The sequence below is a fragment of the Paraburkholderia monticola genome, from assembly GCF_001580545.1.
In the GTDB taxonomy this organism is placed as follows: Bacteria; Pseudomonadota; Gammaproteobacteria; order Burkholderiales; family Burkholderiaceae; genus Paraburkholderia; species Paraburkholderia monticola.
Genome location: NZ_LRBG01000037.1, coordinates 170,323 through 226,296, shown reverse-complemented (window position 1 = coordinate 226,296; position 55,974 = coordinate 170,323). Strand labels below are relative to the sequence as shown.

General features: G+C 63.7%; 55 protein-coding genes and 1 pseudogene (2 of these 56 cut by a window edge). 30 read left to right on the top strand and 26 right to left on the bottom strand.

The features are described 5' to 3' along the window. Positions 1–107, top strand: partial view of a LysR family transcriptional regulator gene (locus tag CI15_RS25045; protein ID WP_062132753.1) — the 3' end only. 808 nt of this gene lie to the left of the window's left edge; only the last 107 of its 915 coding nucleotides appear in the window; the start codon falls outside the window, past its left edge; the stop codon is at positions 105–107. Between the two features lie 68 nt (positions 108–175). Here the strand turns inward: CI15_RS25045 and CI15_RS25040 are convergent, their stop codons facing one another. The 3 genes from CI15_RS25040 to CI15_RS25025 form a co-directional block, all read right to left on the bottom strand. Beyond that, positions 176–868 (bottom strand): CBS domain-containing protein, encoded by a 693-nt coding sequence (locus CI15_RS25040; RefSeq protein WP_062132750.1) that lies wholly within the window; start codon positions 866–868, stop codon positions 176–178. Between the two features lie 945 nt (positions 869–1,813). Further along, positions 1,814–2,719, bottom strand: coding sequence for a cation diffusion facilitator family transporter (locus CI15_RS25030; protein ID WP_062132745.1), 906 nt, complete (start codon positions 2,717–2,719; stop codon positions 1,814–1,816). A gap of 223 nt (positions 2,720–2,942) precedes the next feature. Further along, positions 2,943–3,815, bottom strand: coding sequence for a LysR family transcriptional regulator (locus CI15_RS25025; RefSeq protein ID WP_062132742.1), 873 nt, complete (start codon positions 3,813–3,815; stop codon positions 2,943–2,945). Between the two features lie 206 nt (positions 3,816–4,021). On the opposite strand from CI15_RS25025, the gene CI15_RS25020 reads away from it, so the two are divergent. The 3 genes from CI15_RS25020 to CI15_RS25010 are packed head-to-tail and all read left to right on the top strand — an operon-like array spanning position 4,022 to position 7,682. Then, positions 4,022–5,347, top strand: coding sequence for an MFS transporter (locus CI15_RS25020; protein ID WP_062132739.1), 1,326 nt, complete (start codon positions 4,022–4,024; stop codon positions 5,345–5,347). A gap of 25 nt (positions 5,348–5,372) precedes the next feature. Continuing rightward, positions 5,373–6,566, top strand: coding sequence for a M20 aminoacylase family protein (locus CI15_RS25015; RefSeq protein WP_062132735.1), 1,194 nt, complete (start codon positions 5,373–5,375; stop codon positions 6,564–6,566). Positions 6,567–6,581: 15 nt separating this feature from the next. Continuing rightward, entirely contained in the window at positions 6,582–7,682 is a 1,101-nt protein-coding gene (locus CI15_RS25010) for a M14 family metallopeptidase (RefSeq protein WP_062132732.1), read from the top strand. On the opposite strand, the gene CI15_RS25005 is transcribed toward CI15_RS25010, so the two are convergent. The 4 genes from CI15_RS25005 to CI15_RS24990 form a co-directional block, all read right to left on the bottom strand. Continuing rightward, positions 7,648–8,853, bottom strand: a complete 1,206-nt coding sequence (locus CI15_RS25005) for an oligogalacturonate lyase family protein (RefSeq protein WP_062132729.1) — start codon at positions 8,851–8,853, stop codon at positions 7,648–7,650. The two genes, CI15_RS25010 and CI15_RS25005, sit on opposite strands and share 35 nt — an antisense overlap. Before the next feature lie 90 nt (positions 8,854–8,943). Next, complete coding sequence (locus CI15_RS25000) at positions 8,944–10,743, bottom strand: sodium:solute symporter family transporter (RefSeq protein WP_062132726.1); 1,800 nt, start codon at positions 10,741–10,743, stop codon at positions 8,944–8,946. Positions 10,744–10,799: 56 nt separating this feature from the next. Continuing rightward, on the bottom strand, positions 10,800–11,987 hold the full coding sequence (locus CI15_RS24995) for a porin (protein WP_082814290.1): 1,188 nt from the start codon (positions 11,985–11,987) through the stop codon (positions 10,800–10,802). A gap of 241 nt (positions 11,988–12,228) precedes the next feature. Next, on the bottom strand, positions 12,229–13,383 hold the full coding sequence (locus CI15_RS24990) for a mandelate racemase family protein (RefSeq protein ID WP_062132721.1): 1,155 nt from the start codon (positions 13,381–13,383) through the stop codon (positions 12,229–12,231). A 165-nt stretch (positions 13,384–13,548) separates the two neighbouring features. Between CI15_RS24990 and CI15_RS24985 the strand changes: the two genes are divergently transcribed. Beyond that, a complete protein-coding gene (locus tag CI15_RS24985) occupies positions 13,549–14,250 on the top strand; it encodes a FadR/GntR family transcriptional regulator (protein WP_062132718.1) in 702 nt (233 codons plus the stop codon). Positions 14,251–14,274: 24 nt separating this feature from the next. Here CI15_RS24985 and CI15_RS24980 read toward each other — a convergent pair whose 3' ends face one another. Beyond that, the gene (locus CI15_RS24980) at positions 14,275–14,808 is read right to left on the bottom strand and encodes a hypothetical protein (protein ID WP_241495919.1); all 534 of its coding nucleotides are present in this window, start codon (positions 14,806–14,808) and stop codon (positions 14,275–14,277) included. A 432-nt stretch (positions 14,809–15,240) separates the two neighbouring features. Here CI15_RS24980 and CI15_RS24975 point away from each other — a divergent pair, with 432 nt between their 5' ends. From CI15_RS24975 to CI15_RS24935, 9 genes are all read left to right on the top strand, one after another. Then, a complete protein-coding gene (locus CI15_RS24975) occupies positions 15,241–16,512 on the top strand; it encodes an MFS transporter (RefSeq protein WP_062132716.1) in 1,272 nt (423 codons plus the stop codon). A gap of 144 nt (positions 16,513–16,656) precedes the next feature. Further along, positions 16,657–17,586 (top strand): LysR family transcriptional regulator, encoded by a 930-nt coding sequence (locus CI15_RS24970; protein WP_062132712.1) that lies wholly within the window; start codon positions 16,657–16,659, stop codon positions 17,584–17,586. Positions 17,587–17,820: 234 nt separating this feature from the next. Next, a complete protein-coding gene (locus CI15_RS24965) occupies positions 17,821–18,315 on the top strand; it encodes a cupin domain-containing protein (protein WP_062132709.1) in 495 nt (164 codons plus the stop codon). Between the two features lie 33 nt (positions 18,316–18,348). Continuing rightward, positions 18,349–19,368 (top strand): hypothetical protein, encoded by a 1,020-nt coding sequence (locus CI15_RS24960; RefSeq protein ID WP_062132706.1) that lies wholly within the window; start codon positions 18,349–18,351, stop codon positions 19,366–19,368. Positions 19,369–19,414: 46 nt separating this feature from the next. Further along, positions 19,415–20,881: an aldehyde dehydrogenase family protein gene (locus CI15_RS24955; RefSeq protein WP_062132703.1), complete on the top strand. Its 1,467-nt coding sequence runs from the start codon at positions 19,415–19,417 to the stop codon at positions 20,879–20,881. Positions 20,882–20,888: 7 nt separating this feature from the next. Further along, a complete protein-coding gene (locus CI15_RS24950; RefSeq protein WP_062132700.1) occupies positions 20,889–21,956 on the top strand; it encodes a maleylacetate reductase in 1,068 nt (355 codons plus the stop codon). Positions 21,957–22,005: 49 nt separating this feature from the next. After that, on the top strand, positions 22,006–22,878 hold the full coding sequence (locus tag CI15_RS24945) for an intradiol ring-cleavage dioxygenase (protein WP_062132697.1): 873 nt from the start codon (positions 22,006–22,008) through the stop codon (positions 22,876–22,878). Positions 22,879–22,883: 5 nt separating this feature from the next. Beyond that, positions 22,884–23,195, top strand: a complete 312-nt coding sequence (locus CI15_RS24940) for a YciI family protein (protein ID WP_062132694.1) — start codon at positions 22,884–22,886, stop codon at positions 23,193–23,195. A gap of 3 nt (positions 23,196–23,198) precedes the next feature. Continuing rightward, the gene (locus tag CI15_RS24935) at positions 23,199–23,531 is read left to right on the top strand and encodes a Rieske (2Fe-2S) protein (RefSeq protein WP_062132691.1); all 333 of its coding nucleotides are present in this window, start codon (positions 23,199–23,201) and stop codon (positions 23,529–23,531) included. A 12-nt stretch (positions 23,532–23,543) separates the two neighbouring features. On the opposite strand, the gene CI15_RS24930 is transcribed toward CI15_RS24935, so the two are convergent. Then, entirely contained in the window at positions 23,544–24,497 is a 954-nt protein-coding gene (locus CI15_RS24930; RefSeq protein ID WP_062132688.1) for a LysR family transcriptional regulator, read from the bottom strand. Positions 24,498–24,646: 149 nt separating this feature from the next. Here CI15_RS24930 and CI15_RS24925 point away from each other — a divergent pair, with 149 nt between their 5' ends. From CI15_RS24925 to CI15_RS24915, 3 genes are all read left to right on the top strand, one after another. Then, a complete protein-coding gene (locus tag CI15_RS24925; RefSeq protein ID WP_082814289.1) occupies positions 24,647–25,837 on the top strand; it encodes a M20 aminoacylase family protein in 1,191 nt (396 codons plus the stop codon). A gap of 119 nt (positions 25,838–25,956) precedes the next feature. Further along, the gene (locus tag CI15_RS24920; RefSeq protein WP_062132682.1) at positions 25,957–26,760 is read left to right on the top strand and encodes an ABC transporter substrate-binding protein; all 804 of its coding nucleotides are present in this window, start codon (positions 25,957–25,959) and stop codon (positions 26,758–26,760) included. A gap of 46 nt (positions 26,761–26,806) precedes the next feature. Beyond that, positions 26,807–27,955 (top strand): porin, encoded by a 1,149-nt coding sequence (locus tag CI15_RS24915; RefSeq protein ID WP_062132679.1) that lies wholly within the window; start codon positions 26,807–26,809, stop codon positions 27,953–27,955. 445 nt (positions 27,956–28,400) lie between these two features. Here the strand turns inward: CI15_RS24915 and CI15_RS24910 are convergent, their stop codons facing one another. The 5 genes from CI15_RS24910 to CI15_RS24890 form a co-directional block, all read right to left on the bottom strand. Then, on the bottom strand, positions 28,401–29,168 hold the full coding sequence (locus CI15_RS24910; RefSeq protein ID WP_062132676.1) for an ABC transporter ATP-binding protein: 768 nt from the start codon (positions 29,166–29,168) through the stop codon (positions 28,401–28,403). A 37-nt stretch (positions 29,169–29,205) separates the two neighbouring features. Next, positions 29,206–29,919: an ABC transporter permease gene (locus CI15_RS24905; RefSeq protein ID WP_062132673.1), complete on the bottom strand. Its 714-nt coding sequence runs from the start codon at positions 29,917–29,919 to the stop codon at positions 29,206–29,208. Further along, entirely contained in the window at positions 29,916–30,605 is a 690-nt protein-coding gene (locus CI15_RS24900) for an ABC transporter permease (protein ID WP_062132670.1), read from the bottom strand. Before CI15_RS24900 ends, CI15_RS24905 begins: the two co-directional genes overlap by 4 nt. A gap of 97 nt (positions 30,606–30,702) precedes the next feature. Beyond that, complete coding sequence (locus tag CI15_RS24895) at positions 30,703–31,476, bottom strand: ABC transporter substrate-binding protein (protein WP_062132667.1); 774 nt, start codon at positions 31,474–31,476, stop codon at positions 30,703–30,705. A 276-nt stretch (positions 31,477–31,752) separates the two neighbouring features. After that, positions 31,753–32,670 carry a LysR family transcriptional regulator gene (locus CI15_RS24890; protein WP_062132664.1) on the bottom strand — a complete coding sequence of 306 codons (918 nt, stop codon included), beginning with the start codon at positions 32,668–32,670 and terminating at the stop codon, positions 31,753–31,755. 452 nt (positions 32,671–33,122) lie between these two features. Between CI15_RS24890 and benA the strand changes: the two genes are divergently transcribed. The 5 genes from benA to CI15_RS24865 all read left to right on the top strand — a co-directional run bounded on the left by benA (position 33,123) and on the right by CI15_RS24865 (position 38,153). Continuing rightward, a complete protein-coding gene (gene benA / locus CI15_RS24885; protein WP_062132661.1) occupies positions 33,123–34,490 on the top strand; it encodes a benzoate 1,2-dioxygenase large subunit in 1,368 nt (455 codons plus the stop codon). Next, positions 34,487–34,978: a benzoate 1,2-dioxygenase small subunit gene (gene benB / locus CI15_RS24880; RefSeq protein WP_062132658.1), complete on the top strand. Its 492-nt coding sequence runs from the start codon at positions 34,487–34,489 to the stop codon at positions 34,976–34,978. The genes benA and benB overlap by 4 nt, the downstream gene beginning before the upstream one ends. 25 nt (positions 34,979–35,003) lie before the next feature. After that, positions 35,004–36,020: a benzoate 1,2-dioxygenase electron transfer component BenC gene (benC, locus tag CI15_RS24875; RefSeq protein ID WP_062132654.1), complete on the top strand. Its 1,017-nt coding sequence runs from the start codon at positions 35,004–35,006 to the stop codon at positions 36,018–36,020. Position 36,021: 1 nt separating this feature from the next. Next, positions 36,022–36,813 carry a 1,6-dihydroxycyclohexa-2,4-diene-1-carboxylate dehydrogenase gene (locus CI15_RS24870; RefSeq protein WP_062132652.1) on the top strand — a complete coding sequence of 264 codons (792 nt, stop codon included), beginning with the start codon at positions 36,022–36,024 and terminating at the stop codon, positions 36,811–36,813. A gap of 122 nt (positions 36,814–36,935) precedes the next feature. Further along, positions 36,936–38,153 (top strand): benzoate/H(+) symporter BenE family transporter, encoded by a 1,218-nt coding sequence (locus CI15_RS24865; RefSeq protein WP_062132649.1) that lies wholly within the window; start codon positions 36,936–36,938, stop codon positions 38,151–38,153. 12 nt (positions 38,154–38,165) lie between these two features. Here the strand turns inward: CI15_RS24865 and CI15_RS24860 are convergent, their stop codons facing one another. Genes CI15_RS24860 through CI15_RS24840 form a run of 5 tightly spaced genes read right to left on the bottom strand, consistent with a single transcriptional unit; the run spans position 38,166 to position 43,493 of the window. Then, entirely contained in the window at positions 38,166–39,674 is a 1,509-nt protein-coding gene (locus tag CI15_RS24860; RefSeq protein WP_062132646.1) for an efflux transporter outer membrane subunit, read from the bottom strand. A gap of 12 nt (positions 39,675–39,686) precedes the next feature. Further along, positions 39,687–40,802 (bottom strand): ABC transporter permease, encoded by a 1,116-nt coding sequence (locus CI15_RS24855; RefSeq protein WP_062134122.1) that lies wholly within the window; start codon positions 40,800–40,802, stop codon positions 39,687–39,689. Between the two features lie 32 nt (positions 40,803–40,834). Continuing rightward, positions 40,835–41,836, bottom strand: coding sequence for an ABC transporter ATP-binding protein (locus tag CI15_RS24850; protein ID WP_062132643.1), 1,002 nt, complete (start codon positions 41,834–41,836; stop codon positions 40,835–40,837). After that, positions 41,833–42,801, bottom strand: a complete 969-nt coding sequence (locus CI15_RS24845; protein ID WP_062132640.1) for an HlyD family secretion protein — start codon at positions 42,799–42,801, stop codon at positions 41,833–41,835. Before CI15_RS24845 ends, CI15_RS24850 begins: the two co-directional genes overlap by 4 nt. Continuing rightward, the gene (locus tag CI15_RS24840) at positions 42,798–43,493 is read right to left on the bottom strand and encodes a TetR/AcrR family transcriptional regulator (RefSeq protein ID WP_062132637.1); all 696 of its coding nucleotides are present in this window, start codon (positions 43,491–43,493) and stop codon (positions 42,798–42,800) included. The genes CI15_RS24845 and CI15_RS24840 overlap by 4 nt, the downstream gene beginning before the upstream one ends. Positions 43,494–43,751: 258 nt before the next feature. On the opposite strand from CI15_RS24840, the gene CI15_RS24835 reads away from it, so the two are divergent. From CI15_RS24835 to CI15_RS24825, 3 genes are all read left to right on the top strand, one after another. Then, positions 43,752–44,159 (top strand): OsmC family protein, encoded by a 408-nt coding sequence (locus tag CI15_RS24835; RefSeq protein ID WP_062132635.1) that lies wholly within the window; start codon positions 43,752–43,754, stop codon positions 44,157–44,159. A 196-nt stretch (positions 44,160–44,355) separates the two neighbouring features. After that, the gene (locus CI15_RS24830; protein ID WP_062132632.1) at positions 44,356–44,634 is read left to right on the top strand and encodes an ElaB/YgaM/YqjD family protein; all 279 of its coding nucleotides are present in this window, start codon (positions 44,356–44,358) and stop codon (positions 44,632–44,634) included. A 132-nt stretch (positions 44,635–44,766) separates the two neighbouring features. Next, positions 44,767–45,450 carry a potassium channel family protein gene (locus tag CI15_RS24825; protein WP_062132629.1) on the top strand — a complete coding sequence of 228 codons (684 nt, stop codon included), beginning with the start codon at positions 44,767–44,769 and terminating at the stop codon, positions 45,448–45,450. A 79-nt stretch (positions 45,451–45,529) separates the two neighbouring features. Here the strand turns inward: CI15_RS24825 and CI15_RS24820 are convergent, their stop codons facing one another. Then, positions 45,530–46,171 carry a cysteine hydrolase family protein gene (locus tag CI15_RS24820; protein ID WP_062132626.1) on the bottom strand — a complete coding sequence of 214 codons (642 nt, stop codon included), beginning with the start codon at positions 46,169–46,171 and terminating at the stop codon, positions 45,530–45,532. A gap of 209 nt (positions 46,172–46,380) precedes the next feature. On the opposite strand from CI15_RS24820, the gene CI15_RS24815 reads away from it, so the two are divergent. Continuing rightward, positions 46,381–47,376 (top strand): aldo/keto reductase, encoded by a 996-nt coding sequence (locus CI15_RS24815; RefSeq protein ID WP_062132623.1) that lies wholly within the window; start codon positions 46,381–46,383, stop codon positions 47,374–47,376. Positions 47,377–47,439: 63 nt separating this feature from the next. Here the strand turns inward: CI15_RS24815 and CI15_RS24810 are convergent, their stop codons facing one another. Beyond that, positions 47,440–47,640 carry a hypothetical protein gene (locus CI15_RS24810; protein WP_062132620.1) on the bottom strand — a complete coding sequence of 67 codons (201 nt, stop codon included), beginning with the start codon at positions 47,638–47,640 and terminating at the stop codon, positions 47,440–47,442. A 317-nt stretch (positions 47,641–47,957) separates the two neighbouring features. On the opposite strand from CI15_RS24810, the gene CI15_RS24805 reads away from it, so the two are divergent. The 3 genes from CI15_RS24805 to CI15_RS24795 all read left to right on the top strand — a co-directional run bounded on the left by CI15_RS24805 (position 47,958) and on the right by CI15_RS24795 (position 51,291). Further along, positions 47,958–48,911, top strand: coding sequence for a hypothetical protein (locus tag CI15_RS24805; RefSeq protein ID WP_062132617.1), 954 nt, complete (start codon positions 47,958–47,960; stop codon positions 48,909–48,911). A 245-nt stretch (positions 48,912–49,156) separates the two neighbouring features. After that, the gene (locus CI15_RS24800) at positions 49,157–50,755 is read left to right on the top strand and encodes a methyl-accepting chemotaxis protein (protein ID WP_062132614.1); all 1,599 of its coding nucleotides are present in this window, start codon (positions 49,157–49,159) and stop codon (positions 50,753–50,755) included. Then, positions 50,752–51,291, top strand: a complete 540-nt coding sequence (locus CI15_RS24795) for an SRPBCC family protein (protein WP_062132611.1) — start codon at positions 50,752–50,754, stop codon at positions 51,289–51,291. Before CI15_RS24800 ends, CI15_RS24795 begins: the two co-directional genes overlap by 4 nt. A 54-nt stretch (positions 51,292–51,345) precedes the next feature. Here CI15_RS24795 and CI15_RS24790 read toward each other — a convergent pair whose 3' ends face one another. Further along, positions 51,346–52,095 (bottom strand): SDR family oxidoreductase, encoded by a 750-nt coding sequence (locus CI15_RS24790; RefSeq protein WP_062132608.1) that lies wholly within the window; start codon positions 52,093–52,095, stop codon positions 51,346–51,348. Between the two features lie 99 nt (positions 52,096–52,194). Here CI15_RS24790 and CI15_RS24785 point away from each other — a divergent pair, with 99 nt between their 5' ends. Then, the gene (locus tag CI15_RS24785; RefSeq protein WP_062132605.1) at positions 52,195–53,112 is read left to right on the top strand and encodes an AraC family transcriptional regulator; all 918 of its coding nucleotides are present in this window, start codon (positions 52,195–52,197) and stop codon (positions 53,110–53,112) included. A gap of 128 nt (positions 53,113–53,240) precedes the next feature. Here the strand turns inward: CI15_RS24785 and CI15_RS24780 are convergent, their stop codons facing one another. The 4 genes and pseudogenes from CI15_RS24780 to CI15_RS24765 all read right to left on the bottom strand — a co-directional run. Further along, the gene (locus CI15_RS24780) at positions 53,241–53,708 is read right to left on the bottom strand and encodes an HU family DNA-binding protein (protein WP_062132603.1); all 468 of its coding nucleotides are present in this window, start codon (positions 53,706–53,708) and stop codon (positions 53,241–53,243) included. 653 nt (positions 53,709–54,361) lie between these two features. Then, a pseudogene (locus CI15_RS24775) lies at positions 54,362–54,610 on the bottom strand (sigma factor-like helix-turn-helix DNA-binding protein); the annotation flags it as partial. 6 nt (positions 54,611–54,616) lie between these two features. Continuing rightward, a complete protein-coding gene (locus CI15_RS24770; RefSeq protein ID WP_062132597.1) occupies positions 54,617–55,561 on the bottom strand; it encodes a LysR family transcriptional regulator in 945 nt (314 codons plus the stop codon). A gap of 74 nt (positions 55,562–55,635) precedes the next feature. Then, positions 55,636–55,974, bottom strand: partial view of an acyl-CoA dehydrogenase family protein gene (locus CI15_RS24765; protein WP_062132593.1) — the 3' end only. The gene runs 912 nt beyond the window's last position; only the last 339 of its 1,251 coding nucleotides appear in the window; its start codon lies off the right edge, out of view — the gene reads right to left on this strand; its stop codon occupies positions 55,636–55,638.

Sequence of the window (55,974 nt, the reverse complement as noted above, 5' to 3'; positions counted from 1 at the left end):
GCTGCCTGTATCGACGCGACGATAGCTCGCCGATCTTGCAGGCGTTTCTGAAGCTGATCCGGGCATCGCGCGCGAAAGGGGGAAGGGCGCGGCAGGCGGCGGGGTAGCGGGGCGGTATCTTGGGCGGCACGGTTCCGCACCGTGCCGCCCGTTCGGCACGTAGACGACGTCCCGGCTACATCGTCGGAATCACGCTCGGCGATTCCAGATGGCTCTCCACCCGCTTGATACCGGGCACGCTTTCCGCGGCAACGCGGATCGCGCGCTTCTCCTCTTCGGATTCGATGATGCCCCACAGATGCGCGACGCCGTCCTTGACGAATACGCCCTGTTTCGCGAGCCCCCAGCGTTGTCCGTGCATCTCGCGCACGATGGCGTCGCGCAGGCTCGCATCGTCGTGCGAGCCCGAGTCGACGATCGGCTCGACGCTCGCCAGCGCGCGAATCAGGTTAGAGCGGCTCACGATGCCGACGAGCTGCCCATCCTTGAGCACCGGCACACGTTTCAGATGGCGGCGCTCCATCAGATCGGCGATCTGATGGAGCGGCATGTCATCGGGAATCGAAATGACGTTCCCGCACATTACGTCGCCGACGGTATGTCCATGCTCCTTCACATACCGCGCAGCCTGCTCGCGCGTCGATGACGACAGCAACTCGATCCACCATCGACGTTTGCCGTGGCCCGTACCGTTTTCCACACGATGCAGCAGATCGCCCTGGCTGACGATGCCTATCATCTTTCCGTTGGCGTCGAGCACCGGCATGCCGCTAATGTGATGGTCGACAAACAGCTTCGCTGCGTCGTGGATGGTCATATCCGGGGTGGCGGTAACGACCGAAGCAGTCATGATGTCGAGCGCGCGCATGTTCTTCTCCTCTGCGAGCCGCGACGAGTCCTCATCGGTTGCACGCGTCGCGCAATTTCGGCAGACGCACCGGCGGCAGGCCCGCGCGGTGCTGAGGCGGCTGGTCCGGTGTTCGGGCCGCGCATGCTTGACGCTCGCGGCTGGCGGTGGGCTTCGCGCGGGGTGTCTTCGTCGCGACACCGGGCACGACGATCCGCAGCTGTTCTGGTGACGCCGCGCGAAAGCCAATCGCTCGCGCGTCGGAGTCCCCGTCCATCAAAGTCATTGTGTTGGGGCTGGCGGTCCCGAGCGGTGAGATGCCGTCTGCACCTATGTCCGCACGAGCCTATGAGAAATGTGACACGCAGAAAGTGTAGGTTAACTTTGCCGGGCAGTGCGCAAGCCCCGGCAGTTTTTTCGCTGCGGACTGGCAGTCGCGGCGTGGCGTCGTAGTGCGGAAATTCGTATCTAAGCGGGTTGCGAAACGCGGGCTGTTCGGGCTTGCGAAATTGCTTAGTCATCCGTGTCGTTTCGAATCGCGGCTACGTGTGCAATGTTAGAAACGGCAAGCGCCACGTAAGCTTCCGGAAACTTACTGCGGCGTAATAGTCCGGTGCGACGCGGTAAGGTCGCTGGTGTTGTCGCAGTGGCGACGTTCGATCCGGGACACGTAGATGAAAACGAGGCTCGCTGCGCTCACGTTGGCCGTGTGCGCTTTTGGCGTATCGGTGACGGCGCATGCGCAATCGGATGGCGGCGATGGCGGCGATGGCGGCAGGCGGCCGCCCCCGCCATGTTTCGATCATCCGCCGGGGCCGCCTCCGTCCGACTCGGGTCATCCTCCACCACCTCCGCCGCCGCGCGATGGTGACGGGAATCAGCCTCGGCAGGGACCGCCGCCCGATTGCGGCCGAGCGTCGAACTGAGCGACGCAAGCAAGCCGACTGAAAGCATGCCGACAGCGGGTTACAACCAGCGAGGATCGCGCGTGAATGCGACCGTCAGCCAACGGTCCGGGCCGGATTCGCCGATCGCGCGCGAGATCCTGTCGCGGATCTGATCGAGTTGACGCACGCCGGCATGTTCCATCGCCTCGGGCAGCACGATGTGCACCTCGACGAACAGCCCCCGCCCGACACGCGTCGCGTAGTGCGAGTGCTTGACGAAGCCATAGTCGGCGGTCAGTTGCTGCATCAGCTCGCGTAGCTCGCGCTCCAGATCCGGCGGCGTAATCAGCAAGACTTCCTTGACCGCGCCGATCACGGTACCGATCGGCATCGGAATCAGCACCAGCGTCAGGATCGCGAGCACGCCAGGGTCGATGTACGGCGTCAGGTGGCCGTGCCCGATGCGTTCGAGCAGCCATGCAATCGAAAACGCCAGCAGCAGCGCCGCGCTGATGCAGGCCGACATCAGCCAGCTCTTGATGTCGAGCCCGATCAGCTCGGAGTCGATCACGCGGTTCACACGCCGCTCGCGCAGGAACATGAAGAAACAGAACGCGGCCACCACCACCGCGTAGAACACGCCCCAGCCGAACTCGAGTTCATGGCCGCCGTCGAGCAGGCCTTTGACTGCGTTGATGAACGCGTAAAAGCACAGCACCGACAGCAGACTGCCGTTGAATACCAGCACGAGCGGTTCGATGTGCCAGAAGCCGTGCTGGAAGCGCCGGCTGCTCTCCTGCTGAAGCAGACGCGTGACGAGCAGCGACAGGCTGCACATCGCGGCGTCGAGCGCGGAGAACATGCCGTCGAAGATGATCGCCAGCGAGCCGCTCAGAATCCCGAACACGATGCCGAGTCCGGCAATCAGCACGGTGCACAGCAGCGATTGTTTGAGGATGCGCTGTTCGAGGTCGGTTGCTTTCATGGTCCGAGTGATCGCCCGTGGCTGAAAGACGTTTTGCGTTGAGGGGAGTATATCGAGCCAAAGTGGCCGGAAATATGCGACTCGGTTCACATCCCGAGAACGCAACTAACTGTCAACTCCGCCAGCAGTCGCCATGGCGGGGCATCGGTGACACCTGAAAGGTCTGGCAGGTACTTGAGGGTTTGACGTGCAGGTGTTGCGGCGCCTCGCCGCCCCGCTCTGCTCAGATCACTTCCTTCAACTGCCGCACGATCGCCGCGGTCACGCTGAGCTTGCCGTGCTGCGCGCGCTCCAGCATCCCCACGTTGCGCCGCACGTCGGCTTCGGGCAGTGGCAAGACGCGCAAGGCGTCATCGCGTGTCCACGACGAGCGGCGCAGCAGCGGCACCACCGCGATGCCGATCCCCTGGCGTACGAGTTCGGCGATCCCTTCCAGCGAATTGAGTTCGAGAAACTCGTTGACCTTCACGCGCTGCTTGCGCAACGCGCGGTCGATGATCATGCCAGTGCGTTGCGTGCGATCGAAGCGCAGAAAGCGCTCCGCGCGCAGCAGCTCGGCGACCGGCGCCTCGGCCAGCTTCCGGTTCGCGAGCAGCACGAGCGGCTCCGAATAGACCGGCGTCCACCGCACGCTGGCCGGGCGCCGACCCGGCGTGTCGATGATCACGGCCGCGTCGATCTCGCCTGACTCGATGCGCGCCGCGAGGTCGACCGATTTCGCGGCCGTGATGCGCACGTCGAGATTCGGCCGCGTCATCTTCAGATGCGCGACGGCTTCGGCCAGCGCGCCGACGACCGATTCGACCGCGCCGATCGACACCGGCCCGACGTCTTCGTCGACGCCGCCGGCCGTCATGCGCATCGCCTCGTACACGGCGAGCAGTTGCTGCGCGTGCGGCAACAGGCTCTTGCCCATCGCGTTCAACATGACCTTGCGGCCGCTGCGGTCGAACAGCTCGTGTTTGAACTCGGCTTCGAGGGCGCGCATCTGCATGCTGACCGCCGATTGCGTGAGCGCCATCTGCTCGGCGGCAATCGCGAACGAGCCGTGACGCGCGACGGCGGTGAAGGTGCGTAAGAAACGGATCGTGCTCAAGGCGGCCTCGGCGAAGGGGGGAGTCGGCAGCGACGGTGGCTGCGATACATCAAATTTCTTGAAGCGAATGACAAGAAATTTTAGCTTTTCTTGATGTAAGCGGGTATGGACAATGAGGTCACAAGATCAGGCGGTATCGCGCAGGCGCTTGCAGCCCGCGCGATTCATACGAAAACAATCACCTTGCCGCACTCCAGGAGACAGGAATGGATGTATCCGTTCACCAACGCGAATCCGCTGCGTTACCTCTGCACACCCCCACAACGAAGCCGTTCGACGCGCGTGTGATCCTCGTCGCCACCATCGGCAATGCGCTCGAGTGGTTCGACTTCACCGTCTTCTCGTTCTTCGCGGCGATCATCGCGAAGCAGTTTTTCCCCAGCGACAACGCGACCGCGTCGCTGCTCGCGGCATGGACCACGTTCGGCGTCGGCTTTCTGACGCGACCGCTCGGCGGCATCGTGCTGGGCAATTACGCCGATCGGCACGGCCGTAAATCCGCGCTCGTCGTCACGATCTCGCTGATGGCGGTGGGCGTCGGCGTCATCGCTTTTGCCCCGACGTATTCGCAGATCGGCATTTTTGCGCCGATCCTGATGCTGATTGGCCGCTTCTTGCAGGGCTTTTCCGCGGGCGGCGAGGTGGGCAGCGCGACCGCGTTTCTCGTCGAACATGCGCCGGTGGAGCGGCGCGGTGTGTACGGCAGCTTCCAGATGATCAGCCAGGCGTGCAGCATGCTGCTGGGCGCGCTGACCGGCGTCGCGCTCACGCGCGTGCTGAGCGCCGAGCAACTCGAGGATTTCGGCTGGCGCATTCCGTTCATGCTGGGTCTGCTGATCGTGCCGGTGGGTCTGTACGTGCGCTCGAAGCTCGACGAATCGCCGGTCTTCAAGCACCAGACACAACGTTTGCCGTCCGCGAAGGCGCCGTTTGTCGAATCGATCGCCGTGCACTGGCGCGCGATTCTCGCGGGCTTCGGCTTGACCGTGTACGGCACGATCGGCACGTACATCTTCTATTACTACATGCCGAGCTATGCGACGAAGACGCTTGGCATTCCCTTCGCGAGCAGTGTGATCGCGTCGTGCTGCGCGGCAATCGCGTATATCGCGGCGACGTTCGCGTCCGGCTGGATCTCGGATGCGGTCGGCCGCAAGAAGCCGATGATCGCATCGACCGTGCTGAGCCTCGCGATCTCGTACCCGCTGTTCGCGCTGCTCAGCAGTCATCCGACGCTGCCGGTGCTGATCTTCGTGCAATGCAGCCTGATGGCATCGCTGGGTCTCTTTCAAGGCTCGTATTGCGCGTTCGTCTGCGAGCTGTTCCCGTCGCACGTGCGCTCGACGGGCATGGCGATCGGCTACAACTTCGCGGTGATGATCTTCGGCGGCTTCGCGGGCGCCATCGCGACGCTGCTGATCAAGATCACCGACGACAAGCTCGCCGTCGTCTATTACGGCCTGTTCGGCTGCGCGATCGGTCTGATCACGATCCTGCTGCTGAAGGACCGCTCGAAACAACCGCTAATGTGATTCCCGTCGAATCAAAGGATATCCAATGAAAATCATCCCCGAAATTGCTCACGCCAATACCGGCATCCAGGCGATTCGCCGCGACATCCACGCGCATCCGGAGCTGTGCTACGAAGAGCACCGTACCGCCGACGTCGTCGCGCGGCAGTTGGAAGCGTGGGGCATCGAAGTGACGCGCGGGCTCGGCAAGACCGGCGTGGTCGGCGTGTTGCGCCACGGTTCGAGCCGCAAGGCGATCGGCCTGCGCGCCGACATGGACGCACTGCCGATCCAGGAGCTGAACACCTTCGAGCATGCGTCGCAGCATCCGGGCAAGATGCACGCATGCGGCCACGACGGCCACACCGCGATGCTGCTCGGCGCCGCGCAGTATCTGTCGCAGCATCGCAATTTCGACGGCACGGTGGTGTTCATTTTCCAGCCGGCGGAAGAGGGCGGCGGCGGCGCGAAGGCGATGATCGAAGACGGGCTGTTCGAGCGCTTCCCGGTCGATTCGGTGTTCGCGCTGCATAACTGGCCGGGCATGCCGGCCGGAGAGTTCGGCGCGCGCGTCGGCGCGACCCAGGCGTCGAGCAACGAATTCAGGATCACCGTGAAGGGCGTCGGCGCGCACGCGGCGATCCCGCACAACGGCATCGATCCGGTCTTCACCGCGATGCAGATCGGCACCGGCCTGCAGAGCATCATGACGCGCAACAAGCGTCCGATCGACGCGGCCGTGCTGTCGATCACGCAGATCAACGCGGGCGAAGCGGTCAACGTGATTCCCGATACGGCGACGCTGGCCGGCACGGTGCGCACGTTCTCGGTGGACGTGCTCGATCTGATCGAAAGCCGCATGAAGCAGCTCGCGGAAGCGACCGCGCTCGCGTACGGCTGCTCGGTCGAGTTCTCGTTCCGCCGCAACTATCCGCCGACCGTCAACACCGAAAAGGAAACGCATTTCGCGCTGGGCGTGATGCAGGAAATCGTCGGCAAGGAACACGTCGAGACGAACATCGATCCGACGATGGGCGCCGAAGACTTCTCGTTCATGCTGCTGGAAAAGCCGGGCTGCTACGCGTATATCGGCAACGGCAACGGCGAGCATCGCGATCATGGCCACGGGCTCGGTCCGTGCATGCTGCACAACACGAGCTACGATTTCAACGACGACGTGTTGTCGCTCGGTTCGACCTACTGGGTGCGTCTGACCGAATCGTTCTTGACGCCGGCGTAACGCCGCGGAGCTTCCATGAATCCATCGTCGTATTTCGCGTCGTCGTACGTGAACGCGCGTCGGCTGTATCTGCGGTCCGCCGCGGATGCGGCGGCGCGCGTCGAGACTCACGTCATCCCTGAACTGCGCGGCCTCGAAAACGAGGAACTCGCCACCGATGTCGTGCGTCTCGGTCCCACCAACGCGCGCCGTCTGCTGGTGCTGACGTCGGGCACGCATGGCGTCGAGGGATTTTGCGGCTCGGCCGCGCAGATCGCGCTGTTGCACGACCGGCCGTTGCACGCGCTGCTCGAGCGGCTGAATGTGATGATTCTCGTCGTGCACGCGATCAATCCGTACGGGTTCTCGTATCTGAGCCGCACGAACGAGGACAACGTCGATCTGAACCGCAACAGCATCGATTTCTCGCGACCGTTGCCGGTCAATCCCGCGTACGACGATCTGCATGCGTTGCTGGTGCCCCCGACGTGGCCGCCGTCCGCGCAGAACGCCGCGGCGATCGCGAGCTACATCGAACAGCGCGGCGAGGCCGCGTATCAGCAGGCGCTGACGATCGGCCAATATGGCCACGGCGATGGCATGTTCTTCGGCGGCGGGCGCACGGTGTGGAGCACGCGGCTGTTGCAGACGCTGTTCGAACAGTATGGCCCGGCGTGCGACAGCATCGGCTGGATCGATTTTCATACGGGACTCGGTCCGTATGGACACGGCGAGAAAATCTGCGTCGGGCAGCTCGGCGCCGACGAGTTGCAGCGCGCTCGCGCGTGGTGGGGCGCCGATGTGACGAGTCCGCTCGACGGCACGTCGGTCGCGGCCAACGTCGCCGGTCCGGTGCTCGATACGCTGCGCCGCACCTGCACGCGGGCGCGTACGACGGCGATTGCGATCGAATACGGCACGGTGCCGCTCGTCGATATGCTGCAGCGGCTCCGCGCCGATGCGTGGGTGCGTCAGCATCCCGATGCGGACCGGCAGCAGATCGACGCGATTCGCGCGGAGATCCGCGCCGGTTTCTACTGCGAGGACGACGTGTGGCGCGGGCTGATTCTCGGTCAGGCGCGCGCCGCGATTTTGCAGGCGGTCATTGGGCTGTCGCGTGAGCCTGCAGTTGCATAGGCGTAGCGCCCGCGCCGGCTGACGGCAACTCCGCTAGATACAGCGCGGGTTGGCCGTCGCAATCGGATGTGAACAGCACCTTGCTGTTATCCGGCGTGAACGACGGATGCGGATGCGTGACCTGGCGGTTGCCATCGAGCACGCGCCATGACGTGTTGTGCGCGGCGATGCGCCGGGTCGTGCGCGTCGCCGGTTCGAACAGGTACAGATACGGATCGTTTTCGATCGTATGCGCTCCGACGTCGCTGACGTCGACCGGCGTGTCGGAGCCGTCGCCGACCAGCAGCGAGCCGTCGTGGTTGCTCATCAGATGCGAGCACGGCGGCATGTCCATCAGTTCGACATCGGCATTGCGTAGGGGATCGAAGCTGCGGATCGTGCGGCGCGGGTCGCCTTTGCGGTACGACACGTAGATCATCCGGCTGCCGTCCGGCACCCAGAATTCATGCGTACAGCTTTCGCCTTCGGCGTGCTCGTGGACTTTGCGCACGTTCGCGCCGTCTTCGTCGACCAGCCACATGCGCGTATCGACGAGATCGTGCGGGCCTTCGTGGCAGAACGCGACCGTGTGATCGTCGAACGGGCGATAGATCGGATGTCCCAACCATTGATTCGCTTCATGGATCACCGTGCGTGAGCCATCGCGCAGGTCGATGCTGAGCAGCCGGCAGCGGGGTTGTTTGAAGTAGAACTCGTGGAATTTACGCCAGTCGGTCAACGGCATATAGTCGCTCGCCGCGATCTCGATGCCGACGACCTTGCTGCACGCCGAATTCGCGACCCATGTGCCGTAGCCGACGTAATCGGCAGGCACCTCGTAGACCACGGACTCTTCCAGCGAGCGCAGATCGAGTCGCTGCAAACAGCGGTCGTTCTTCACGTAGTAGAGGTGCGTGTCGTCGGGCGACAGAAAACCGCCGAACGTATTGTCGCCTGGGCCTTCGGTCAGTTGCGTCGCGATGCCGGTGGGCAGATCGAGCAGCCAGTAGTTCCAGTGGCCGTCGAAGCCGCCGCCGAACAGCAGGCGCGTGCCGTCGTTGCTGAAGCACTTCTGGTAGAAGTAGTTGCGATGACACGTCACATGAGGTGGCGTGAGGCGCGTGACCTTCGCGCCGGTCAGCGGGTCGACGCGTTCAGCGTAGTCGAATTGCAGTGTTTTGCCCTTGCTCATTGTCAGTCCTTCGCGACAGGTCACGCGGCGCGTTTGGCCGCGAGCCCGTTCGTTTCATTTATTTGGTTTCACGGACGCGAGTCCGTGCTCTCAGGTTCTCGAACGCGTCATCTTGCCTTTGGCGCTCTGGCGGCGTTCGGCAACGGCGGCCACGCGGCCCGCGCTGGCCGAGTAGTACAGCCAGGCACCCGGCACGAGCAGGACCGCGCCGCAGATCAGGAAGACGAAGCGGCCGTTCATCGCGTTGGGCAGCAGTGACAGCGCCATGATGCCGAGCGCCGCCAGGCACACGAGCCGGCCGAGCAGAGCACGCTGACGATGCTCGCGCAGGCTATCGGCCGCGTCGTCGTCGTCGGATTCGACAGGGGTGTCCCAGCGCTGGAACAGGTCGCGCCGTTCGGCCACTCGCGTTGCATTCGCTTCCGAATAGAACAGGCGCGTCGACAGGAAGAAGCCGGCGGTGATCACGACATGCGCAAGCAGCACGATCGACACTCGCAGGTCCGCCCATTCGCGCCCGCTCAGCTTGATGCCGAACCACGTTTCGATGGTCGACTGACCGATCAGCACGCCGGACACGTACGACACCGCGAGACCCACCAGCAGCGTCGCCCAGCCCGACCAGTCCGGCGTCTTGCGCACGACGAAGCCAAGCATCGCCGGCACCGCGAGCGGGAACGTCACCATCGCGCTCAGCGTGACGAGGATGTCGAACAGCGTCATGCCGTGCACCGCATTGATCGCCATGCCGACGCCCACCACCATCAGACCGAACACCAGCGACGCGAGCTTCGAGGCGACCATCAGCTCCTTCTCGCTGGCCTTCGGACGCAGCACCGTGCGATAGAAATTGCGCACGAAGAAGCCGGCATTGCGGTTGATGCCCGCGTCCATCGCCGACATCGACGCGGCGAACATCGCCGCCATCAGCAGGCCGAGCATGCCGGCCGGCATGAACTTCGAGACGAACGCGACGAACACGGCTTCACGCGCATCGTGGCCGAGCATGCCGAAGTCGCCGGCGAAATCCGGCATCCGGTAGTGCATGAACCACGCCGGCACGAACCACACGAGCGGACCGAGAATACTCAGCACGCAGGTCAGCAACGCGCCCTTGCGTGCGTGCTCGCTGTCCTTCGCGCAGATATAGCGGTACGAGTTCAGACCGTTGTTCATCATGAAGATCTGCTTGACGATGATCATCACGACCCACACCGCGAACAGCCCTGCATACGCGTAGCCGTGGCCGATCCAGAACGTATCGTTGAAGCTGCCGATGATCGGCGCGATGCCGCCCGCGTTGCCGAGTGCGACGATCGTGCAGGTGAAGGTGACGGCCATCACGATCAGCATCTGCAGGTAATCGGAGGCGACCATCACCCATGCGCCGCCCGCGAGCGCCATCGCGATCACGACGAGGCCCGTCGCGACGATCACCGTGCCGACCGGCAAATGAAACACCGCGCCGGTGATGATCGCGAGACCGTTCAGCCATTGCCCGGCCGACAGCAGTCCATCGAGCACGCTGAGCCACACGAAGCTCTGTTCGCTGGTGCGGCCGAAGCGCGAGCGCAGCGCCTCGGTCGCGGTGACGACGCGCATCTGTCTGAAGCGGGGCGCGAAGTACAGGTAGTTGCTCAGATAGCCGACCGCGTTGGCCAGATACAGCACGACGATCGCGAAGCCGTCGTTGAACGCTTTCGATGCCGCGCCGGTAAACGTCCACGCGGAGAACTGCGTCATGAACGCGGTCGCGCCCACCATCCACCACAGTACCTTGCCGCCGCCGCTGAAATAGTCGCTCGTGTTCTTGTTGAAGGAACGGAACGACAGGGTGATCGCAATCAGAAAGCCGATGTAGGCGATCACAACGAGAATATTGATGTCCATGCATTACTCCGCGCAGGCTGAGGTCTTGTATCGAAGAGGTCGTGCTGCGGTTCGGATCAGAAGTAGTGAATGATGCCGAGAGAGACACCCTGTTCGTTTTCGCCCGGGCTCTGGATGCCCATCGGCTTGATGCTGTAAATCGCGTTCGACGCATTGCGCAGCGCGACGAGTTGCGCATAGAGCGCGGTGCGCTTCGAGAAGTCGTAGCGCGTCGTGAATACGATGTGCTGCGCGCCCGTGTTCGGCCCTTTCTTGACCGAGCCGACCGACGCGCCGAGCGGCGCGCTGCCATAACCGCTGCCGGCGATGCCGTAGTTCAGCTCGAAGCCCCACGGCCCCGGCGTATAGCGCGCGACGAGACCGAGCATATTCTGGCGGATGTTCTGACGCTGCGCGTTGACCTCGTAATTGAGCTGCTGGACGATGCCGCCGAAGTAGACCGATTGCGTGAGCTGATAGCCGGCGAGGATTTCCGCCGCGTAGTTGTTCTGCCCGGGTCCCAGCACGCCGTAGTCGCCTTCGAAACCGATCGCCGCCTGCAGCCGGCCGCTCACGTAGTTCAGCGAGGCCGACCACACGTGCGGTGCGCCGAGGCCGCCGTTGTGGACGTCCTGATCGTACGCGTAATACTGGACCGCGCCGAACACAGGACCGAAGTTCGGCGAGTCGTAGCGGATCGAGGTCGGGTACTTGATGTCGAAACAGCCTTGCGCCTTGGAGTAGCCGGCGGTGCCTTTCATCGCGATGCCGCAGTTCGACCACAGTACCGTGGTGATGCCGAGTCCCTGGGTTTCGGCGAGCGTGTCGCCGAAAATGCCGTGCCGGTCGAACGGTGCCTGGAAGCGGCCCATGCGCAGCGAGCCGTAGGTCTTGCTCGCGAGACCGACGAAAGTTTCGCGAGCGCCGAACGTGCCGGTGCCGTCGGTCGTGCTGAACGCGCTTTCCACCTGGAAGACCGCCTTCAGGTCGGAGCTCAGGGTCTCCGAGCCGCGAAAGCCCCACGCGGAGCCATAGTTGGCCATTCGCACGCTGCCGGGATTGCCGCCGCCCGTGACCCAGTCGATCGAGTTGATGAAGCGCCCATAAAAATTGACCGAATCGCCGCCGTAGGGCGTGTACGCCTTGTCGGACCATCCGGAGAACTGCACCGGGCTCTCCTGGGCCGGCAGTTCGGGCGAGTAAGCGACGGCCAGCTGGCCGATGCACAGTGCGAGGGCCGTGCACATTCTATTTGCGGTCGACATCCTGATTCACTTCCATCACGTTAGAAGGTCGCGCCCGATTCCGGCGGGGCCAGTCGGGCGGATGTTGTTCGTTGTTTCGCCAGATGTTCGATAACCTGTTTTATTTATTCGTCATCGTACAACCGACAACGAACATTATCAGTCATCGAACAACTGCCTCAATAGCGGTATACCCTCGCGTGAAAATTGGGGGATGAATCGGGTAGGGCGGGTGGCGACTCCACCCGGCGCGCCCGTCGCTTCAGCTACCCTCGATCGTGTGCGCGGCGATGTACTCGAAATCGATGTCCTCGCCGAGCCCCGGCGCCTGCGACAGGTGCACGAAGCCATCGGCGTCCATCGGATCGGCGAGGCTACGCAGATAAGCGGGCGGCACGTCGTAGTCGAGGAACGGGTGCAGCAGGCCGCGCTCGTACCAGCGGCAGTTCGAGACGGCGGCCGTGACGGCCAGGTTGGCCGCGCCGTTGCCGTGGATTTCGCAGTTCATGCCGAACGACTCGGCCAGATGCGCGACCTTCAGCGTCGGCGAGATACCACCGACGCCGGCCACGCCCGCGCGCAGGATGTCGCAGGCGTTGGCGGCGACCCAGTCGGCGCGCAGATGATGCTTGCCCGACATCGATTCGGGACCGACGATCGGAATGTCGAGCTGGTCGGCGAGCCACTTGTACGAGCTCATGCTCTGCTCGTCCATCATCTCCTCGAACCACGTGAAGTTCAGTTGTTCGAGCGCGCGGCCGATCCGCAGCGCGTCGGTGCGGCTGTACCAGTGGTAGCCGTCGAGCATCAGCGCGATGTCCGGGCCCACGGCCTCGCGCACCGCCGCGCAAGCCTTGATGTCCATCGTCACGTCGGGCGCGAACGAGACAGGTGGCATCCACGTATGCAGCTTGATCGCCTTGTAGCCGCGCGCGACGAGCTTTTCGGCGAAGCTTGCATAGTCGTCCGGCGTGGCGAGGCCGCCGGGCAGCTCGTCGCCGCACATCGTGCTGCCGTAGGCCGGCACCTTGTCGCGATAGCCGCCGATCAGCCGGTAGACCGGCGTCTGCAACGCCCGGCCGGCCAGATCCCACAGCGCCTGATCGACGACCGCGAGCGCGCGGTCGGTCAGCTGGCCGGCGCTGCCGCGTTGGCGGTGCGCGAGGTCCTGCCACAGCGCCTCGCGCTGGAACGGATGGCGGCCGATCAGCACGCGTCGCACGTGCGTGGCGAGCAGCTCCTCTCGGATGACTTCCGGCGGCCCGAACGCGTAACCCGTCGCGCCGTCGTCCGCTTCGATGCGCAGCAAGGCCATCGTGGCCTGGCGTTCGTCGCCGGGATGCGAGTGGCCGCCGCTGTCGACAGCGCGCCGCGTGGGATAGGTAAAGACGGTGCGCGTGACGCGTTCAATCTTCATGAATTCGGTTCCGTTGGAAGGTGAATCTGCTCCGTCCGGGCGGGAAGGCCGTTCCGGCGGGGTGCGGACATCGCAGGCGCGCGGCGCCAGCGGTATACTCGACCTATCAACTACTGTCAGTCATCGTATGACGGACAATTTAACACAACGAATCTGGACGACTCAATGAATTCTCCGTTGCCCGTACGTCGCACGCGCCGGCGCGCCGAAAACGTGTTCGACTGGCTCAGCGAGCAGATCCGCTCGGGCGCGCTGAAGCCGGGCGATCAGTTACCGACCGAGTTCGACCTGATGCGCACTCAGGAAGTGAGCCGTGCTGTCGCGCGCGAGGCGGTGCAACGGCTGCGCATGTCCGGTCTGATCGAAACCCGCCAGGGGATGGGCAGCTACGTGCTCGACGCCGGCGCGGCGCCGCCGACCGTCGAGCTGACGGGCGGGGCCGCGCGCACGCGCCGCGACGTGCTGGCGATTCTGGAGCTGCGCATCTGCATCGAAACGGAGAGCGCCGGGCTCGCCGCGCAGCGTGCGTCGCGCCAGGACCTCGCGGCGATCAAGGCCGCGCTCGACGATCTCGACGCGCATGCGAGCGCCGGCGTCGATGCCGCGCCCTATGACTTCCAGTTCCATATCCAGATCGCGCGCGCGACGGGCAATCCGTTTTTCGTCGATGTGCTGTCGCAGCTCGATCCGTCGTTCGCGCCGCGGCCGCGGCTCGATCCGTCGAGCTACGCGTCGCGCGTCAACAGCGAGCACCTGAATATTTACGAGGCAATTTCGCGCGGCGACGTCGACGGCGCCCGCGCGGCGATGCACATGCACCTGTCCAACAGCCGCGCACGGTTGCGCAGCGCCGAGGGCGCGGGTTGACGCGGCGGCGTTGGACGGCGCCGCTCAGTAAAGCGTGTCGCCGGTCTGTCGCAGCGGATCGGGCGACTGCTGCGTGAGCCGCAGCACGCCGGACTGATCGAAGTAGAAGTTGTACAGCAGATGCCAGGTGCCGCTGTCCTGATAGCGGTAGCTCCAGACTTCCTCGTTCAGGCGCGGCATCTTTTTCGCTTCGGCCGGACGGCCAAAATGCACGAGCACGTCCTGCTTGGTCCACGTGCCGACCTGCGCCTGGTTGAACTCGCCGGGTTGCAGCACCTGACGCACGCTTTCGATCTTGCCGTCGGCGGACACGTCGGCGGCGATCGTCGTATAGCCAAGCGGCTGCGTCGGCCACATCAGGCGCTTGCCGCCATCGGGCAGGTTGTAGGTTTCGGCTGGCTTGCCTAGCCGGGTAGTCAACAAAGTGGAATCTTCGCCGGGCTGAAACGCGCTCAACGGCTGCGCGCAACCGGCGAGCAGCGAGGCGGCGAGCAGGGCCGCCGCGCTCGCGCTTGCCGGGAATGGCGACGCGAAACCTCCTTCGGTGTGTCTGCGCATGATGTCCCTCCATGTGTGATGACATCGCAGATTCGACACTATATTCGCGGCGGAGTTTGCACAGGATTACCGCGGGCATTGGTGCGCTGAAAACTCACCTGGCAAGCGGCCGCCCGCCCCCGACCCCTGCGTCTACCCGGGCTTGTCCTGGGGCACCTTCAAACACCCAGGGTTCGCTGCCTCAAGTTGCCGCCGAGCCTTACGCACGCTCGCTCGCACGCCACCCAGCGCGATTGTTTGCGATTCGCAAATGCCGCATTCGCGGCTTGTCCCGTACCTGATCCGCCGCACTTGCGCCAATCTTGGCCGCGTCACTGCCGCATCGATGAAGCGCGGCACGACACCCGTGATTGCATTCGACGAACCCGGCGGCGCGCCCCCGCGTCGGCGACTGCCGTCCGCGCACAGAGCGGCCGGCCTATGGAGACACAGATGAAATCGAACGACTGGGACGTGGCCTACGAATGGAAGGCCGTCGTGCTGCTAGCCCTCGGCTTTGGCCTCGTGGGACTCGACCGGTGGCTGATCGCGCCGCTTTTTCCGGCCATCATGAAGGACCTGCATCTGACCGCGCAGGACGTCGGCAACTGCATCGGCATCCTTGGCTTGTCGTGGGGCATTTTCGCGGCACTGATGGGCGGCATCTCCGACAAGATCGGACGTCGCAAGGTGCTGATTCCGGCGATCCTGGCCTTTTCGCTGCTGTCTGGCTTCTCCGGGCTCGCGGGCGGTCTGATGAGCCTGCTCGCGGTGCGCTCGCTGATGGGCGTTGCCGAAGGCTCGTTCTGCCCGACCAGCTTCGCCGCGACCGCCGACGCTTCGCATCCGAGGCGCCGCGGCTTCAATCTCGGTCTGCAGCAGAGCGGCTTTGCGCTGTTCGGCCTCGCGCTGGCGCCGATCATCGCGACGCAGCTGCTGGGCGTGGTGACGTGGCGCTGGGTCTTCGCGCTGGTGTCGGTGCCGGGGCTCATTCTCGGCGTGCTGATGTACTTCGTGATTCGCGAACCGAAAGCCGCGCCGCAGGCCACGCCGCAGCGCGCGGCGAGCCCGGCCGAACGTGGCAACTGGCGCGACGTGCTGAAGAGCCGCAACATCCCGATCGCGATGGCCGCGCTGTTCTGCGCGATGACCGGTGTATTCGTGCTGGGCGCGATGCTGCCGCTCTATCTGACCGAGTATCTGTCGCTCGACACGCAGCGCATGGGTGTCGTCGTCTCGGCGATCGGCTTTGGCGGCTTTATCGGGCAGTTCGGTTTGCCTGGGTTGTCGGACCTGACCGGGCGGCGCGTCGCGAGCATCGTCGGCTTTGCGGGCACCGCTGTGATGCTGTACGTGTTCCGCGGACTCGGCGCGCAGCCGGTGCAGTTGTTCGCGGTGCTGTTCGTCGCGTCGTTCTTTACGCTCGGGCTGGTTTCGCTGCTGTCCGGTCCGGTCGCGACCGAAGCCGCGCCGATCGGGATGATCTCGACGTCGATCGGCATTGTCGTCGGTGCGGGCGAGATCTTTGGCGGCGGCATTGCGCCGGCCTTGGCGGGCTTCGTCGCGACACACTTCGGGATCCAGAACATCTTGTGGCTGCCGATCGGCGCGGTGCTGCTCGGCATCGGCGTGAGTCTGCTGCTCGAGGAGACCGCGCCGGCGCGAGTGCGTCGCCAGGGCCGCATCCCGTCGCTGGATCTGCCGACGAGCGAACAGCCCGAATGATGGGCTGCCATCGGTCGACACGCTGCTCGACGATGCACTCGCCGCTGAGCTCGGCAACGAGGTCGCCGTTGCCTGGCATGCGGCGCGTTCACGCACCCCAGCCCATATACACTGAAAAGCTGGGCGAGTGGACAAGGACGCAGCATGGACCGTTTTCTGAGCATCGAGGCCTTCGTACGCGTGGCCGAAACGAGCAGCTTCGCCGAAGCGGCGCGGCAGTTGGGCGTGACGAGTTCAGTGGTCACGACGCGCATCCAGCAACTGGAGAAGTTCGTCAACGCGCCGCTCTTTCATCGCAGCACGCGGCACGTGCGCCTGTCCGAAGTGGGCGAGGCGTTCTATCGCGAGTGCGCGGAAGTGGTCGGGCACGTCAACGAATTGACCGACCAGATGCGCGAGCTGCGCGCCACGCCGACCGGCCGATTGCGCATCCAGATGCTGCCGGGCTTCGCGCTCGGCCACTTCGGCGCGCCGCTCGCCGAGTTCAACCGCCGCTATCCGGGCATCCAGCTCGACGTGATCGTCAACGACCGGGTGGTCGATCCGATCGAAGAGGGCTTCGACGTCGCGTTCCAGATCTTTCCGCCCATCTCCGAATCGCTGATCGAGCGACGGCTGTTCAAGGTGCGGCGCCTTTTCTGCGCGACGCCCGCGTATGTGAAGCAGCATGGCGCGCCGCAGCATCCGCGCGATTTGCTGCAGCACACCACGGCGCTTTATTCGGGCTACCCGTCGCGCAATCGCTGGACGATGGCGCACGGCGACGAGGTCGTCGAACTGGAGCTGCCCGGCATGATCCGCTCGAACTCGGTTCATCTGCTGCGCGACTATGCGCTGACGGACGGCGGAGTGGTCTGTCTGCCGACGCTGGTCGCGAGCGCGGCACTCGTCGACGGCTCGCTGGTGCCGATCCTGACCGACTACACGCTCTCGCCGCTGAATTTCGCGGCCGTGTATCCCGCGACGCAACGACAGGCGCTGAAGGTCAAGGCGCTGGTCGAGTTTCTGGCCGAGTACCTGGGTCCCGAACCCGCATGGGACCGCCCGCTCATCGAGCGCGGCTGGGTGACGTAACGCGGCAATTCACGCGGCGATTATTTGCAAAGTGCAAATGCTGTAATCGCCCGATCGCCGGTTGTTGCCATCCTGTTGCGCTTCTAAAGTTATTCCAACAACACCGATTCAACAACCGCAACTACGTTGCATGGGATCGGAGTAAGAGCTTTGCATGGGACCGGAGTAGGCGCTAAAGCGCCAACACCGGTCGACAGCTAAAGCGCCAACTCCGATCGACACAGGAGACAAGCAATGACCGAGTCGTCATTCCACACCGTCTTTGGCTCGCTCGACGGCTACCGCAAAGGCGAAATCGAAATCACGAGCGGTGAAGCCCGCCACTATGTGTTTTCCAACATCTTCGAAGTCGCATCCGAGGCGACGCCCTACGAAAAGGTCGTGGTCGGCAAGAACCTCGACTACGTGATCGAGGCGCTGCGCACCGAAGGGCAATCGCAATGGTTCGCCTGTGCGCACGACGAGTTCGCGATCCTGATGGACGGCGAAGTGCGCATCGATTTCATCAAGCTCGATAACGCGCCGAAGAGCGGCACAGGCACCGTCGCCGTGGGTGGGCAACCCGCCGGTCGCGCGATGGGTCACGTGGTGCTGCGTCGCGGTCATCAGGCATTGCTGCCGGCCGGCTGCGCCTATCGCTTCACTGCGCAGAAACCCGGCGTCGCGCTCGTGCAAACGATGTTCGGCGAACTGTCGGTAGAGAAGTGGGCCGACATCTGCCTGCACTGATACCCACACGACCCACATCTCTGGAGACAAGACATGGCATCCCTCGAAACCCTCGATCACTCCGCCGGCTTCGCCGCCGACACCGTGCGCGCAAGCGAACCCGACGCGGTCACCGGCTATCGCCGCTTCACGCTCGGCGCCTTCGAGTTTCTGCGCGACGAGTACTTCGTCAAGATCAACTGGCCCGCCAAAGGCCAGGTCCGCACCCACGCCGTACCGGCCGATGCGTTCCTGCGCGCGATGATGCGCGACGTCGCATGGGGCTTCTTCTACGGCTGGGTCAACTTCGACCACGTGTTCGGCACGCGCAATCACTACGGCAAGGTCGACGTGTATGCGGGCTCGTTCAACGGCATCATGAAGGACGCGGGCGTCGACTATATCGAAACCTTCGAGACGCCGACGATCATGGCGACCTTCAAGGCGATCCTGCACGACTGGACCAACGAAGGCTTCGACCCGTTCGCCGCACCCGAGGAAACCGGCACCGCGTTCGGCCGCAAGCATGGCGACAACGATGCCGCGATCGAGCGCACGCGCATCGCCACGCGCCGCATGCCGGGCCTCGAAGGCGACTCGCCGCTGCGCGACGAACTGCCGGTGAACCGTGCCTTCGTCGATGTCGCCCAGGACGATCCCGAGGTGCATGTCGAGCCCGGCTTCGAAGGCCAGCTGCATGCGTTCAACCTGTTCAAGTACCTGTCGCGCTCGGACGTCACGTGGAATCCGTCGGTCACGTCGGTGTGCGGCCAGAGCCTGTTTTGCCCGACCACCGAGGAATACATCCTGCCGGTTTTCCACGGCAACGATCGCGTCGAGTGGTTCCTGCAGCTGTCCGATGAAATCGTCTGGGACATCGGCGACAAGAACACCGGCGCGCCGCGCGCGCGGATCACGATGCGCGCGGGCGATATCTGCGCGATGCCGGCCGATATCCGCCATCAAGGCTATTCGACCAAGCGCTCGATGCTGCTCGTATGGGAGAACGCGACGCCGAATCTGCCCAAGCGCTACGAGAGCGGCGAGCTGAAGCCGTACCCCGTCGATTTCTGAAGGCTCGCCTGAAGAGCGCCGCACCCGTATTCACCGAGGATCATTCATGCAAACCCAACTGTTCATCGACGGCCGCTTTACGGACGCCGTCGAAGGCGGCACGATCGACGTGCTCAATCCGCACGACGGCTCGCTGATCACGCAGATCGCCGCGGCCACCGCCGCCGACATCGATCTCGCCGTCGCCGCCGCCGCGCGCGCGTTCCCGAAGTGGGCCGCGCTGCCCGCTGCCGAACGCGGCCGCCTGCTGCTGAAGCTCGCCGACGCGATCGAGGCCAACGCCGAAGAACTCGCGCGACTCGAATCGCTCGACACGGGCCATCCGGTGCGCGATTCGCTCTCGCTCGACGTGCCGCGCACCGCCGCATGCTTTCGCTACTTCGGCGGCATGGCCGACAAGCTGCAAGGCTCGGTGATTCCGGTCGAGACCGGCTTTCTGAACTACGTGCAGCGCGCGCCGATCGGCGTGGTCGGACAGATCGTGCCGTGGAATTTCCCGCTGATGTTCACGAGCTGGAAGATGGGCCCGGCGCTCGCCGCCGGCAACACGGTCGTGCTGAAGCCGTCGGAGATCACGCCGCTGTCCACGCTGCGTATCGTCGAGCTGATGGCCGAGGTCGGTTTTCCGGCGGGCGTCGTCAACATCGTCGCGGGCTATGGACATACGGCAGGGCAGCGGCTCGCCGAGCATCCGGGCGTCGGCAAGATCGCCTTCACCGGCTCGACCGCGACCGGGCGGCGCATCGTCGAGGCCTCGCAAGGCAATCTGAAGCGCGTGCAGCTCGAACTCGGCGGCAAGGGTGCCAACATCGTGTTCGACGACGCGAATCTCGACGACGCGATCAACGGCGCCGCGTGGGCAATCTTCCACAACCAGGGCCAGGCTTGCATCGCGGGCTCGCGGCTGATCCTGCATGAGCGCATCGCCGATCAGTTCCTCGAACGCTTCGTGTCGCTCGCGTCGTCGATCCGGCTCGGCAATCCGCTCGATGCCGACACCGAGATGGGGCCGCTCACGTCGAAGCAGCATCAGGAGCGCGTGCTCGCCTTCGTCGACATCGCGCGCCAGCAGGGCGGCCGCGTGCTGACGGGCGGCAGCGCGCCGAGCGACGCAGCGCTGGCGAACGGTTACTACGTGCGTCCGACCGTCGTCGAAGCCGCGAGTCCAAACGATCGCGTCGCCCAGGAGGAAGTGTTCGGCCCGTTCGTCACGGTGCTGCGTTTCCGTACCGACGACGAAGCACTCGCGATCGCCAACGGCACCGACTACGGCCTCGGCAGCGGACTGTGGACGCGCGATCTGTCGCGCGCGCACTCGATGGCCGCGCGAATCCATGCGGGCATGTGCTGGGTCAACTGCTACAAGCGCGTGAATCCTGGCAGCCCGTTCGGCGGCGTCGGACAGTCGGGCTATGGCCGCGAGATGGGTTTCGAGGCGATGCACGACTACACCGAAGCGCGCTCGGTGTGGGTCAACGTCGACGGCAACGTGCCGCCGCATTTCAAGCGCTGAGGGCGGCATGGAACGCTTCGTCTATCAGGGCACGCCGTCGCGAGTCGTGTTCGAATGGGGCGGGCTCGCGACGCTGCCCGCGGAGATCGAGCGGCTCGGCGCGAAGCGCGCGCTGATCCTCGCGACGCCCGAGCAGCGCGCGCTGGCCGAGCGGGTCGCGGATGCGCTCGGCGCGCGCGCGGCGGGGGTGCATGCGCAAGCCGTGATGCACGTGCCGGTCGAAATCGCGCGCGCCGCGGTCGAGGCGGCCGGCGCGCTCGATGCCGACTGCTGCGTCGCGGTCGGCGGCGGCTCGACGGTCGGGCTCGGCAAGGCGATCGCGCTCGAATCGTCGCTGCCGATCATCGCGGTGCCCACCACTTATGCGGGCTCCGAGATGACGCCGATCTACGGCCTCACCGAAGGTCGGCTCAAGCGCACCGGCCGCGATATGCGCGTGCTGCCGCGCACGGTGATTTACGATGCGTCGCTGACGTTGTCGTTGCCGGTGGGCATTTCCGCGGCGTCGGGCATCAATGCGATGGCGCACGCGGTCGAAGCGCTCTATGCCGAAGACGCGAATCCCGTGATCAGCCTGATGGCCGAGGAAGCGATCCGCGCGCTCGGCGAGGCGCTTCCCGCGATCGTGCGCGCACCGGACGATGCCGCGGCGCGCAGCCGCGCGCTGTACGGCGCGTGGCTCGCGGGGACCTGTCTGGGCGCGGTCGGGATGGCCTTGCATCACAAGCTTTGTCATACGCTCGGTGGCACGTTCAACCTGCCGCATGCGCAAACGCATGCGGTGATGCTGCCGCATACGGCACACTACAACCACGGCGCCGCGCCTGCCGCGCTCGCGCGCGTCGCCCGCGCGCTCGGCGGCAAAGAGGCGGCCGATGCGGGCTCGCTGCTGTTCGAACTGAATCGCGCGCTCGGGATTCCGACGGCGCTCTCGCAGATCGGCATGCCCGAGCAGGGACTCGACGAAGCGGCCGATCTCGCGTGCAGCAATCCGTATGCGAACCCGCGGCCGGTGGAGCGCGACCCGATACGCGCGCTATTGCAACGTGCGTGGCAGGGCGCTGAGCCGGCCTGAGCACGGGCCATGCAGCGCCGTGCCGCCAGAACAATCGATGGAGGAAGACATGTCGACAGACAACAAAGAGGCCGAACAGGCCTTGACCGAGCAGGTGATAGCCAGCTTCGCGAAGACGCCCGATGACCGGCTGCGCACGCTGATGGAGAGCCTCGTGCGGCACATGCATGCATTCGTGCGTGAAGTCGAGCCGAGCGAGGCCGAGTGGATGTCGGCCATTCGCTTTCTGACCGACACCGGCAAGATGTGCGACGACCTCGTGCGCCAGGAATTTATCCTGTTGTCCGATACGCTCGGCGTGTCGATGCTCGTCGACGCGATCAATCACCGCCTCGCGACGGGCGCGACCGACACCACCGTGTTCGGCCCGTTCTATATTCGCGGCATGCCCGAGCGTGCGTACGGCGAGAACATCGCGCTCACGCCGGGCACGCCGGCTCTCGTGCATGGCCGGGTGCTGTCGACGAACGGCGAGCCGCTTGCCAACGCGGTGCTCGACGTCTGGCAGACCGCCGAGAACGGCATGTACTCGGGACAAGACACGGAGCAGCCACACGGCAATCTGCGCGGCCGCTTCCGCACCGACGCCGAAGGCCGCTACGCGATCACGACGATCGTGCCGGTCAGCTATCCGATTCCGACCGACGGCCCGGTTGGCCGCATGCTCGAGGCGACCGGACGGCATCCGTGGCGGCCCGCGCATCTGCACTTCATGATCGACGCGCCGGGGCATCGTACGCTCGTCACGCATGTGTTCGATCGCGAGGATCCTTACTTGAGTTCGGACGCGGTGTTCGGCGTGAAGCCGTCGCTGATGGTGGACTATCGCGAGCGGCCGGCGGATCACGAACTCGCGCGCCGCTTCGGTTTCGATGGTGCCTTCCGCGAAGCGCGCTACGACTTCATCCTCGATCGGAGCTGACGACGATGGCACGTTTTTTCGCGGTATTCGCCACCGACAAGCCCGGCATGCGCGAAGTGCGCGAGCGCGTGCGGCCGGTGCATCGGAAATGGCTGCGCGGCAACACCCATCGTGGCGTGTTCGTGCGTCTCGGCGGTCCGACGCTGGCGCCGCAATGCGATGCCATGAACGGCACCTTGCTGGTCGTCGAAGCGGAACGTATCGACGACGTGATGGAATTCATCGGCAACGATCCGTATATGCAGGCGGGGCTGTTCGATTCCGTGGAGATTCGTCCGTGGGACTGGAGCCTCGGCAATCCGGAACGGAGAATCTGAGCGATGAGCACAACGCCATTATGTGCGCTCGCCGACGTGCCCGATGGCGGCGCGCGGGTCGTCGATGCTACGGCCGCCGGCGTGCCGGTCGTGCTCGTGCGCCGTGGCGAGCAGGTGTGGGCTTATGCGAATCGCTGCCCGCATTTTTCGGTGCCGCTCGATTTCGAACCCGGCGATGTGCTGTGTTATCGCGGGCAGGTGTTGATGTGCGCGCATCACAGCGCGCTGTTCCGCTTCGAGGATGGACATTGCATCGAGGGGCCGTGCGCCGGGGCGAGCCTCGATGCGGTGGAGATCGCGGTCGACGACGACGCGTGGGTCGTGTTGAACCGCTAGTCGACGCGCACTTCAGAGCAGCACGTCGAGCATATCGAACAACATCCGGTTGTGCGCTTTCGCCGAGCGCCGGCGCTTGCGAATCACCGTCGACAAACATTCGACGAAGCATTGGCTTGCCGCGCTGCGCATTGCGTTGTGCAGACCGATCACGGCCACCTGGCTCAGATCGAATTGCTCGACGAGTTCGAGCGGCTGCGCCCAGTCTTTCAGCGAGTCGCTCAGCAGCAGCGGTCGCGGGCAATGCGACAACATGTCGTTATGACGCGCGAGCTCGACGAGCAGCGCGCTCGAATGCGCGCAATGCAGCCGATGCGGCTCGATCGCCGCGCCGTGCTGCCAGAAGATGTTGCGCATCAGCCCTTCGAAGCTCGCCGCCGTGTAATTGACCGCCCAGTCATGCTCGAGCAGATCGTGAATCGAGCGGCAGTTCGCGAGCGGATGTCCGCGCCGCGCGATCACGCACGACTCGTACGTGAACAGCAGTTCCTGATCGAACTCGCGGCTCGGTAGCGCTGAAGACATCGGCACCACCAGCAGATCCAGCAAGCCCTCGCGCAGCCGTGGCACCGCAACGGCCGTCAAGCCCTCGAAAATCTCCAGCCGCACCTTCGGCATTTGCTGGCGGAACAGCGTGATCGTTTCCGACATGAAATTCAGCATTACGAGCGGCGTGATCGCGATCGCGAGCTTGCCGGTCTGATCGCCGCGCAGCTTCGCGAGATCTTCGTTCGCGCGTTCGAGCTGCCCGATCATCAGGCGCGCGTGAGCGAGCAATGTCTGGCCGGCCTCGGTGAAGCTCACGCCGCTCGGGCTGCGCGACAGCAGCGTCAGTTGCTGATCCTTTTCGAGCTCGCGCAACGCCTTGGTGACCGCGGCCTGGGACACGCCGAGCAGACGCGCCGACGCGCGGATGCTGCCCGCATCGGCGACGGTCACGAGCGCCTGGAGCTGGTGGATTTTCATGGGTGAGGCGGGTGAACGAGGGGGTGTGAGGGGCGAGTGAGGGGTTAACACGGTGACAACCGTTGGTTATCAATATAACAAAACTGCGGCTTCCCGCTCGAAAAACGCCTGCCTATGATGCGCCGACACTGTTCACCGAAGAGTCCTCCATGTCCCACCCAATTGAAGCATCCCTCGATGAATTCATCCCGTCGCGCATGCGCGCGATCGAAGCCGACATGGTGTCGTTGCGCCGGCACATTCACGCGCATCCGGAGCTGAGCTTCCAGGAGTTCGAGACGAGCGAGCTGGTCGCCCAGCGTCTCGCCGAATGGGGCTATAGCGTGCAACGCGGACTGGGCGGCACGGGCGTGGTCGGTACCTTGACGAACGGCAGCGGCAAGTCGCTCGGCCTGCGCGCCGACATGGACGCGCTGCCGCTCACCGAAAAGACGGGCCTCGCCTACGCGAGCAGGCACGAGGGGGTGATGCACGCATGCGGCCACGACGGCCATACCGCGATGCTGCTCGCGGCGGCGCGCGTGCTGGCGGAATCGCGCAATTTCAGCGGCACGCTGAACCTGATCTTCCAGCCGGCCGAGGAACACGGCGGCGGCGCGCGCAAGATGCTCGAAGACGGCCTGCTCGTGCGTTTCCCGTGCGACGCGGTGTTCGCAATGCACAACATGCCCGGCTTTCCGGCCGGTCGCTTCGGCTTTTTCGAGGGACCGTTCATGGCCGCCGCCGATACGGTGACGATCCGCATCGTCGGTCATGGCGGCCACGGCGCGGTGCCGCACAAGGCAGTCGATCCGGTCGTCGCCAGCGCGTCGCTGGTGATGGGCCTGCAGACCGTCGTGTCGCGCAACGTCGATCCGCTCGAAACGGGCATCGTGTCGGTCGGTGCGATTCACGGCGGCAGCGCGTCGAACATCATTCCGGACAGTGTCGAAATCAAGCTGTCGGTGCGCTCGCTGAGCCCGGAGATACGCGATCGTCTGCAGGAGCGCATCACCGCACTCGCGCACGCGCACGCGCAGGCCTACGGCGCGCGTGCCGAGGTCGATTACGATCGTGGCTATCCGGTGCTGGTCAATCATCCCGACGAGACGCGCTTGGCCAAGTCCGTCGCGAAGGAATGGCTCGGCGACGAGGGCCTCGTGCACGACATGCGGCCGATCACCAACAGCGAGGACTTCGCCTACGTGCTGGAGCAATGCCCCGGCTGCTACCTGCTCGTCGGCAATGGCGAAGGCAAGGGCGGCTGCATGGCGCACAACCCCGGCTACGACTTCAACGACGACATCCTGTCGATCGGCGCGAGCTACTGGGTCCGGCTCGCCGAGCGCTTCCTGCGCTGACGCAGCGCGTTGCATTACGCCACGCGCGGGTGCCGTCGCCTGCTCGCGGCTTCGATAACAGCGGCGGCAACCGGTCGCTCGATCTGCGCGAGCGCGCCTCTTTCCGGCTTGGAGACACCATGAAACGACTGATCCGTTCGACCCTGTTAGCGTCCGCCTGCGCGGCTGTGTGCGCATTGAGCGCCATGCCGCCCGGTGCGGCGGCGGCCACCTCGCAGACGCTGACGTTCGGCGTCGATCCCACCTTTCCGCCGTTCGAATCGAAGACGCCCGATGGCTCGTTCGTCGGCTTCGACATCGACCTCGGCAACGCCATCTGCGCGGAGATGAACGTGCAGTGCAAGTGGGTCGAGCAAGGCTTCGACGGCATGATTCCCGCGTTGAAGGCGCGCAAGTTCGACGCGATCCTCTCCGCGATGACGGCGACGCCTGCCCGCCGTGCGCAGATCGATTTCACCGACAAGCTGTATGGCGGCTCCGCGCGACTCGTCGCGCCGACGGGCTCGACGCTGCAGCCGACCGTCGACTCGCTGCGAGGCCACCGCATCGGCGTGCAGCAGGGCGCGGTGCAGGAGAGCTACGCGCGCGCGGAATGGGCGCCCAAGGGCGTGACGATCGTCTCGTACCAGAGCCCGGACCAGATCTACGAAGATCTCGCGACGGGGCGCCTCGACGCGTCGTTCCAGGCGTCGGTGCAGGCCGACCTCGGTTTCCTGCGCACGCCGCGCGGCAAGTCGTTCGCGTTTGCTGGCGCGGAAGTCAAGGACCCGCGCGCGACGGGCGACGGTATCGCGATCGGCGCGCGCAAGGGCGACGAGCAACTGATCGCGAAGATCAATCAGGCGATCGGCGCGATCCGCAAGAACGGCACATACGACAAGCTTCAGCACAAGTACTTCAGCTTCGACATCTACGGCGACTAAGCCGACCCGGCGCTAAATAACTATTACTTAAAATGGGTTTGGAAAAATGCAGAAAAAACAGTTGGCAGGACTATTGATCGCAAGCGGTATCGGGGTGGGTGCGCACGCGCAAAACAGCGTGACGCTGTACGGTCTGATCGACCAGGGCTTGACCTACACGAGCAACGTGCGGGGCCATTCGAACTGGGAAATCATGAGCGGCGAGGCACAGGGCAGCCGCTGGGGGCTGAAAGGCTCCGAGGATCTGGGCGGTGGCATGCAGGCACTGTTCGTGCTCGAGAACGGTTTCGACGCGAGCAGCGGCCGTTTGATGGAAGGTGGCCGCATGTTCGGCCGCCAGGCCTATGTCGGGCTTTCGAAGAACGGCGTCGGGTCGTTGACGTTCGGCCGTCAGTACGATTCGCTCGTGGAGTTCCTCGGGCCGCTGACCGCGAACGGCAACTGGGGCGGTTTCATGTTCGACCACCCGTACGGCAACGACAACACCGACAACTTCTTCCGGCTCGACAACGCGGTGCAGTTCAATAGCGCGAACTGGTCGGGCTTCCAGCTGAGCACGACCTACGCGTTCTCGAACAGCGCGGGACAGTTCTCGAAGAACAATGCGCAGAGTGTCGGTGCGGGCTACTCGAACGGACCGTTGACGATCGGCGTGGGCTACCTGAACGTCAACGATCCCGGCGCGAATACGGTGGGCGCGGTCACGACCGACGACGCCGGCTTTCTCGCGAGCCGCCAGACCGTGTACGGCGCGGGCGTCAGCTATCAGATCGGGCAGTCGACGCTCGGCTTCGTCTATACGCACACCGATCTGAAGGATCCGACCTCGTTCCAGTTCATCAGCGGCTCGATCGTGCCGCCGGGGCAAACGCTGTCGTCGCTGAAGTTCGATAACTTCGAGGTCAACGCGACGTATTACGCAACGCCCGCGCTGCTGCTCGGTGCGATGTATTACTACACGCAGGGCAAGCTCGATGCATCGGCGAGCGACTCGAAGCTGCATTGGCAGATGGTCGGCCTGATCGCGGACTACAACCTGTCGAAACGGACCGACGTGTATGTGGCCGGCACGTATATGAAGGTGAATGGCAACTCGGGCACCGCGCTCGACAATGCTTATATGACGGCTGCGGATGATTCGTCGTCGGGTCGGGAGCAGGTGATGGCGCGGGTTGGGCTGCGGCATAAATTCTGAGCAAGGCGGGCTGCCGCCGCGTAGCCTGCGATCCGTATTTCGATTTGTCGGCCCCTTCGCGAACCTCGCAACCGTGCGAGTCAATTCGCTCGAAGGGGCTTTCTGTCTTGGGAAGTCGTGCTCGTTGACCTCGTTTGGGGTGCTGGCGCCGCCGTCGTCCCACTGGATCACTCACGAACACGTGCTTCGGGCAAGCGCCACCCGGTGCCATCAGGAAGGCCGTATCCGTGGCGCTATGGGTATTGCCGGTCAGCGGCACGGTGCCCAGGCGGAACGTTGCCTCCTGACTGTCGCGCAGCCCCTCCCGCCTCCGCCACTTGTGAGAATCACAGATGAAGTGATGGCGCACCTTGCGCAGGTGCATCCGGACACCCCCAAAAAGCACGACGCCGCCCGAACAATCGGGCGGCGTCGACTTTGGGGGGTGGCGCGAATGTCGCCGCCTCTACTTCAACCGCCCCGCCAAAAACTGCTGCAACCGCTCGCTACGCGGATTCGTCAGCACCTCATGCGGATGCCCTTGCTCCTCGATCTTGCCTTTATGCAGGAACACGACATGATTCGACACGTTGCGTGCAAAGCCCATCTCGTGCGTGACGACGATCATCGTGCGGCCTTCCTCGGCGAGCGCCTGCATCACGCGCAGCACTTCGCCGACGAGTTCGGGATCGAGCGCCGAAGTCGGCTCGTCGAACAACATCACTTCGGGTTCCATCGCGAGCGCGCGGGCAATCGCGACGCGCTGCTGCTGACCGCCCGACAGATGCGATGGATATTTCGTCTCCGTGCTGGCCGGCAAACCCACCTTGGTCAGATATTTGCGAGCGCGCTCTTCAGCTTGCGCGCGACTCAATCCCAACACGCTGATCGGCGCCTCGATGATGTTCTCGAGCACCGTCATATGGGCCCACAGATTGAAATGCTGGAACACCATCGACAGACGCGTACGCATCGTTTGCAGCTGCTTCGGATGGGTCACCCGTAGCGAGCCGTTGCGATCCCTGGTCGTGTTGATTTCCTCTCCGTTCAGCGTGATGCGTCCGGAGCACGGCGATTCGAGGAAGTTGATGCACCGCAGGAAGGTGCTCTTCCCGGACCCGCTCGACCCGATGAGGCTAATCACGTCGCCCGCCTTCGCTTTCAGCGAGACGCCCTTCAGTACCTCGTTGTCGCCGAACTTCTTGTGCAGGTCGTCGACCGTCAGCTTGTACATGCTCGTATGCTCCATCATGGCGCGAATGCGCCCGGGTTTAATGCCCTTGCGGTTTCAGATAAGCCAGCAATCGGATTTCCAACTTGCGGAAGCCCCAGATCAGCGCGAACACGATCGACGCATACAGGATCGCCGCAATGCCGTACGCCTGGAACGTCGCGTAGGTGGCGGAGTTGACGTCGCGCGCTACCTTCAGAATGTCGGGGACGGTCGCGGTGAACGCGAGTGTCGTCGCGTGCAGCATCAGGATCACCTCGTTGCTGTACGAGGGCAGCGCCCGCCGCAGCGCCGAAGGCAGGATGATGCGCGTATACAGCTTGAATTTCGACATGCCGTAAGCCTGTGCCGCCTCGATCTCGCCATGCGAGGTTTCGCGGATCGAGCCGGCGAAGATCTCGGTGGCATACGCGCATTCGTTCAGCGCGAACGCGAGCAGCGTGCAGTTCATCGCATTGCGAAAGAAGCTGTTGAGCATGTCGTGCGAATGAACGAAATGCAGGCTGTAGAGCCCGGTATAGATCAGCAGCAGCTGAACGTACAACGGCGTGCCGCGGAAAATGTAGGTGTAAAGCCAGACGGGTCCGGAGATGTAGCGATTGCGCGACGCGCGCGCGATCGCGAGCGGCACGGCAAGCACGAACCCCAGCACGATCGACGCGACTAGCAACCACAGCGTGATGGCGAGGCCGGTGGTGTTGAAGCCGTCCGTGAACAGATAGTTCTGCCAGTATTGACGAATCAGTTCGATCACAGCGCGGCCCTCCGTACGCCCGTCGAGTAGCGCTTCTCGAGGCGGTTCAATACCAGGTTCGAAATGGTGGTGATGGCGAGATAGATGGCCCCGGTCGTCAGCGTGAAGAAGAAGAACGACTGCGTGCTCTTGCCGGCGTCCTGCGAGGCCTTCACGACGTCCGCGAGACCGATGATCGACACGAGCGCGGTGGCCTTCACGAGCACCTGCCAGTTGTTGCCGATGCCGGGCAGCGCGAAGCGCATCATCTGCGGGAACAGGATGCGGGTGAACACGCGCCGCGCGCTCATGCCGTACGCGAAGCCCGCTTCGATCTGTCCGCGCGGCACGGCCAGAAACGCGCCGCGGAAAGTCTCGGTGAAGTACGCGCCGTAAATGAAGCCCAGTGTGATGACACCGGCGAGAAACGGGTCGATGTCGATCTGCTCCATGCTGAACATGTCGGTCAGATCGTTGAGCCAGATCTGGATGCTGTAGAACAGCAGCAGCATCAGCACGAGATCGGGCACGGCGCGGATCAGCGTCGTGTACGCCGTGCCGATGCGCGCGAGCATGCGGTTGGTCGATAGCTTCGCGGCGGCGCCGACGAGGCCTAGCGCGAACGACGCCGCGAGCGACAACACCGCGAGCTTGATGGTGACCCACGTGCCCGCGAGGAGCAGAGGACCGAAGCCTTGAAACAGCATGGGAGTGTCCTTGTTGAAGGAGCGCCCCGCGCGCATGCGCGCGGAGCCTATCGATCGGGTGGAGCGGGGCGCGCGAAGCGGGCTCGTGGGGGCGGACTTAGCTGCCGTACACGTCGAAGTCGAAGTACTTCTGCTCGATCTTCTTGTAGGTGCCATCCTTGATCATGTCGGCGATCGCCTTGTCGACCTTCGCCTTCAGATCGGCATCATCCTTGCGCATGCCGATGCCCGCGCCGTTGCCGAGGATCTTCGGATCGTCGATGTCCTTGCCGACGAAGTCGAAGCCCGCGCCGCGCGGCGTCTTCAGGAAGCCAATGTTGGCCTGCACCGCGTCCTGCAGCGCCGCGTCAAGACGGCCCGAGATCAGGTCGGTATAGACCAGATCCTGGTTCTGGTACGGCACGACCTTCACGCCCTTCGGCTCCCAATAGGTCTTGGCGTAGGTTTCCTGGATCGTGCCCTGTTCGACGCCGATCGTCTTGCCCTTCAGCGATTCGGCGGTCGGCACGACGCCCGAGCCCTTCTTCGCGACGAGGCGCGTCGGCGTGTTGAACAGCTTCGACGAGAAGGCGATCTGTTCGGCGCGTTGCGGCGTCATCGACATCGACGACAGCACGCCGTCGAACTTCTTCGCCTTCAGCGCCGGGATCATGCCGTCGAAGTCCTGCTCGACCCACACGCACTTCGCGTTCAGACGGTGGCAGATTTCGTTGCCGAGGTCGACGTCGAAGCCGACCAGCTTGCCATCCGAGGCTTTCGACTCGAACGGCGCGTAGCTCGCATCCACACCGAAGCGAACCGTGGACCAATCTTTGGCGAAGGCGCCGGTGGCAGCGAGTGCGAGGGCGAGGGTCAAGGCAAGTTTCTTCATACAGTCTCCGGGACGGATGTCTAACGTGAAATCCTGGGCAGCTCCAATATGCGAGCTTGTATAGACAAATTATCCCGTACGGGTAACGAGCGGCAATCAGGGTTAGTGCCTACGGCCGCTGCGGGGATGAAGCGTGAGACAGGCTTGGAGCCTTAATTGGCGGGATTGACAGGCAGATTGAAAGGACCTGTGCGCAACTGGATTTTTCGCGTATACCCGCGGTCTATACCGTGACGGATAGCTTGTCCATACAACTTCGTTACGACGACGCCCGCGCTACTGATGCGAGGGCGGCAGATACGTCATCTGCTCTTCGTCGTACAGCGCATAGATCAGCTCGAGCATCCGCCGCAGATCGGCCGATTCGTCGAGCATGCGCATGCTCATGATGATCGGCGACACGAGATTCTGGTCGTCGAGGTCCTTGTACGCGACGTCGCCGCGCTGCAAGCCGTACGCGCTCGCCGGCACGATCGAGATACCTTCGCCGGCGCCGACGAGGCCGAGCGCGATCTGCAGCTCGCGAGTCTCGTAGAGCCGCTGTGGCTTCAAACCGCGATCGTGAAACGCGGCAAGCACCTGATCGGCGTAGCTGGGCCGCGGCGCCTTCGGAAAGATGATCAGCGTTTCGCTCGTCAGGTCGTGCAGCGACAGCACCGGCTTCGCGTCGATCAGCGGATGGCCGGTCGGCAGCGCGACGATCATGCGCTCCTCGCGCAGCACGATGCGCCGGATGCTCGGGTCTTCGTGACGAATGCGCCCGAAGCCGACGTCGATGCGGCCTTCCTTGAGCGCCTTGATCTGATCCATCGTCGACATCTCGTGCAGGCTCAGTTCGACGGTGCTGTTTTCGGTGCGAAAGCGGCGGATGATTTTCGGCAGCATGCCGTACAGCGTCGAGCCGACGAAGCCCACCGACAGACTGCGCTCGATCTTGCCGACGCGCCGCGTCATCGCCTCGATTTCCGTGGTCTGCGCGAGCAGCTGGACCGCGTGCGAATAGAAGAAGCGGCCGGCCTCGGTCAGCTTCAGTGGCCGCGAGTTGCGCTCGAACAGCTGCACCCCGAGCATCTCCTCGAGCTGCTGGATCTGCCGGCTCAGCGGCGGCTGCGCAATGTGCAGACGAAGGGCGGCCTTGGTGACGTTGCATTCCTCGGCGACGGCCACGAAGTAGCGCAGATGGCGCAGTTCCATAGAAATACCTTTTGAGTATCGTCGCGATACTAAATCAGTGTTGGACGATGCAAACCGCGTGCAACTATCCTTCAGTTACCGCAGACGCCCCGCAAAATTATACCTCCCGAGCATTGACAACTCGGTTCGGTCTGAAGCGTCGGACGGCCCCCGGAGACTGCGCAGAGATTCATCGCGCAAGGGATCCAAGACCTAAAAGAGTTCAGGAGCAGCAATGAGACATGCTGAAATCGAAACCCTGATGCAAGGGTTGTCCATCGATTCCCTCAGGCACCAGGTCCCGCCTCCCGTGCCGAAGGCCGAGCGCCCGCGCGCCACGGCCTGACGCAACACCGGAGGCGCACCGCCTCCACTCCCCCCGACGTGAAAGACCCACCGGCCTCGCCGCAGGCAGGCCGTTCCCTACACGCGTGCATCGCACGCATACCGACAGTCCGAATCAGGAGACACGCATGATTCCGATCTACCCGGATCACACTCCGCAACTGAAGAACATCGACGATTTTCTCGTGGAAGACCGCGAGCGCGGCGATTACCGCCTGCATCGCAGCGCGTTTACCGACGAGCGTCTGTTCGAACTCGAAATGCAGCACATTTTCGAGGGCAACTGGATTTACCTCGCGCACGAAAGCCAGGTTCCGAACAACAACGATTACTTCACGACCTATATGGGCCGTCAGCCGGTCGTGATCGCGCGCAACCGCCAGGGCGAGCTGAACGCGTTCATCAATTCGTGCACGCACCGCGGCGCGATGCTGTGCCGTCACAAGCGCGGCAACAAGGCGACCTATACGTGCCCGTTCCACGGCTGGACCTTCAACAACAGCGGCAAGCTGCTGAAGGTCAAGGACCCCGCCGAAGCAGGCTATCCCGACTGCTTCAACAAGGAAGGCTCGCACGACCTGAAGAAGCTCGCGCGCTTTAGCAACTATCGCGGCTTCCTGTTCGGCAGCCTCAGCGATGACGTGCCGCCGCTCGAAACCTTCCTCGGCGAGGCCGCCCGCATCATCGACATGATCGTCGACCAGTCGGAAGAGGGCCTCGAAGTGCTGCGCGGCTCGTCGACCTATACCTACGAAGGCAACTGGAAGCTGACCGCCGAAAACGGCGCGGACGGCTACCACGTATCCGCCGTGCACTGGAATTACGCGGCGACGACCAATCATCGCAAGGAAGAAAACGCGCGCGAGGACAAGATCCGCGCGATGGATGCCGGCAGCTGGGGCCGTCAGGGCGGCGGCTTCTACGCGTTCGAGCACGGCCACATGCTGCTGTGGACGCGCTGGGCCAATCCGGAAGACCGTCCGAACTTCAGCCGCCGCGAGGAATTCGCCGCGCGTTGCGGCGCCGAACGCGCGGACTGGATGATCCAGAACTCGCGCAACCTGTGCCTGTATCCGAACGTGTATCTGATGGACCAGTTCGGCTCGCAGATTCGCGTGCTGCGGCCGCTCTCGGTCAACAAGACCGAGGTGACGATCTACTGCATCGCGCCGAAGGGCGAGTCGGACGAAGCGCGCTCGCGCCGCATCCGTCAATACGAGGACTTCTTCAACGTGAGCGGCATGGCGACGCCCGACGACCTCGAGGAATTCCGCGCTTGCCAGTTGGGCTACGCGGGCCGAGCGGTCGAATGGAACGACATGTGCCGCGGTTCGGAGCACTGGATCGACGGCGCCGACGAAGCCGCGCAGAAGATCGGCCTGAAGCCCGTGATGAGCGGCGTGAAGACCGAAGACGAAGGCCTTTACACGGTGCAGCACCGCTACTGGATCGACACGATGAAAAAGGCGCTGAACACGCAAGGGAGCCGCGCATGAGCCACATCGCCATCACCGATATTCAGGCCTTCCTGTTTCGGGAAAGCCGCCTGCTCGACGACGAGCAATGGGACGAGTGGCTCGCCTGCTATCACCCCGACGCGTCGTTCTGGATGCCGTCGTGGGACGACGAGGACAAGCTCGTCACCGATCCGCAGCGCGAGATTTCGCTGATCTACTACCCGAATCGCCAGGGTCTCGAAGACCGCGTGTTCCGCATCAAGACCGAGCGTTCGAGCGCGACGATGCCCGACACCCGCACGAGCCACAACGTCGCCAACGTCGAGGTGGAGAGCGCGGAGGGCGGCGTGTACACGGTGCGCTTCAACTGGCACACGCTGAGCCATCGCTACAAGACGAATTACAGCTACTTCGGCATGTCGCGCTACGTGATCGACTTCAACGGTACGCAGCCGCAAATCCTGAGCAAGTACGTCGTGCTGAAGAACGACTACATCAATCAGGTCATCGATATCTACCACATCTAACCGGTGCGGTCGCAGGAGCCAGGCCATGGAACACACTATTGCACTTCAGTTCGAAGACGGCGTGACGCGCTTCATCAGCTGCCGTGAGAATGAAACGCTGTCGGATGCCGCGTACCGGCAGAAGATCAACATTCCGCTCGATTGCCGCGAAGGCGCGTGCGGCACGTGTCGCGGGCTGTGCGAGTCGGGCGCGTACGACATGCCCGAGTCGAGCTATGTCGAGGATGCGTTGACCCCTGAGGAAGCGAGCCAGGGCTATATCCTCGCGTGCCAGACGCGCCCGCGTTCGGATCTCGTGATTCGCGTGCAGGCGTCGTCGGCGGCATGCAAGACCGGTGTGTCGCGTTTCGAGGGCACGCTCGCGGCGGTCGAACGGCTGTCGGATTCGACGATCCATTTCGCGGTCGATCTCGATGGCGCCAGCGCACCGAGCTTTCTGGCGGGTCAATACGTGAACGTCGAGATTCCGGGCGCGAGCGGCGAGAGCCGGTCGTATTCGTTCAGCTCGGCGCCGGGCGCGACGCGCGCGGCGTTCGTCGTGCGCAACGTGCCGGACGGCAAGATGAGCGGGTTTCTGAGCAACGACGCCCAGCCGGGGCAGCGCATCGGCTTCACGGGCCCGTATGGCAGCTTCTATCTGCGCGATCCGCGGCGTCCGGTGCTGTTCCTCGCGGGCGGCACGGGCATCGCGCCGTTCCTGTCGATGCTCGACGTGCTGAAGGCGAGCGGCAACACGCAGCCGGTGCGGCTCGTGTACGGCGTGACCAACGACATCGATCTGGTCGCGCTCGAACAGATCGAAGCGGCGCAGCGCACGCTGCCGAATTTCAGCTATCGCACCTGTGTCGTGGATGCCGCGAGCAGTCACGAGCGCAAAGGCTATGTGACCGCGCACGTCGACAGCGAATGGCTGAACGACGGCGACGTCGATGTCTACCTATGCGGTCCGGTCGCGATGGTCGAAGCGGTGCAGGGCTGGCTGCGCGACAGCAGCGTGGAGCCTGCGAACTTCTACTACGAAAAATTCTCGGCGAGCAACTAGCATGACTTCGACCTTTATCGATCGCTTCAAGGAAAAGGTGCTGGTCGTGACCGGCGCCGGCCAGGGCATCGGCCGTGGCGTCGCGTTGCGCGCGGCGCGTGAGGGCGGGGCTGTGGTGCTGGTCGACCGCTCGCCGATCGTGCACGAGGTGGCCGAAGAGATTGCGCGCGCAGGCGGCGAGGCGCGCGCGTTCATCGCCGACCTCGAAACCTACGAGGGCGCGGCCGCGATGACGGCCTTCGCGATCGATGCGTTCGGCCGCATCGACGCGCTCGTCAACAACGTCGGCGGCACGATCTGGGCGAAGCCGTACGAGGAATACGAGGCGCAGCAGATCGAGGCCGAAGTGCGGCGTTCGCTGTTCCCGACGCTGTGGTGCTGCCACGCGGTGTTGCCCGCGATGCTGAAGCGGGCGAGCGGGGCGATCGTCAACGTGTCGTCGATTGCGACGCGCAGCATTTATCGCGTGCCGTATGCGGCCTCGAAGGGTGGCGTCAACGCGATGACGGCGAGCCTCGCGTTCGAGCATGCGGAGCACGGCATCCGCATCAACGCGGTCGCGACCGGCGGCACTGAAGCGCCGCCACGTCGCGTGCCACGCAATACGGCGGCGCAAAGCAAGCAGGAAGCGACGTGGTATCAGGGCATCGTCGATCAGACGATCGCCTCGAGCCTGATGCATCGCTATGGCACGATCGACGAACAGGTCGGCGCGATCCTGTTCCTTGCTTCCGACGAAGCGTCGTATATCACCGGCACGGTGCTGCCGGTCGGCGGCGGCGACCAGGGCTAACGGACGGCCGGCCCCGAACCGTGCCGATAGGCCGCGCGGCGATTGTCCTTCATACTATCGGCCCAGAATGATTCCGCTGCCTAACTGCGACTTGCGGCGGGCCGCCTTGACCCACATCGACGATGAACCCCACCCCTAGCCAGGCGCCGACCACGCGCGCCGTTGCGGCCGACTGGTCCGTGTCCGCCATCGTGGCCGGCTTTCTGGCCGTGCTGATCTCGTACGCGGGCCCGCTCGTGATCTTCTTCCAGGCGGCGCAAGCGGCCCACGTGCCCAACGAGATGGTCGCGTCGTGGGTCTGGGCCATCTCGATCGGTGCGGCCGTCTCCGGCATCTTCGCGAGCTGGAAGCTGAAAGTGCCGGTCGTCACCGCGTGGTCCGCGCCCGGCACCGCGCTGCTCGTCGGACTGTTTCCCGCGTTGACGTTGCATCAGGCGGTGGGCGCGTACCTCACCGCGGCCGTGATCATCCTGCTGATCGGCGTATCGGGGTATTTCGACCGGATGGTGCGCAGCATTCCGAAGGGCATCGCCTGCGGGATGATGGCCGGCATTCTGCTGCAGTTCGGCACCCATGCGTTCAAGGCGGCGGCGTCGATGCCTGCGTTGGCGTTCGGCATGATCGGCGCGTACATCGTGTTCAGGCGCCTGCTGCCGCGCTATTGCATCGTGCTGGTGCTGCTGACGGGCACGGCGCTCGCGATCGCGCTCGGCGCCGCGCATCTGGGCGCGTTGCCGCTACAGGTCACGCGGCCAATCTTCATCAAGCCCGAATGGACGCTGAGTTCGACGCTGAGCCTTGCGTTGCCGCTCGTCGTCGTCAGTCTGACCGGGCAGTTTCTGCCGGGCATGGCGATTCTGCGCGTGTCCGGCTATCACACGCCCGCCAGGCCGATCATCACCGCGACCAGCATCGCGTCGATCGGCGTGGCGTTTTTCGGCGGCATCACGATCGTGATCGCCGCGATCACCGCGGCGCTGTGCACCGGCAAGGATGCGCACGACGACCCGGACAAGCGCTATATCGCGGGCATTGCGAACGGCGTGTTCTATCTGATCGGCGGCACCTTCGCCGGCGCGATCGTCGCGCTGTTCACGATGCTGCCGAAGGAGTTCGTCGCGATTCTGGCGGGCCTCGCGCTGATCGGGGCGATCACCTCGAACGTGATGGGCGCGATCCAGGACGAAGACCATCGCGAGGCCTCGGTCATTACCTTTCTGGCCACCGCATCCGGCATGACCTTCCTCGGACTCGGCTCCGCGTTCTGGGGCATCGTGATCGGCTCGTTCGCGTACCTCGTGCTGAACAAGGTGCGGCGCGAGACGCCTGCGAACCGGTAACTCACCGATAACTCAAGGCCGCGCCCCGAGCGCCTGATACAGCGCGGCGGTATCGGCATATCGCTGCGCGGCGGCTTTGGTGCGGTCGAGTCCGGTTTGCAATGCCTGCCGCTGCGTATCGAGCAGCGTCAATTGACTGATCCCGCCCGCCGCATAACGCTGACCCGCAATCCCGGCGCTGTGTTGCGCGCTGCGCTGCGCGGCGTCGAGCGCCTGCAAAGCGATCGCGTCCTGATCGAGCGCGCGCAGCGCGTCGGCGACCTGTTGCAGTCCTTGCAGCACGGTTTGCTTATAGACGGCGAGCGCCGCCTGGTAGGCCGCCTCGGACGAATGCTTGCGCGCCAGCAGTTCACCGCCGTGAAACAGCGGCTGCGTGAGACCCGCGCCGAAATTCCACACGTTGAAACCCGTCAGCAGGTCGGACACGCTGATGCGTTCGGTCGCGGCGCTGCCCGACAGCGTGATGCGCGGATACAGGTTCGCGGTCGCGACGCCGATATTCGCGCTGGCCTGATGCAACAGCGCCTCGGACGCGCGGATGTCGGGCCGCTGCTGCGCGAGTGTCGACGGCAACGTCAGCGGCAGATCGGCCGGCAGCACCAGCGTATCGAGGTCGAGCGCGGCGAGTTCGGGCATGGCGGTCGATTCCGCCGGCGCGCGGCCCAGATAGATCGCGAGTTGATGATCGGTCTGCGCGAGTTGCGTGCGCAATGGCGGTAGCGTCGCGCGGGTTTGTTGCACGAGGGTGCGCTGGCTCAGCAGATCGACCTCGGAGATGCCGCCCGCGCGATAGCGGCGTTCGGCGATGTCGAGTTGCTGCATCTGGTTCGCGAGCAGCGCTTCGGTGAGTGTGATCTGCCGCGCCAGCGACGCGCGCCGGATCGCCGCCGTCACCACATTGCCCGCCACCGTCAAACGCGCGGCCTCGAATTCGTATTGCTGATAGTCGACCTGCGCGGCCACCGCTTCGAGTGCGCGGCGGTTCGCGCCGAACAGATCGAGCGTGTACGACACCGTGACCTGCGCGCTATACAGCGTGAACGGCGGAAATGTGCGGCCCTGCGCCAGCTGGCCGAAGCCGAGCGCCTCGGGATCGATTCGCGCGCGCGTGGTCGACAGGTTCGCGTCGACTTGCGGCCACAGCGTGCCGCCCGCCTGCGCGCGATAGTCCTGCTGCGCTTCGTCGAGTTTCGCGCGGGCTTGCGCAAGGGTCGGGCTATCGTCGAGTGCCTGTTGCACGAGCGCGTTCAGTACCGGCGAGCCGAACGCGCGCCACCAGCCGTCGCCGGGCACATCGGTCGGCACGAAATGTTGCGCGGCGCCGCCGGGTCCATCGGTGGCGACCGTGCTGGCCGCCAGCGGTGCGGCGGTATAGCTCGACACGCCGGCCGCGTCAGGGCGATGGAAATCCGGGCCGACCGTACACGCGCACAATGCCGCGCCGGTGCCGAAGACGGCGAGCCACAGCGCCGTGGACCGGCAGGCCGCACGATGAAAGACAACGGCAGGAGCGGAACACATTGCAGGCCTTCCTCAATCGAGCGTGCGTCGATAGAACTTCACGGCGACACCCATCACGACGCACAGAAAGACCAGCAGCGGCCACACATGCGGCCACATGTCGGTCCAACCGACGCCCTTGAGCAGAATGCCGCGCACGAGCCGGTTGAAATAGGTGAGCGGCAACAGGTTGCCGATGTACTGCGCCCATTTCGGCATGCCCGCGAACGGGAACATGAAGCCCGACAGCAGGATGTTGGGCAGGAAATAGAACATCGTCAGTTGCATGGCCTGCAACTGATTCTGCGCCAGCGACGAGAGCGTGATGCCGATCGTCAGATTGGCCGCGACGAACAGTAGCGCTGATAGATACAGCGCGATCAGACTGCCTTCGAACGGCACATTGAACACGAGGCGCGCCGCCGCGAGAATGATGCTGACCTGAACCAGACCGATCGCCACGTAAGGCACGATCTTGCCGGTCATGACTTCTAGCGGCAGCACCGGCGTGGCGAGCAGATTTTCCATCGTGCCGCGCTCGCGTTCGCGCGTGATCGCGAGGCCCGTCATCATCACCATCGTCATCGTCAGGATCACGCCCATCAGGCCGGGCACCACGTTGTACTGGGTCAGGCTTTCGGGGTTGTAGAGGCGGTGCAATTGAACGTCGAAAGCCGCGGGGCCGACTGCGAGCGACGACAGCGGACCGGTGAGGTCCTTCTGCAACACCGACTGCGCGATCGACGGCAGTGCGCCGAGCGCCGTGCCCACGGCGGTGGGGTCGGTCGCGTCGGCTTCGACCAGCAGCGACGGTCGCGCGCCCTTGGCCAGATCGCGCGTGAAGCCGACCGGAATATTCAGCACGAACAGCACCTTGCCTTGCGCCAGCGCGCGGCGGCCGGACTCTTCGTCGGGCAGCGTCGAGACGATGTCGAAGTAGTCGGAGTTGCGCATCGCCATCATGAAGCTACGCGTGAATTCGCTGTGATCGGCGGCGATGACCGCGGTGGGCAGATGCTTCGGGTCGGTATTGATCGCGAAGCCGAACAGCGCCATCTGCATGATCGGCAGCACGATCATCATCGCGAACGTGATGCGGTCGCGCTTCAGTTGCAAAAACTCCTTGCGCACGATGCTCCACCACCGCATCAGCGAAAAGCGTGGAAAGCGGCGCGCGGAATTCACGATGTCTTGTCCGCGCCAGCGGTGGCGTAATTGTCGGTCGAGCGGTTCATCATGAAGATGAACACGTCCTCGAGGCCGGTTTCCTGTTTTTCGATCCGCAGCGCGGGGTCCGAGTAAGCCAACTGGTCGATCGTCGCGTGGAGTTCGGGCTCGTCGGGACCGCTCACATGCAGCGATGAACCGAACGCGACCGTCTGCTCGACGCCGGGCGAGCGGCGCAGCCGGTCGCCGAGTTCGACGAGATTGTTGCCATACACGGCCCACGTCACGAGCCCTTGCGAATCGATGACCTGTTTCGAAGTGCCCTGCGCGAGCAGCTTGCCGTAAGCGATATAGGCGAGCTTGTGGCAGCGTTCCGCCTCGTCCATATAGTGTGTGCTGACCAGTACCGAGATGCCGCGTGCCGCGAGGCGGTGCAACTCTTCCCAGAAGTCGCGGCGCGCGCTCGGGTCGACACCCGCCGTCGGTTCGTCGAGCAGTAGCAGTTCGGGTTCGTGCAGCATGCACGCGGCCAGCGCGAGACGCTGCTTCCATCCGCCCGACAATGCGCCGGCCAGTTGCTTCGCGCGGCTTTGAAGACCAAGCTGTTCGAGCGCGCGGTCCACCGCCTCGCGGCGGTTCTTCATTTCGTAGATGCGTGCGACGAAGTCGAGGTTTTCGCGGATCGTCAGATCTTCCCAATAGGAGAAGCGCTGCGTCATATAGCCGGTGCGCCGCTTGATCTGCGCGCTGTCGCGCACGATGTCGTAACCGAGACAGGTGCCGCTGCCGGAGTCGGGTGTCAGCAGACCGCACATCATGCGAATGCAGGTGGTCTTGCCGCTGCCGTTCGGGCCGAGAAAGCCGAATATCTCGCCGCGCTGCACGCGCAGCGAGACATCGTTGACCACGTGCTTCGTGCCGAAATGCTTGTTCAAGCCGTGCACGTCGATCGCGTGCACGGGGTGGGTCGCGTTGCCGGGTGGCGCGGGTGTAGCCGGTGTAGCGGGTGTACTCATTGCAGCGTGACCGTGACGGGCTGGCCGGGCCGCAGCTTCGGCGCATCGGCGATCTGGGGGCGGGCTTCGACCATGAACACGAGCTTCGCGCGGCTCTCGTTGCTGAAGATCACGGGGGGCGTGTACTCCGCCTGGTCCGAAATGAAGCTGAGCACGGCCGGCACGTCGGCGGCGCAACCGTCGCAATGAATCGATATGCGACGGCCCGGCGCGAGCGACCCCACCACCCCCTGGGGCACGAAAAAGCGCACCTTGACGTTCTCCGGCGGCAGCATGCGCACGACAGGGCTGCCGGCCGGCACCCATTCGCCGCTGCGATACATGGTGTCGAACACGAGGCCCGCGTGCGGCGCGTGCACGCTTTTCTGATCGAGCTTCCATTGGGCCTGGCCGAGCTGGGCCTGCGCCGCATCGACCTGGGCCTGTTGCGCGCGGATCTGTTCGCTACGCCCGGGCAGACGCGCGACGGCGAGCTGGCTTTGCAGCTCGCGCACATGCGCGGCAGTCGACAGCGCGCTCGCGCGCGAGTCGTCGAGCTGGCTTTGCGCGATGCCGCCCGCGCCGAATTGCTGTTGGTCGCGACGGAACTGGGTGGCGGCGCGTGACGCGTCGGCTTCGGCCTGCACGAGTTGCGCGCGCGTCACGTCGACTTCCGGAGGACGCTTGCCGGTTCCGAGGTCGGCAAGCTGGGCGCGGGCCGCGCGCAGTTGCTGGTTGGCCTGGGCCACGGCCTCGGTTTCGTTTTGCGCTTCGAGCGCGAAGAGCGGCGTGTTCTGCGCGACGGTTTGCCCGCGCGAGACGGCGAGCTCGGTCAACTGTCCCGCTTGCGAAGACGCGAGGTACAGGAACTCGCCTTCGACATACCCTTGCCACGTGTTCGGCGGTTGTCGCGAACAGCTGGTGCATGCCGCGACGCAGAGTGCGAGCAGCGCGGCACGAAGGGACGGGCTGGCAGACGCGATCATGACGGCTTCCCTTTCGCGCGGCGTGCGGTGGACGCCGCCCTGGTCCTGGCGTTGATCCTGGTCCTGGGCGGCGCGGTTGCGCTCATGCCCTGCGTGAGTAGCGCAACGACATGGCGTTCGAGCGTCGTGCGATCGAACGCGGCGCGCGGATTCAGGCGCTCCCAGATCTTTGCGGCGGCCTGCGGCAGCATCACCAGCGCAAGCACCGAGTTGAACAGCAGCAACGGTTCGAGCTGCGGGTTCAACTGGCCCGATGCACAGCCGCGCGCGATGTTCTGACCGAACGCGGCGACCTTTTGTACGGGAATATGCGCGAAAGCGCGCTCGCGCAGCAGTCCGCCTTCGTTGACGATTTCTCGCAGCCATAGCGAAGGCAGCCACGGCATGGTGGCGGTGACGTCGAACATGCGCTTGACGATGCCTTGCGTCAGCGCGAGCGGTTCGTCATGTTCGGGATCGATCGGGTCCCAGATCGCGCCGAACGCGCAGACGAGCTTTTCCTCGAACAGTGCGTCGAGCAGCTTTTCGCGCGTCTGGAACCAGTAGTGCACCATCGCGGACGTCACGCCGCTCGCCGCCGCGATCTGTGCAACCGTCGTGTTGGCGATGCCGCGCTCGGCGAACAGCGTCACCGCGACATCGAGCAGATGTTCGCGTGCGTCGAAGTCCTGCGCATGAGGACGGCGACCCATTCGGGTGCGGGCGGCCTGGGGCATGATCACTCAGCTAATTGATGAGTTAGTTAGTTTTAACTGCTTGATACTAGGACAATTTCTGGTGTGGCGAAGCGGGGGAAACCCTGGCGGTAGGCGCTTGCCGTGCTCTGCTTGATCTGCGTCAAGAGAACGCGCAACGACGCAGCATGGGATCGTCGATACCGGAATAGACGCTCATCTTTTGCTGCTTGCGGTTCGTCTATACGCTGACGTTTTCCAACAACGGAGGCAGTCATGGTCAGCGCTACGCGACACGGCGAACGCTATTGCACGGCAGTGAGCAACGGCCGCGTGCAACTGTATGCAGATACCAGCAAGAACGGTGTCGGCGGCGCGGCCGGCATGCGTCCGCATGAATTGCTCGAAAGCGCGCTCGCGGCTTGCGTTTGCATGTCGATCGATATGGCGGCCGAGAAGGCGGGGTTCACGCTTCCCGCGATCGTCGTGGAGGTGGTCGTCGATCGGCGCGACAGCGAGACCTGTTTCAACGTAACGGTGCGCGATATCGCCGCGCTGGTCGACGAGCAACGCGAACTCGTGCGCGCGGCGGTGCTGGGTTCGCCGGTGGCGAGGACGCTCGGCAAGCCGGTGCGCGTGGCACTCGAAACCGGCAGCGAGGCCGGTGCGCTTTGCCGACCCTAGATTCTCTTGTTGCGGCGCAACCTGGCTTTGCCCTGCGTGAATGGGTCAGAACAATCCACCTTCATTCGGCTGCCGTCTGACCGGGTAGTGGGCGCATAGGACCAAGGTCCAATTGCAACGCTCCAACGCAAGTCATCATGCTATGGGGTAAGTGTGTCGGGACTTATTCACTTTGAGAGTCAACAGGGAGAAGACGATGTCTGACGCCAATGCCACACCCGCCAATCCGGAAAATGAGGTTCCTCAGACCGAAAGCGCTCCCCCGATCGAACGGGCTGCCAGGCTACACGAAAGGGCGCTGGCGCACCTGCAAAGCGCCAAAAAAAAGGCCATCGATGTGCAGATCGTGGTGGTCGAAAACGGCAAGAAGGCTGCCCACACCACCGACGACTTCGTGCACGAGCATCCGTGGGCATCCATCGGGATAGCGGCGGGTGTCGGGCTGCTGGCAGGTCTGCTGATCAATCGCGAATGACGGGCAGCGATCGCGCGTAACCACTGCCTCATCGTCGGAAAACGTACGACTGCGAAAGCGTTCGACGAACTGCCATTCGGGCCAGCCGCCGCAATCGCGAGAGACTCTCAGCGAACCAGGGGAGAGGTCATCATGGCCTTGACTACCACGCGCGTAGCGCTGTCTCGCCTCTTCTACCAGCGCTGTTTCTGGCTGTTCGGCGTGCTGGTTGTGCTCATCGGCGCGGTGTCGTTCGTGCCGCCGAGCGACAGCGGCCGACTGGTTCTGAACGTCGTCAACATGTTCCTCGTCATCGCGACCGTGGCAGCGGTGGGCCGCACGACCCCGCCGTTCGTGATGGCACTGGTTCTGGCCATTCCGGCCATGTGGTACCAGTACGTTGGCCTGTGGCACGACGACGACCGCAGCCTCGCTGTATCCTGGCTGTTCAGCGCCGTGCTGTACTTCATCACAGTCGTCTATCTGCTGCGCTACGTGTTCCAGCCCAAGATCATGACGCCGGACAAGCTGTTTGGCGCCGCGGCCGCGTATCTGTTGATCGGTGTCCTCTGGGCGTACGTCTACGCGAGCATCGGCTTCTTCTATCCGCAGTCGTACATGGTCGTCGGGCAGCCGGGGCGGCTCGTTTATGCGGACGCGCTTTACTTCAGCATCACCGTCCTCACGAGCACAGGCTTCGGCGACATCACGCCGCTCACGCGCCCGGCACGCGGCATGTGCATGGTGGAACAGATCACCGGCAGCCTGTTCGTCGCGATCCTGATCGCCCGGCTCGCCGGCGTCTACCCTCCGCGAGAGAGTTATACCGACGACTGACCCCCGGTGCCCGCAGCGTTCACGCCGGGCGACATATCGAACGGCAATCAGCAATCGGCTTTCAGATACGCCACACGCGCTACGCGAGCAACAGCAACGCATCCGCGAGTGACAGCACCGTCGTGCGTGAATCGAATGCGGTGGAGAACAGATGCTCGTGCACGACCTGATCCGGGTCGTAACAGCAATCCTTGACTGTATACAGGCGGAAATCGGCGTCGCTCGCATACGCGACCGAGGAAAGCACCACGCCGGTCGAAGCAATGCCGACCATGATCAGCGAATCGATGCCTTGCCCGGATAGTTGCGCCTCCAGATCGGTGCCGAAGAACACGCTCGCGCGATGCGCGATGACGAGCGGTTCGTCGGCCTGCTGGCCCAACTCGGGCGAAGTCCGGTCTTCGAGGAAGAGGCCGAGCCTTTTGATTCCCTGCCCATTCCTGTTCAACGGGCTGACTTCAGGGTAGCCCGGACTGAACCGAAGGTTGGCAAAGTAAATGCGGACGCCCTTGGCGCGCGCCGCGTCGCATAACTTGCGCGTATTGCCGAGCAGTGCCGGCGCGACCGATGGAAAGAGTCCGAGAATGTCAGTCTGGTAGTGCATGACGACAAGCGCCGTTTGCGATGGCGTGATTGGCGGAATCTGTGCACTGATGCTCCGCGCGTCGGTACTGCTGAGCCGGTCGTTCGCGATGTCGCCAGAATCTGCGTTGGTTGCCATTGCACCACCTTTTATCCGGATTTCGCGTTCCGTTGTCAGAACGGCAGCTTCGATACCGGGGAAATCATACTTCATGGCATTGTGCGGGCGCTGGCCTAGGTCTGCGGGCCGCGCCCACTTGCTACACTATGCGCAAGGTCGCCGGCATTGCCGCAACGGCATTGAAGCGCCTGCGACGTAACTTCGCATAAGAGAGGACGAGCAAGCAAATGACGCTTTCGACGAGAAAATTTGGTCGTACCGACTGGAATGTGTCCGAAATCGGTTTTGGAGCATGGGCAATAGGCGGAGCGTGGGGCAGTGTCGCGGAAGATGACGCCAAGGCCGCGCTAAACGCCGCGCTCGACGCCGGCGTCACGTTCATCGACACGGCCGACGTCTACGGCGACGGTCGCTCGGAACGGATCATCCGCGACGTACTGCGGCAACGTGGCGGCGAACGTCCGATCGTCGCCACCAAGCTCGGGCGCCGACTCGACCCGCATGTGACCAGCGGCTATCTGAACAAGCGCGAACTCGAAGGATTCATCGACCGGAGTCGCTCGAACCTGGGCGTCGATACGCTCGACCTGGTTCAACTGCATTGCCCTCCGACCGAAGTTTATTACCGTCCCGAGGTGTTCGACGCCATGGACGACTTTGTCGCCGCCGGCAAGATTCGCTACTACGGCGTGTCGGTCGAAAAGGTCGAAGAGGCGCTGAAGGCGATCGAATATCCGAATGTGGTTTCGGTGCAGATCATCTACAACATGTTCCGTCAACGTCCCGCCGATCTGTTCTTCAGGGAGGCGCAAAAGAAAGCCGTTGCGGTCATCGCGCGCGTTCCGCTGGCGAGCGGCATGCTCACCGGCAAGATGTCCGCTGAATCGACTTTCGCGGCGGACGACCATCGTGCATTCAATCGGCATGGCGAGGCGTTCGACGTCGGCGAGACGTTCTCGGGCGTGCCCTACGACGTCGCGTTGCAGGCGGTCGACGAACTGCGCCAACTCGTACCCGTGGACGCCTCGATGGCGCAACTGGCTCTGCGCTGGATCCTGATGGAGGATGCCGTCTCCGTCATCATCCCTGGCAGTAAGAACGCGACCCAGTCGGCGTCGAATGTCGCGGCCGCGAACCTGGCGCCGCTGTCCGACGAAGTCATGCAGCGCGTCCGGGATGTCTATCGGCGCCTCATCGCGCCTCATGTTCACCAGCGCTGGTGATGAGCGGAGCAGGCGTGAGTCACGCACGGCATCATGCGCGCGTGACTTCCCGCCTGCTTCCCGTCAGCCGTGATAGAAGCCGTCGGTCACGGAGTTTTGCAGCACGCCGTCGACATACACGTCGACGGGATCGCCATCAGCGGTCGTGAGGAGCGAGCCTGTGCGCTGGCCGGGGAGTTTCATCCGGCCGCCTTGAATGGTGGCCATCTCCTGGTGATCAAGCTCTGCGGAGTTCTGAATGTCTTTGATGGTCAGCGTGTTCATGGTGTGTCTCCTTGAACAAGAGGGTTGTAGGAACGGTGGAGCGGCTGGCTGTTTGCAGCACACTACGCAGATGTCATGCCATCAAGGCGCGATCCACGCAAAGCCCATCCCGCGGTGAATCGCGATGACGTGAGTTTGGGCGCGACCGTCACCTGGCTAAACGAAGTTGGAAAATCGCAGACAGGGCCTGGTTTTCCACGTATTTGCGTCGCCCCACATATACGCTTCGCTGCTCCCGTTCATTTCCGTCAGATCATCTAGCCTTTTTCTGTGCTCGTGCCACTTCTGGCGCAGACAGCACACAGGAGGCAGGGACGATGGAGACGCGTGAACGCTGGCACCAACTCTGGGGCACCTGCTCCGTCAAGGATCACAAGCTTCCCGGCGCGTTTGTGGCAGAAGTACTTCTCTACGACAAGCTCCTTATTCCGGTACCACCAACGCTCGCGGATGGCGTCAGCGCCGAAGACGTGGAGAGCGAGCGGGAGCGCTGGTCCAACCACTGGGACCCTGAACGACAGAAGCGCATGCTGGAGATCCTGGGTGACCGTGCTGACGCCATCCCCTGGACGGCGGAGCGGCAGGCGGAATGGCAAAAGTGCATGGAAGCGCAGGTCGCCGACGCGCGTCGCGATGGCTATTTCGCGACCGGCACGGTGCTTCAGCGCTTCGCTCCCGTGATGGCCCGGTCTGTCGTGGCTGTGTCGCAATACCATAGCGTGGCCGAGTTGAAAAAGGGCGCGAGAATTCGCCGCGTCGAGCCACATGAAAGGCTTCCCGGCAGTTCACTGATGGCTGTTCTCGGATACGAACTGCTGCTCCCGGACGATCCCGAGCAGGACGACGACGACTTCAAATTGCTGCGCGATGCAGTCGAGGTAGCCCGCGATGGCATATTCCGGGAAAAGCGCCGTGCTCTTTACGACTGGCAGCAGGATTTCCTGTCGGCGGAAGGAGAAACGGATGCGGCGTCGATCGAGTCTGCTGTAACCGAAATGAAGCGCCTCGTCGACGAGATGAAGACGGCGACAGCACGTCAGCGGAATTGGAAGTGGGCCAAGAAGTTTTTTTCATTCAGTGACGCGGCCTCGAAGTGTTCGAAGCTGATTCCTGGGGTGGGCGTATTTGGCCTGCTTGCTGACGCCGTTATCTCACTTGGCAAGTTCACGACAGAAGAGGGTGTGGAAGCGGACAAGGTCGACCGGAATTCAATTCCGGCCGCATCGCTAATTCTTGAACTCAGAGAAAAGCTTGAAATAGAAGAGAGATAGTTGCAGCGCAAAGCCATCCCAGACAATGCTTTTCGGCTGGTCGTCCGAACCGGCCTTCCATTACCGGTGAAACAAGCCGGCAGCGAATAGCGCCTGCTTGAAGTTTGCCGGGCGCCCCCTTTCAGCGGGTTGACATTAGCGGCGATACTCTATTGCCAAGTCAAACAATATTCTGTCTAATGCATCCAAACTAAAAAGTCTGGTTTATTTCGGCTCGCTGACACAGTCGACAGGGGTTCCACTCCATGCACTCTCTGCTGCCACTTAAGACCCAGGTGCGCCGCTACGCGCGCACGCTTGCCGGGTATTTCCCAGCGCCATTCACACGCGACGAATCAAACGGTGTCGACATCCTCGGTGTCATGACCCCCAGGTTGCTGAACGGCGACACGCTGCTGAACCTCAATTACGGCGAAGTGGACCGCTTCACCGACAGAACCCGCGCGACGGGCACGCTATTCGTCGGAATCGGCGAAGACTTCGTGCGGGTCGCCACTTCGGTCAAACGACAAACGGGCGAGCGAGCCGTGGGCACGGTACTCGACCGTTCGCACCCCGGCTATCGGATGCTGCGCAACGGGCAGCCCTATACCGGATACGCCACGCTATTCGGCAAGCAATACATGACACGGTACGAGCCGATCCGGGATAGTACCGGCGAGGTCATCGGCGCGATGTACGTCGGCCTCGATGTCAGCGAAGCGTGGAACCTGTCGATTGGAGCCAGACTCGCGTTGCTGACTCTCGCCGCCAATACCGCACTCCTGCTCGGCTATGGCCGGCTGCTGCAGGCCGTGATCCCCGCCGACGGAGTGAGCGCGGCGGCGTTGCCTCCTTTCCTGCAAACCGGGGTGGTTGGCCTCGGGCTACTCGGCGCGCTGCTGGTCAGCGCGCTGGTCTTCGTGACGACCCGGCGCGGTCTCGGAATGCAACTGCTCGAAGCCAAGGCCGCGGCGGAAAAACTGGCGGCCGGCGACTTGACCGCCCAGGTGCATGTCAGCCGGCGCGACGAGTTGGGCCAGTTGATGCAGGCAATGAACGGCATCAGCGTGGGGCTGGCTTCGGTAGTCGGCAACGTGCGACGGGCGTCCGATATGATCGCGCTGGGCGCACGCGAAATTGCCGCCGGCAACGCGGAGCTTTCCTCCCGCACCGAGGCGCAGGCTGGCTCGCTCGAGGAAACCGCTTCGACGATGGCGCAATTGACTTCGATGGTCCGCGCCAATGCCGAACGCGCTACGCACGCCAACGAACACATCGCCTCAGCCTCCGATCTCGCGGTCAAAGGCGGCCACGTGGTGGGCCATGTGGTCAACACCATGTCGCTGATCCGCGGCAGTTCACACAAGATCGTCGACATCATTGGCATGATCGACTCGATTGCCTTTCAGACCAATATCCTGGCTTTGAACGCGGCCGTCGAGGCGGCCCGCGCCGGCGACCAGGGGCGCGGCTTCGCGGTAGTCGCCGCCGAGGTGCGCAACCTCGCCCAACGCAGCGCCATGGCCGCCAAGGAAATCAAGGCGCTGATCACCGACTCGGTTGGCAACGTCCAGACAGGGGGCCAACTGGTCGACCAGGCTGGCCGGGACATGACCGAAATCGTCACGGCCGTCGACAGCGTGGTCGCCCTGATGGGCGAGATTACCCACGCGAGCAACGAGCAAAGTACCGGCATCGGCGAAGTCAATCGTGCGATCGGGCAGATGGATGAAATGACCCAGCAAAACGTTGCCCTGGTCGAGCAGGTGGCAGCCGCGGCCGCCAGCATGCAAGAACAGGCGAGCACACTGGAAGATGCCGTGCAGGTATTTCGCCTGGTCAGCGACGACGCCCGTCGATGAAATCGCCGTCGAGATGGATCGGTGCGATCCTGGCAGCCTTGGCGGTCTTTGCCCTGCTTGCGTTGCCGCTGCCCGAGTTCATCAACCTGACGACGAAGATCGTCACCGTGATCTCGATCGAACGACCGGACACGGTCGTTTTCGACTACGTGACCACACCCGCGCACTGGCCCGATTGGCACCCGTCGTCGCTATCCGTCAGGGGCGCGACCGATCACTCGTTGAACGTCGGCGAACAGGTCACCGAAGAATTTCGCGTGGCGGGTCGCCGGGGGAGCGTCGTGTGGACGGTTGCCGCTCGGGAGCGTCCGCGCCAATGGGTCATTGTGGGCGCCATCGATGGCAGGTCCGCCGGCACGGTGAGCTACTCGCTCACTCCGATAGCGTCCGGAACGCGATTCGAGCGTGAATTCATATACCGCGCACCGTCACTTTGGTTCGAGGCGGTGAATGTCTTGTTCGTGCGCGCGCGAATCCAGCAGGAATCGGACACGGCAGTCGCCCGGCTGAAGACAACGCTGGAAACGATGCGGTAGATCTCACTGCATCGTTTAATCCACTCTTCCCGATTGCTCCAAAGCTTCCCGGCGCTATTTAGCGCGCGCGTTGTACCACTCGACAGCGTCTTCACCGGCGGGGATGGTGAACGGGCTCGATGAATCGGTGGCGGCGAGCCAAACCGCTTGCGCGACATCCTCCGCGTGCGTGACGGACGTCTGTTTCTCCCAGTTCGCGAAGATCTGCTGAACGAGTGCGCTGTACGGCTCGGGAAAGCCGTTTTGCATGCGGGCCTGCGCGTTCTCGCCGAAGCGCGTGGAAGGCGCGCGTCCGGGCAGCACGACACGCACGCGCACATTGAACTGCTCCAGCTCTAGCGCGAGCGATTCGCTGAACGCGTTGACCGCGGCCTTGCTCGCGGTATAGACCGACAGCAAATGCAGCGGTCTGCACGTGACGGTCGACGTGACGTTGACGATCACGCCTTCCCGGCGCTCGCGCAATTGCGGCAACACAGCCTGTGTCATTGCGATGGTGCCCAGCGTATTGGTCTCGAAGATATCGCGCGCGGTGTCCATCGGCGTACCTTCGAGGGCGTTCAGAAAGCCGATGCCCGCGTTGTTGACGAGCACGTCGATGGGACCGGCGGCATCGATGGCGGCGCGAATGCTGTGCGGGTCTTTCACATCGAGCGGGAGGATCGAAAGACGCTCGGAGCGCGGCAAAACATCTTCGCGCGGCGTGCGCATCGTGGCGATTACGCGCCACTCGCGATCCAGAAAATAGCGCGCGATTTCGAGGCCAAATCCAGACGAACAGCCGGTAATCAATACGGTCTTCATGTCGACTCCTGTGGTCGGTGACAGTCCTTCCACGATACGTCGTGACCGGCCGGATTCGCTACAATCGAAAGTCCACGTTTCATTCGAGATCGTCCGATCATGATCGACCCGCTGGCCGAAGTCGTCACCTTGCTCCAGCCGACACCCACGTTCTCGAAAGTGCTCAGCGGCGCGGGGCGCTGGCGCGCGAGCCGCACGGAGGTCGGTCAGCCGTTCTATTGCGTGGTGCTCGAAGGATCGCTTCGACTATCCGTGAATGGTTGCGAGCCGTACATTCTTCAGGCCGATGACTTCATGCTCGTGCCCCAGGTTTTCAGCTTCGCGATGACGAGCATCGATCCGCCCGACGCTGACGACGTCGCCGATATCGCGCCCGCGGCGCTGCCCGACGGCAGTTTTCGTTTCGGCGATACATCGCTCGAGCCGGAAACGCAGTGGCTCGCGGGCCTCTGCGCATTTGGCTCGCCGGATGCGGCCTTGCTCGTCTCGCTTCTGCCCGAACTCGTGCTCGTACGCGGCGATAGCAGGCTGGCGACGCTCGTCAAGCTGGTGCGCGACGAATCGCGCGCGCAGCGGCCCGCGCGCGAGGTCGTGCTGGCGCGCCTGCTCGAAGTGCTTTTCATCGAAGCGTTGCGATCGACGCAAACGGGTGCATCGCCCGGGCTCGTCCGTGGCCTCGCCGATGCCCGTCTCGCGCTCGCCATTCGGCAGATGCACGAAAGCCCGGAAAAACCGTGGACGATTGCGCAGCTCGCGAAAGCCGCCGCGCTTTCACGCTCCTCTTTCTTCGATCGATTCAGTCGCGCGGTCGGCGTTGCGCCGATGGAGTATCTGTTGTCGTGGCGCATGGCCATCGCCAAGAACCTGCTGCGCCGGAACGAAGGGGGCGTCGCGACGATCGCGGCGCGCGTGGGCTATAGCTCGGCAAGCGCGTTCAGCGTCGCGTTCACGCGTCACGTCGGTCTGCCGCCGACGCAGTATGCCCAGGATGCGGATATGAGTGGAAGTCGCAGATGACAATGGCAACGACTCGCACATGTCCGTAGCGCGCGGACATGTGCGAGTGGTCGAAAGCACCGGGCCCCGGCTGCGAGGCCCGTCTTGGGGGCCGCCACGCTTGACGCGGCAAGCCCCGATTGCGCTACTTACGCCGCTGCATCCTTCAGTTTCTTCAGTGCGCGCGCCTTGATGCGAACCGATGCCGGCTTCGCATCGAACCAGCGCTCTTCGCCGGTAAACGGATCCTTGCCGAAGCGGCGCTTCTTCGCCGGCACCTGTTGAACGCTGATCTTCAGAAGACCCGACAGCGTGAACTCACCGGCACCCTTCTTGTGGACTGTGCCGAGAATGGTGTCTTCCAGTGCGGCGAGCACCGCCTTGGCAGCCTTCGGCTCGACGTTTGCCGCCGTTGCAACGTGTGCGGCGAGCGACGCCTTGGTGAACTTCTCCTTCACCGGCGCGCCAGCGACGAGCTTCTTCGCCGTACCGTTGACAGCCTTCACTGCGCCTTTCTTGGCAGCCGGTGCTGCCTTTTCAGCCTTCGCAGCCTTGGCAGCAGCTTTCGGAGCGGTCTTTGCCAGTTTCGTTTCAGCCTTCGATGCAGTCTTAGCCATAGTCGTCGTTGACTCACTATCGTTTTAGGAAATGCTTGCCGCGATGTAGTGCAGCAAACGCGCACATTCTATGACGCTTTATTCACTGCGTGTAAAGAAAATGCCTTAAAAAAGGAGCTGAAACGGCATTTTTGCAACACGGCGAATGCGCTACGGGCAAAAAGCGGGGGGCATTACCTACTCTCCGTCATCGCGGACGAGTCGAATGGTGAGAACTTTCAGGATCAGAAAGGAATTGGGCCACGGCACCGCGCGTCGTTGGATACTTTCGACCCTTCTGCCGAGCTTCAATAAATAAGCCTCGGTCGCGCGACCTGGTCTCGGGCTGAAAAGGGCTTCCCTGCCGTGCGCGCCGGCGACCATTCATCTATCGCGGCGTTGATCTGGCGCAAAGCCGATGCGACAGGAAACCACAGGGATGACACCACCTGTGGAGATAGCATCGATGCATCGTTAAACGGAACACAACGCTTTACCAGCTCGCTATACAAGGGTGAAGTAGTTGTGTGCTGAAGATCAATCACCCTGGTTAGGATGTCGCTATGTCTGTCACCTCCGTTCTGATCAGCATGGCCCCGATGTGGGGACTCTTGCTTATTGCATCCTGCACTGCCGCGTACCTGGTCTTTTGGCGCAAGGTCATCAAATAAGTGTCAACACGCTGTCTGTCGCAGCCGTGTAAGCACAGCTGCGACGACGCGGTCGCAATGCGTGCCGCCAAACTCGAATAGCGCCGGACCCAACCGCTCGACTTCTTGCGCCAGCGACTCGCGCAGCATCTGTCTTGCCCTGAAATGACGGCTGCGCACCGTTGCTTCGGGAATGCCCAGGCTCTGCGCCGTTTCTTCGATGCTCAGCTCTTCGACCGATCTGAGCACGAACACCGTGCGAAAGCCCACGGGCTTCAGTCACGATACCTTGGCGACCCGGCGCTTGCGCGTTGGCAGCTCGGGCGTCGCCGCGAGGCCGCTCAGAATCTCGACGATCTTCCCGCCGAGCCAGATGCTGGCCTGGTCCTGTTCACTGCTGCGATGCCAGTACAGGTGCCATTCCAGCTTCGGGAGCTCGAACGGCAGTTCGAGAATGCGCGCTTCCTGGCGTTGCAGAAGATGCATGGGGGCAGTCAGCGCGAGGTCGGTGCGCAGGGCCACGAGCGGTGCAACCATGTAGTGCTGCACGCGCATCTGTATCCGTCTCTCCCGGCCGAGCTTTCTGAGCTCCGCATCCACGAGGCCGCTGCCCTGGCGGCGGCTCGATACCTGGATATGGCCGAGTGCGAGGTAGTCGTCGAGAGTCAGTGCATCGCCCTCGAACGGATGGTCGGGCCGCAGCATGCAGGCATAGTGGTCGCTTCCGAGCGGCGCCTGATGCAGCTGCGGGTCGTCGATGAGCGGCACATCGATCGCGAAGTCGATCTTGCGCGTGGCGAGTGCGGAGGAGACGTCGCTGCGCGGCGTGAAGTAGCTCTCGATGCTCATGCCGGGCGCCTGCTGCTGAAGCACTTCGCCGAGCAAGGGCAACAGAATCGCTTCCGTCAGATCGGGCATGCTCAGGCGAAACGTGCGCCTGGAGGTGGCCGGGACGAAGACGTCGCCCTCGGAAGCGCTGGCCTCCAGCAGCTGCAACGCTTCGCGCACGCGGCCGATGATGTTTTCGGTGAGCGGCGTGGGCACCATGCCGGACGGGGTGCTCACGAAGAGGGGATCGTCGAACGCCTTGCGCATACGCGCAAGCGCATTGCTGACCGCGGGCTGGGTGATGAACAGCGCCTCCGCCACGCGAGTCAGATTGCGCTTTTCGTAGATCGACTCGAATACGACGAACAGATTCAGATCCAGCTTCGGCAAGCGCATCTCGCAGTCTCCATTTGCGAGACATGATAAGCGAGAGGCGCTGTGAAGATACGTTCGGCTGGATTCTCGACGCATTAGTCTCGCGGCGGAATATTCAGGTACGCGGCCGTCGAGCCGAGCCTTTCCTTGCCATGGGCGATTTCCATGCGCGCGATGGCTTGCAAATGGACCTCATCGGGGCCGTCCGCGTAACGCAATGCGCGGGCCCAGGTCCAGTGGTCGGCGAGCGGCGTGTCCGGGCTCAGGCCCATGGCGCCGAAGACCTGCATCGCCCGGTCGCATACCGTCGAATACACCTGCGGGACCAGCGCCTTGATCATTGAAATCTCTTTACGCGCGGCTTTCGCGCCGACTTCGTCGAGCAACCACGCCGCCTTCAGCACGAAAAGACGGGCCTGATCGATTTCGATTCG

Excerpts from the sequence above, each read along its gene's own strand:
- CI15_RS25040 (WP_062132750.1), bottom strand. The coding sequence starts at position 868 with ATGCGCGCGCTCGACATCATGACTGCTTCGGTCGTTACCGCCACCCCG.
- CI15_RS25030 (WP_062132745.1), bottom strand. The coding sequence starts at position 2,719 with ATGAAAGCAACCGACCTCGAACAGCGCATCCTCAAACAATCGCTGCTG.
- CI15_RS25020 (WP_062132739.1), top strand. The coding sequence starts at position 4,022 with ATGGATGTATCCGTTCACCAACGCGAATCCGCTGCGTTACCTCTGCAC.
- CI15_RS25015 (WP_062132735.1), top strand. The coding sequence starts at position 5,373 with ATGAAAATCATCCCCGAAATTGCTCACGCCAATACCGGCATCCAGGCG.
- CI15_RS25010 (WP_062132732.1), top strand. The coding sequence starts at position 6,582 with ATGAATCCATCGTCGTATTTCGCGTCGTCGTACGTGAACGCGCGTCGG.
- CI15_RS25005 (WP_062132729.1), bottom strand. The coding sequence starts at position 8,853 with ATGAGCAAGGGCAAAACACTGCAATTCGACTACGCTGAACGCGTCGAC.
- CI15_RS25000 (WP_062132726.1), bottom strand. The coding sequence starts at position 10,743 with ATGGACATCAATATTCTCGTTGTGATCGCCTACATCGGCTTTCTGATT.
- CI15_RS24995 (WP_082814290.1), bottom strand. The coding sequence starts at position 11,987 with ATGTCGACCGCAAATAGAATGTGCACGGCCCTCGCACTGTGCATCGGC.
- CI15_RS24990 (WP_062132721.1), bottom strand. The coding sequence starts at position 13,383 with ATGAAGATTGAACGCGTCACGCGCACCGTCTTTACCTATCCCACGCGG.
- CI15_RS24985 (WP_062132718.1), top strand. The coding sequence starts at position 13,549 with ATGAATTCTCCGTTGCCCGTACGTCGCACGCGCCGGCGCGCCGAAAAC.
- CI15_RS24980 (WP_241495919.1), bottom strand. The coding sequence starts at position 14,808 with ATGCGCAGACACACCGAAGGAGGTTTCGCGTCGCCATTCCCGGCAAGC.
- CI15_RS24975 (WP_062132716.1), top strand. The coding sequence starts at position 15,241 with ATGAAATCGAACGACTGGGACGTGGCCTACGAATGGAAGGCCGTCGTG.
- CI15_RS24970 (WP_062132712.1), top strand. The coding sequence starts at position 16,657 with ATGGACCGTTTTCTGAGCATCGAGGCCTTCGTACGCGTGGCCGAAACG.
- CI15_RS24965 (WP_062132709.1), top strand. The coding sequence starts at position 17,821 with ATGACCGAGTCGTCATTCCACACCGTCTTTGGCTCGCTCGACGGCTAC.
- CI15_RS24960 (WP_062132706.1), top strand. The coding sequence starts at position 18,349 with ATGGCATCCCTCGAAACCCTCGATCACTCCGCCGGCTTCGCCGCCGAC.
- CI15_RS24955 (WP_062132703.1), top strand. The coding sequence starts at position 19,415 with ATGCAAACCCAACTGTTCATCGACGGCCGCTTTACGGACGCCGTCGAA.
- CI15_RS24950 (WP_062132700.1), top strand. The coding sequence starts at position 20,889 with ATGGAACGCTTCGTCTATCAGGGCACGCCGTCGCGAGTCGTGTTCGAA.
- CI15_RS24945 (WP_062132697.1), top strand. The coding sequence starts at position 22,006 with ATGTCGACAGACAACAAAGAGGCCGAACAGGCCTTGACCGAGCAGGTG.
- CI15_RS24940 (WP_062132694.1), top strand. The coding sequence starts at position 22,884 with ATGGCACGTTTTTTCGCGGTATTCGCCACCGACAAGCCCGGCATGCGC.
- CI15_RS24935 (WP_062132691.1), top strand. The coding sequence starts at position 23,199 with ATGAGCACAACGCCATTATGTGCGCTCGCCGACGTGCCCGATGGCGGC.
- CI15_RS24930 (WP_062132688.1), bottom strand. The coding sequence starts at position 24,497 with ATGAAAATCCACCAGCTCCAGGCGCTCGTGACCGTCGCCGATGCGGGC.
- CI15_RS24925 (WP_082814289.1), top strand. The coding sequence starts at position 24,647 with ATGTCCCACCCAATTGAAGCATCCCTCGATGAATTCATCCCGTCGCGC.
- CI15_RS24920 (WP_062132682.1), top strand. The coding sequence starts at position 25,957 with ATGAAACGACTGATCCGTTCGACCCTGTTAGCGTCCGCCTGCGCGGCT.
- CI15_RS24915 (WP_062132679.1), top strand. The coding sequence starts at position 26,807 with ATGCAGAAAAAACAGTTGGCAGGACTATTGATCGCAAGCGGTATCGGG.
- CI15_RS24910 (WP_062132676.1), bottom strand. The coding sequence starts at position 29,168 with ATGTACAAGCTGACGGTCGACGACCTGCACAAGAAGTTCGGCGACAAC.
- CI15_RS24900 (WP_062132670.1), bottom strand. The coding sequence starts at position 30,605 with ATGCTGTTTCAAGGCTTCGGTCCTCTGCTCCTCGCGGGCACGTGGGTC.
- CI15_RS24895 (WP_062132667.1), bottom strand. The coding sequence starts at position 31,476 with ATGAAGAAACTTGCCTTGACCCTCGCCCTCGCACTCGCTGCCACCGGC.
- CI15_RS24890 (WP_062132664.1), bottom strand. The coding sequence starts at position 32,670 with ATGGAACTGCGCCATCTGCGCTACTTCGTGGCCGTCGCCGAGGAATGC.
- benA (WP_062132661.1), top strand. The coding sequence starts at position 33,123 with ATGATTCCGATCTACCCGGATCACACTCCGCAACTGAAGAACATCGAC.
- benB (WP_062132658.1), top strand. The coding sequence starts at position 34,487 with ATGAGCCACATCGCCATCACCGATATTCAGGCCTTCCTGTTTCGGGAA.
- benC (WP_062132654.1), top strand. The coding sequence starts at position 35,004 with ATGGAACACACTATTGCACTTCAGTTCGAAGACGGCGTGACGCGCTTC.
- CI15_RS24870 (WP_062132652.1), top strand. The coding sequence starts at position 36,022 with ATGACTTCGACCTTTATCGATCGCTTCAAGGAAAAGGTGCTGGTCGTG.
- CI15_RS24865 (WP_062132649.1), top strand. The coding sequence starts at position 36,936 with ATGAACCCCACCCCTAGCCAGGCGCCGACCACGCGCGCCGTTGCGGCC.
- CI15_RS24860 (WP_062132646.1), bottom strand. The coding sequence starts at position 39,674 with ATGTGTTCCGCTCCTGCCGTTGTCTTTCATCGTGCGGCCTGCCGGTCC.
- CI15_RS24855 (WP_062134122.1), bottom strand. The coding sequence starts at position 40,802 with ATGCGGTGGTGGAGCATCGTGCGCAAGGAGTTTTTGCAACTGAAGCGC.
- CI15_RS24850 (WP_062132643.1), bottom strand. The coding sequence starts at position 41,836 with ATGAGTACACCCGCTACACCGGCTACACCCGCGCCACCCGGCAACGCG.
- CI15_RS24845 (WP_062132640.1), bottom strand. The coding sequence starts at position 42,801 with ATGATCGCGTCTGCCAGCCCGTCCCTTCGTGCCGCGCTGCTCGCACTC.
- CI15_RS24840 (WP_062132637.1), bottom strand. The coding sequence starts at position 43,493 with ATGGGTCGCCGTCCTCATGCGCAGGACTTCGACGCACGCGAACATCTG.
- CI15_RS24835 (WP_062132635.1), top strand. The coding sequence starts at position 43,752 with ATGGTCAGCGCTACGCGACACGGCGAACGCTATTGCACGGCAGTGAGC.
- CI15_RS24830 (WP_062132632.1), top strand. The coding sequence starts at position 44,356 with ATGTCTGACGCCAATGCCACACCCGCCAATCCGGAAAATGAGGTTCCT.
- CI15_RS24825 (WP_062132629.1), top strand. The coding sequence starts at position 44,767 with ATGGCCTTGACTACCACGCGCGTAGCGCTGTCTCGCCTCTTCTACCAG.
- CI15_RS24820 (WP_062132626.1), bottom strand. The coding sequence starts at position 46,171 with ATGGCAACCAACGCAGATTCTGGCGACATCGCGAACGACCGGCTCAGC.
- CI15_RS24815 (WP_062132623.1), top strand. The coding sequence starts at position 46,381 with ATGACGCTTTCGACGAGAAAATTTGGTCGTACCGACTGGAATGTGTCC.
- CI15_RS24810 (WP_062132620.1), bottom strand. The coding sequence starts at position 47,640 with ATGAACACGCTGACCATCAAAGACATTCAGAACTCCGCAGAGCTTGAT.
- CI15_RS24805 (WP_062132617.1), top strand. The coding sequence starts at position 47,958 with ATGGAGACGCGTGAACGCTGGCACCAACTCTGGGGCACCTGCTCCGTC.
- CI15_RS24800 (WP_062132614.1), top strand. The coding sequence starts at position 49,157 with ATGCACTCTCTGCTGCCACTTAAGACCCAGGTGCGCCGCTACGCGCGC.
- CI15_RS24795 (WP_062132611.1), top strand. The coding sequence starts at position 50,752 with ATGAAATCGCCGTCGAGATGGATCGGTGCGATCCTGGCAGCCTTGGCG.
- CI15_RS24790 (WP_062132608.1), bottom strand. The coding sequence starts at position 52,095 with ATGAAGACCGTATTGATTACCGGCTGTTCGTCTGGATTTGGCCTCGAA.
- CI15_RS24785 (WP_062132605.1), top strand. The coding sequence starts at position 52,195 with ATGATCGACCCGCTGGCCGAAGTCGTCACCTTGCTCCAGCCGACACCC.
- CI15_RS24780 (WP_062132603.1), bottom strand. The coding sequence starts at position 53,708 with ATGGCTAAGACTGCATCGAAGGCTGAAACGAAACTGGCAAAGACCGCT.
- CI15_RS24770 (WP_062132597.1), bottom strand. The coding sequence starts at position 55,561 with ATGCGCTTGCCGAAGCTGGATCTGAATCTGTTCGTCGTATTCGAGTCG.